This is a genomic window from Sessilibacter sp. MAH1, from assembly GCF_054658315.1.
On record NZ_BAAGIC010000004.1, the window covers coordinates 115343 to 173013 of the forward strand.

46 protein-coding genes and 1 riboswitch (2 of these 47 running past the window's edge) are annotated in these 57671 nt (G+C 42.5%); of the genes, 16 read left to right on the forward strand and 30 right to left on the reverse strand.

Annotated elements, in window-relative coordinates:
• Positions 1-711, forward strand: partial view of a CAF17-like 4Fe-4S cluster assembly/insertion protein YgfZ gene (gene ygfZ / locus ACYQ28_RS05535; RefSeq protein ID WP_460048655.1) — the 3' portion only. The gene continues 342 nt to the left of window position 1, outside the view; only the last 711 of its 1053 coding nucleotides appear in the window; its start codon lies beyond the left edge, outside the window; the stop codon is at positions 709-711.
• A gap of 63 nt (positions 712-774) precedes the next feature.
• Positions 775-1614 carry an HDOD domain-containing protein gene (locus ACYQ28_RS05540; RefSeq protein WP_460048656.1) on the forward strand — a complete coding sequence of 280 codons (840 nt, stop codon included), beginning with the start codon at positions 775-777 and terminating at the stop codon, positions 1612-1614.
• 30 nt (positions 1615-1644) lie between these two features.
• On the opposite strand, the gene ung is transcribed toward ACYQ28_RS05540, so the two are convergent.
• The 9 genes from ung to ACYQ28_RS05585 form a co-directional block, all read right to left on the reverse strand.
• Positions 1645-2322, reverse strand: coding sequence for a uracil-DNA glycosylase (gene ung, locus ACYQ28_RS05545; protein ID WP_460048658.1), 678 nt, complete (start codon positions 2320-2322; stop codon positions 1645-1647).
• A 574-nt stretch (positions 2323-2896) separates the two neighbouring features.
• On the reverse strand, positions 2897-3136 hold the full coding sequence (locus tag ACYQ28_RS05550; protein WP_460048660.1) for a hypothetical protein: 240 nt from the start codon (positions 3134-3136) through the stop codon (positions 2897-2899).
• A gap of 1183 nt (positions 3137-4319) precedes the next feature.
• The gene (gene lysS / locus ACYQ28_RS05555; RefSeq protein ID WP_460048661.1) at positions 4320-5846 is read right to left on the reverse strand and encodes a lysine--tRNA ligase; all 1527 of its coding nucleotides are present in this window, start codon (positions 5844-5846) and stop codon (positions 4320-4322) included.
• Positions 5847-5890: 44 nt separating this feature from the next.
• Positions 5891-6986 (reverse strand): peptide chain release factor 2 gene (gene prfB, locus ACYQ28_RS05560; RefSeq protein WP_460048662.1). Its coding sequence is split into 2 segments (ribosomal slippage): positions 5891-6913 and positions 6915-6986, totalling 1095 coding nucleotides; the frame shifts between segments, so codons are not numbered across the junction.
• A gap of 141 nt (positions 6987-7127) precedes the next feature.
• Positions 7128-9764 carry an ATP-dependent helicase HrpB gene (gene hrpB / locus ACYQ28_RS05565; protein WP_460048663.1) on the reverse strand — a complete coding sequence of 879 codons (2637 nt, stop codon included), beginning with the start codon at positions 9762-9764 and terminating at the stop codon, positions 7128-7130.
• Positions 9765-9886: 122 nt separating this feature from the next.
• The gene (locus tag ACYQ28_RS05570) at positions 9887-10531 is read right to left on the reverse strand and encodes a hypothetical protein (RefSeq protein ID WP_460048664.1); all 645 of its coding nucleotides are present in this window, start codon (positions 10529-10531) and stop codon (positions 9887-9889) included.
• Positions 10525-11505 (reverse strand): peptidoglycan-binding domain-containing protein, encoded by a 981-nt coding sequence (locus ACYQ28_RS05575; protein WP_460048666.1) that lies wholly within the window; start codon positions 11503-11505, stop codon positions 10525-10527. The genes ACYQ28_RS05570 and ACYQ28_RS05575 overlap by 7 nt, the downstream gene beginning before the upstream one ends.
• Positions 11506-11768: 263 nt before the next feature.
• On the reverse strand, positions 11769-12512 hold the full coding sequence (locus ACYQ28_RS05580; RefSeq protein WP_460048668.1) for a class I SAM-dependent methyltransferase: 744 nt from the start codon (positions 12510-12512) through the stop codon (positions 11769-11771).
• Between the two features lie 337 nt (positions 12513-12849).
• Positions 12850-14055, reverse strand: coding sequence for a permease (locus ACYQ28_RS05585; protein ID WP_460048669.1), 1206 nt, complete (start codon positions 14053-14055; stop codon positions 12850-12852).
• A 495-nt stretch (positions 14056-14550) separates the two neighbouring features.
• On the opposite strand from ACYQ28_RS05585, the gene ACYQ28_RS05590 reads away from it, so the two are divergent.
• The 4 genes from ACYQ28_RS05590 to ACYQ28_RS05605 all read left to right on the forward strand — a co-directional run bounded on the left by ACYQ28_RS05590 (position 14551) and on the right by ACYQ28_RS05605 (position 20921).
• Positions 14551-15159, forward strand: a complete 609-nt coding sequence (locus ACYQ28_RS05590; protein WP_460048670.1) for a TetR/AcrR family transcriptional regulator — start codon at positions 14551-14553, stop codon at positions 15157-15159.
• A gap of 136 nt (positions 15160-15295) precedes the next feature.
• A complete protein-coding gene (locus tag ACYQ28_RS05595; protein ID WP_460048671.1) occupies positions 15296-16168 on the forward strand; it encodes an SDR family oxidoreductase in 873 nt (290 codons plus the stop codon).
• Between the two features lie 820 nt (positions 16169-16988).
• A complete protein-coding gene (locus tag ACYQ28_RS05600; RefSeq protein WP_460048673.1) occupies positions 16989-18392 on the forward strand; it encodes a PhoH family protein in 1404 nt (467 codons plus the stop codon).
• A gap of 1500 nt (positions 18393-19892) precedes the next feature.
• Complete coding sequence (locus ACYQ28_RS05605) at positions 19893-20921, forward strand: hypothetical protein (RefSeq protein ID WP_460048674.1); 1029 nt, start codon at positions 19893-19895, stop codon at positions 20919-20921.
• A 174-nt stretch (positions 20922-21095) separates the two neighbouring features.
• Here ACYQ28_RS05605 and ACYQ28_RS05610 read toward each other — a convergent pair whose 3' ends face one another.
• The 9 genes from ACYQ28_RS05610 to fadB form a co-directional block, all read right to left on the reverse strand.
• Positions 21096-22934 carry an ABC transporter ATP-binding protein gene (locus ACYQ28_RS05610; RefSeq protein ID WP_460048936.1) on the reverse strand — a complete coding sequence of 613 codons (1839 nt, stop codon included), beginning with the start codon at positions 22932-22934 and terminating at the stop codon, positions 21096-21098.
• Between the two features lie 1217 nt (positions 22935-24151).
• Positions 24152-24610 carry a phosphohistidine phosphatase SixA gene (gene sixA / locus ACYQ28_RS05615; RefSeq protein ID WP_460048675.1) on the reverse strand — a complete coding sequence of 153 codons (459 nt, stop codon included), beginning with the start codon at positions 24608-24610 and terminating at the stop codon, positions 24152-24154.
• 132 nt (positions 24611-24742) lie between these two features.
• A complete protein-coding gene (locus ACYQ28_RS05620; RefSeq protein WP_460048676.1) occupies positions 24743-25057 on the reverse strand; it encodes a DUF4389 domain-containing protein in 315 nt (104 codons plus the stop codon).
• The gene (locus ACYQ28_RS05625; protein ID WP_460048677.1) at positions 25050-26075 is read right to left on the reverse strand and encodes an NAD(P)H-dependent glycerol-3-phosphate dehydrogenase; all 1026 of its coding nucleotides are present in this window, start codon (positions 26073-26075) and stop codon (positions 25050-25052) included. The genes ACYQ28_RS05620 and ACYQ28_RS05625 overlap by 8 nt, the downstream gene beginning before the upstream one ends.
• A 163-nt stretch (positions 26076-26238) precedes the next feature.
• Complete coding sequence (htpG, locus tag ACYQ28_RS05630) at positions 26239-28143, reverse strand: molecular chaperone HtpG (RefSeq protein ID WP_460048678.1); 1905 nt, start codon at positions 28141-28143, stop codon at positions 26239-26241.
• Between the two features lie 233 nt (positions 28144-28376).
• A complete protein-coding gene (locus ACYQ28_RS05635; protein ID WP_460048679.1) occupies positions 28377-28817 on the reverse strand; it encodes a PaaI family thioesterase in 441 nt (146 codons plus the stop codon).
• Positions 28818-28821: 4 nt separating this feature from the next.
• Positions 28822-29364, reverse strand: a complete 543-nt coding sequence (locus tag ACYQ28_RS05640; protein ID WP_460048680.1) for a PaaI family thioesterase — start codon at positions 29362-29364, stop codon at positions 28822-28824.
• Positions 29365-29448: 84 nt separating this feature from the next.
• On the reverse strand, positions 29449-29910 hold the full coding sequence (locus tag ACYQ28_RS05645) for an N-acetyltransferase family protein (RefSeq protein WP_460048681.1): 462 nt from the start codon (positions 29908-29910) through the stop codon (positions 29449-29451).
• Positions 29911-30270: 360 nt separating this feature from the next.
• Positions 30271-32418, reverse strand: coding sequence for a fatty acid oxidation complex subunit alpha FadB (gene fadB / locus ACYQ28_RS05650; RefSeq protein ID WP_460048683.1), 2148 nt, complete (start codon positions 32416-32418; stop codon positions 30271-30273).
• Between the two features lie 237 nt (positions 32419-32655).
• Positions 32656-32754: riboswitch (TPP riboswitch) on the forward strand.
• An 80-nt stretch (positions 32755-32834) separates the two neighbouring features.
• Between fadB and ACYQ28_RS05655 the strand changes: the two genes are divergently transcribed.
• From ACYQ28_RS05655 to ACYQ28_RS05675, 5 genes are all read left to right on the forward strand, one after another.
• Positions 32835-35012: a TonB-dependent receptor gene (locus tag ACYQ28_RS05655; protein ID WP_460048685.1), complete on the forward strand. Its 2178-nt coding sequence runs from the start codon at positions 32835-32837 to the stop codon at positions 35010-35012.
• A 14-nt stretch (positions 35013-35026) separates the two neighbouring features.
• Entirely contained in the window at positions 35027-35281 is a 255-nt protein-coding gene (locus ACYQ28_RS05660; RefSeq protein ID WP_460048686.1) for a YkoF family thiamine/hydroxymethylpyrimidine-binding protein, read from the forward strand.
• A gap of 35 nt (positions 35282-35316) precedes the next feature.
• A complete protein-coding gene (pnuC, locus tag ACYQ28_RS05665) occupies positions 35317-35907 on the forward strand; it encodes a nicotinamide riboside transporter PnuC (protein ID WP_460048687.1) in 591 nt (196 codons plus the stop codon).
• Between the two features lie 23 nt (positions 35908-35930).
• On the forward strand, positions 35931-36686 hold the full coding sequence (locus tag ACYQ28_RS05670) for a phosphotransferase (protein WP_460048689.1): 756 nt from the start codon (positions 35931-35933) through the stop codon (positions 36684-36686).
• A gap of 97 nt (positions 36687-36783) precedes the next feature.
• Entirely contained in the window at positions 36784-37089 is a 306-nt protein-coding gene (locus ACYQ28_RS05675; protein WP_460048690.1) for a hypothetical protein, read from the forward strand.
• 11 nt (positions 37090-37100) lie between these two features.
• On the opposite strand, the gene ACYQ28_RS05680 is transcribed toward ACYQ28_RS05675, so the two are convergent.
• The 10 genes from ACYQ28_RS05680 to sdhC all read right to left on the reverse strand — a co-directional run bounded on the left by ACYQ28_RS05680 (position 37101) and on the right by sdhC (position 49983).
• Entirely contained in the window at positions 37101-37517 is a 417-nt protein-coding gene (locus ACYQ28_RS05680; RefSeq protein ID WP_460048691.1) for a hypothetical protein, read from the reverse strand.
• A gap of 350 nt (positions 37518-37867) precedes the next feature.
• A complete protein-coding gene (gene sucD / locus ACYQ28_RS05685; protein WP_460048693.1) occupies positions 37868-38740 on the reverse strand; it encodes a succinate--CoA ligase subunit alpha in 873 nt (290 codons plus the stop codon).
• Between the two features lie 11 nt (positions 38741-38751).
• A complete protein-coding gene (gene sucC / locus ACYQ28_RS05690) occupies positions 38752-39915 on the reverse strand; it encodes an ADP-forming succinate--CoA ligase subunit beta (RefSeq protein ID WP_460048695.1) in 1164 nt (387 codons plus the stop codon).
• Between the two features lie 253 nt (positions 39916-40168).
• A complete protein-coding gene (lpdA, locus tag ACYQ28_RS05695; RefSeq protein ID WP_460048697.1) occupies positions 40169-41614 on the reverse strand; it encodes a dihydrolipoyl dehydrogenase in 1446 nt (481 codons plus the stop codon).
• A gap of 89 nt (positions 41615-41703) precedes the next feature.
• Complete coding sequence (gene odhB / locus ACYQ28_RS05700; protein WP_460048699.1) at positions 41704-43197, reverse strand: 2-oxoglutarate dehydrogenase complex dihydrolipoyllysine-residue succinyltransferase; 1494 nt, start codon at positions 43195-43197, stop codon at positions 41704-41706.
• 99 nt (positions 43198-43296) lie between these two features.
• Positions 43297-46140 (reverse strand): 2-oxoglutarate dehydrogenase E1 component, encoded by a 2844-nt coding sequence (locus ACYQ28_RS05705; RefSeq protein ID WP_460048701.1) that lies wholly within the window; start codon positions 46138-46140, stop codon positions 43297-43299.
• Positions 46141-46748: 608 nt separating this feature from the next.
• Complete coding sequence (locus ACYQ28_RS05710; protein WP_460048703.1) at positions 46749-47453, reverse strand: succinate dehydrogenase iron-sulfur subunit; 705 nt, start codon at positions 47451-47453, stop codon at positions 46749-46751.
• Positions 47454-47470: 17 nt separating this feature from the next.
• Positions 47471-49243 (reverse strand): succinate dehydrogenase flavoprotein subunit, encoded by a 1773-nt coding sequence (gene sdhA / locus ACYQ28_RS05715; protein ID WP_460048705.1) that lies wholly within the window; start codon positions 49241-49243, stop codon positions 47471-47473.
• Positions 49244-49246: 3 nt separating this feature from the next.
• Positions 49247-49615 (reverse strand): succinate dehydrogenase, hydrophobic membrane anchor protein, encoded by a 369-nt coding sequence (gene sdhD / locus ACYQ28_RS05720; protein WP_460048706.1) that lies wholly within the window; start codon positions 49613-49615, stop codon positions 49247-49249.
• Positions 49609-49983, reverse strand: coding sequence for a succinate dehydrogenase, cytochrome b556 subunit (gene sdhC / locus ACYQ28_RS05725; protein WP_460048708.1), 375 nt, complete (start codon positions 49981-49983; stop codon positions 49609-49611). The genes sdhD and sdhC overlap by 7 nt, the downstream gene beginning before the upstream one ends.
• Positions 49984-51000: 1017 nt before the next feature.
• Here sdhC and gltA point away from each other — a divergent pair.
• The 5 genes from gltA to ACYQ28_RS05750 all read left to right on the forward strand — a co-directional run bounded on the left by gltA (position 51001) and on the right by ACYQ28_RS05750 (position 55163).
• A complete protein-coding gene (gene gltA / locus ACYQ28_RS05730; protein ID WP_460048710.1) occupies positions 51001-52278 on the forward strand; it encodes a citrate synthase in 1278 nt (425 codons plus the stop codon).
• 179 nt (positions 52279-52457) lie between these two features.
• Positions 52458-52979 (forward strand): RNA polymerase sigma factor, encoded by a 522-nt coding sequence (locus ACYQ28_RS05735; RefSeq protein ID WP_460048712.1) that lies wholly within the window; start codon positions 52458-52460, stop codon positions 52977-52979.
• A gap of 48 nt (positions 52980-53027) precedes the next feature.
• Positions 53028-53537 (forward strand): hypothetical protein, encoded by a 510-nt coding sequence (locus ACYQ28_RS05740; RefSeq protein ID WP_460048713.1) that lies wholly within the window; start codon positions 53028-53030, stop codon positions 53535-53537.
• An 11-nt stretch (positions 53538-53548) separates the two neighbouring features.
• Positions 53549-54421 carry a DUF4097 family beta strand repeat-containing protein gene (locus ACYQ28_RS05745; protein ID WP_460048715.1) on the forward strand — a complete coding sequence of 291 codons (873 nt, stop codon included), beginning with the start codon at positions 53549-53551 and terminating at the stop codon, positions 54419-54421.
• A 244-nt stretch (positions 54422-54665) separates the two neighbouring features.
• Positions 54666-55163: an MOSC domain-containing protein gene (locus ACYQ28_RS05750; protein ID WP_460048716.1), complete on the forward strand. Its 498-nt coding sequence runs from the start codon at positions 54666-54668 to the stop codon at positions 55161-55163.
• Positions 55164-55678: 515 nt separating this feature from the next.
• Here the strand turns inward: ACYQ28_RS05750 and ACYQ28_RS05755 are convergent.
• A complete protein-coding gene (locus ACYQ28_RS05755) occupies positions 55679-57247 on the reverse strand; it encodes a hypothetical protein (protein ID WP_460048718.1) in 1569 nt (522 codons plus the stop codon).
• Positions 57248-57320: 73 nt separating this feature from the next.
• Positions 57321-57671, reverse strand: the final stretch of a protein-coding gene (locus ACYQ28_RS05760) for a TonB-dependent receptor (RefSeq protein WP_460048719.1). It continues 2772 nt past the right edge of the window; only the last 351 of its 3123 coding nucleotides appear in the window; the start codon falls outside the window, past its right edge; the stop codon is at positions 57321-57323.

A 57671-nucleotide genomic window follows, 5' to 3' on the forward strand; every position in this document is an offset into this window, starting at 1 on the left:
TCGTTAGGTAAATATATGGTTTTCTCTAAGGCTAAATATGTCCCAGATTCAGACATTAAGCTCTGCATCGCCTTGAAAGGTGATACCTGCGAAAACATTGTGTCCGATATTTTCGGTAAGGCGCCCTCTACCTTTATGGAATCCATTCACAGTGGCGATTTCACCCTAATTCGTACTGACGATGACGTTATCGAGTGTTGGGTTAGTGCCGACAAAATTGAAGATTACTGGTTAAAGCTCGAACCCTTATGTGCCATAGGCGCCACCAGTGAATGGCGAGCTGATGAAATTCGCAAAGGTAGAGTGTGGATTAATGCCGACACGACCGAAAATTTTGTGCCACAAACCATTAATCTCACGCAAGTGGGGGCAGTGAGCTTCACCAAAGGCTGTTACACCGGCCAAGAAGTGGTTGCAAGAATGCAGTATCTTGGCAAACAAAAACGTCATACCTACCGTGCAATTGCCGATATAGAAACCATACCAAAAGCCGGTGACAAGTTGTTTGGTGAAGATACCCAACAGTCAATTGGTGAAATTGTTAACGTTGTACCAACCGACGATTTTAGTTATGAGCTTCTGGTATGTATTTTAGATTCTGCTTATAAGTCTGGAGAAGTCTACCTAGAGTCTCAAAAAGTCACAAAACTCCGTTTCGCTCCTCTACCCTATGCTATAACTAATGAACAAGAGGAGACAAGCGAGGCTTAATTAATCGCACCGCGGCTCCTTGCAGATTCATTTTAAGACCGAAGTTGATCCCAAGGAGCCCAAATGCCGAACGTCTTCGAACGTGTCAGAATAGAAATTCTAACGGCAATTAAAAACGATGATTTGGTCCTGCCTACACTGCCCGAGGTAGCCATTAAAGTTCGTGACATTGCAATGGATCCAGACGCAACCTTGGATTCATTGCTACAAGTAATTGGCACCGATCCTTCTCTTTCTGCTCGACTTATCAAAGTCGCAAACAGTCCACTCCTTAGGGCTTCTAAGCATATAGATGATTTGAAAATGGCATTGATGCGTTTGGGAATGGCCTACACCTGCAATATCGCCACAGGTTTGGCTATGGAGCAAATGTTTCAGGCAACATCTGACTTGGTTGATAAAAGACTTCGCGAAATTTGGAATCGGTCTGCCGAAGTTGCTGGCATTTGCAACGTACTGTGTCGACACCGAGCAGAACATCTCAAAGCGGATATGGCGACTCTCGCTGGGTTAGTGCATTCGATCGGTTCATTGCCAATTCTTACCTACGCAGAAGATCACGGCGAGCTTTTATCCGACGCCATCACTTTAGATCTAGTCATAGAGAAACTCTCCCCAGCCATAGGCAATCGCATTCTACAAACCTGGGATTTTTCCGCGGAAATTCAACGTGTTCCCTCTCAGCATCTCGATTTTGCCCGTGATATTCCCATTGCTGACTATGCAGATATTGTCACGGTCGCCTTGTTGCAAAGTCATATGGGCGGTAAGCATCCATTGTCTAAAATTAACTACAACAAAGTACTGGCATTTAAACGCTTAGGGCTAGATCCAGACATGCAAGCCACCGAAATGGAAGACTTAAGTGAAGAAATGGCCATGGCTATGGATATGCTTAAATAAATACACACAAGCCAATACTTCCGATGGAAATTATGGCAAAGCCCAGTCGATAGGCTCTATGCCATGCTGATTCAGATAATCATTAGCAGCGCGAAAATGGCCACAGCCAATAAAGCCGCGGTGTGCCGACAAAGGTGAAGGGTGTGGCGCACTTAAAACCAAATGCCGATGTCGGTCAATAACTCGACCTTTCTTCTGCGCGTAACTCCCCCAAAGCAGAAAAACCAAATTCTCGCGATGAAGATTTAAGGCTTCTACAACGCAGTCGGTAAATATTTCCCAACCTTGGTTTTGATGAGATCCCGCCTTAGCCGCCTCAACCGTAAGTGTTGCGTTTAACAACAACACGCCCTGTTCCGCCCAGTGTTCCAAATTACCGTGATTAGCAGGAGTAATACCAAACTCGCGCTCAATTTCTTTATAAATATTAACCAGTGACGGTGGAGTACGAACACCTTTAGGCACCGAAAAGCTCAAACCATGGGCCTGACCGGGGCCGTGATAAGGATCTTGCCCGAGGATAACAACTTTAACCTTGTCGAAGTCTGTCGTGTTAAACGCGTTAAAAATAAGATTACCGGGTGGATATACAGTTTTACCTTCGTGCTTTTGCGCCAATAAAAACGCTCGCAATTGCTGCATATAAGGCTTTTCAAACTCTGGTTGCAAATGCTGTAACCAGGATTTTGATAGCTGTATTTTAGACACGCTTTAACTCTCTTATTGCTTCAGTAACGATTAACTGAAATACATAGGAAACTCTAATTGGCCCAGAGTTTACAGTGACACGGGCATGTGTCGTCAATTTCAAGAACAATCAATGATTGACAGTGTGAAGAATTCGGAAATCACATTGTCAACTTCTGTTCTCTGCTTAAATCATGGGTGAGTTAACCAAAGCGCTATAATAACATTTGCAAATAAGTTCGCTAACCATTCATTTAGAAGTGTTATGAAGGAATATTCATCGAGAGTAATGAAACAAAATACAGGCAACTCTGATTAAGCGAGAGTTGCCTGCAAAACAGTGATGTAATGCCAGCCTCGAAAATAACAAGTGATTGACAATATGAACAGCTTGAAAATTGCACCGTTAATTTCTGCCTTTTGATTAAATCATAGATGAGTTAATCAGAGTTTTTATCGCACTAATAAATACAGAAATCTTAGAAAGGAATTTAATACATGAGAAAGGTCTATTTTTAAGCCACTTAATCCATTAATTTTTTATAATAATTAATATTTAAAATCCAGAACGAAGTGGCTTAAAAATATAGAATACTTAACTGGCTTTTGCGTGAGGCGCTTGACGAACTGAATAGTTTAAATGCACCTGTAACCAGCACGTTGGCAGAGGTTCACCAGACACAAATGTTAAATCGCTTTTTTGCAAATGCACAGGTTGTGCATTTTTGTAACCACGCAGCTCACGAACGTGAATGCGTTTAGTGCATGGATCCATCAACTCTGAAAGATTGCAGACTTCAACCAGCGAGCCGGACACCTTAACTTTTAGTAACACTTTAGCCTCCCATTTGAATCAGCAAAAAGTTTAGAAACAAGCCAACACAAACGAAAACCAATACGCCTTGGCCATCTCAATAGTAAGTATTCATTCTTAAGAAAATATTAAGATTGAAACTCACCAACGTATTCATGAATATCACCTTAAACGAAATTCGAATATTGCTAAGAGCGAGTCATAATAAACCATGACACCGCATTGTGTTCTCGAATTTTCAATAAGACCAATACGATAAAATTATTAAAAGCCAACCATTAAAAATTAAAAAAGCAAAAGTATTTTTTGTAATTAGGCTCTAATATTAGGTTTATTACGAAAATTATAGATACAACCTGCTTTTATTATTTTTAAATAAACTTAGCTAAGGGAAGCTCTGATCAACCTAGAGTTTCCGGTGACATAAAAATGCGTCACGAATTTCAGGAACGGTAAGTGATTAAAATTGTAAAAACTAAAAATCACAGTTCAATTTCTTTCTTCTGATTAAATCACGAATGAGTCAATCAAAGGTTCCTAAAAGCATTAAAAGTCAGTTTAAACACCTGTTAAAACCATCAAGTTAATTGATGCAAAGAACCGTCTAACTAACATTTGTTTGAGCACAGTCAAGAAAACTTAGTTGATATTATTGATTTTTTCCAACCAAATTTCTAATTTTGACTTTAAAAGTAAGACCTTAGTAGGTCAATCCCTATAAGCTACATTTATATACGCATTCCAGATAGAAAAAAAGGATTAATTTGAATTTTTCCGCATCCAGTAAACAAATACTCTACACAGTTCACTAAAATCAAATTTTGCATTCTATATGCAGCATTTAAAGGTTTTTCTTAATCCGTTAAACTAAAACCGAATGTTAATTTATTCGTATCGCTCATACGTATTCGGTAATTTATTAGCTTAGTTTTTTGGACACTGGTTAATAATTAAAAACAAAAACTATCGATAACAGTTTTTTAATAAATTAACAGAAACTCCAATAAACCTGGAGTTTCTAGCGACACAAGGATATGTCGCCAATTTCAAGATGGGTAAGTGATTGAAATTGTGAAGAAACTGAAAATCGTATTTTCAATTTCTTCACTCTGATTCAGTCATGGATAAGTTGGTCCGAGGTTCGTAAAAAATAAAAAGTATAAAAAAACCGCCTTTCGGCGGCTTTTTATTACAGAAACTGAAGTTATTTTGTATCTAACAAGGGTCTCATTGCAGGGAACAGAATAACGTCACGGATTGACGGCGAATCGGTAAACAACATCACCAAACGATCGATACCAATACCCTCACCCGCCGTTGGAGGCATACCGTATTCCAGCGCACACACATAGTCGCCGTCGTAATGCATTGCTTCGTCATCACCGGCGTCTTTTTCGGCAACCTGCGCCATAAAGCGTTCGGCCTGATCTTCTGCGTCGTTAAGCTCAGAGAAGCCATTCGCGATTTCACGACCACCCACAAAGAACTCAAAACGATCGGTAACAAACGGGTTGCTGTCATTGCGACGCGCCAAAGGAGAAACTTCTGCTGGATACTGAGTAATGAACGTAGGTTCATCTAAACGGTGCTCAACGGTTTTCTCAAAAATCTCGATTTGCAGCTTGCCCAGACCCCAGATATCTTTCACTGGAATGGAAAGTTTCTTACAAACTTCGGTAGCCGCTTCAATGGTAGAAATGTTCTCAGCACTGATATCGGCATTGAAATGCAAAATAGAGTCGAAAACGCTGATTCTATGGAATGGCTTTTCAAGGTCATACACCTTTTCTTCCACCACTTCGCCATCGCCGTTTTTGACCGTGCTTTTAAGCTGAGTGGTTCCCAAAATAGTAGCCGCCATTTTGCGCAGCAAATCTTCGGTTAAATCCATCAGGTCGTTGTAGTCAGCGTAAGCCTGGTAGAACTCCAACATGGTGAATTCTGGATTGTGACGAGTCGATAAACCTTCGTTACGGAAGTTACGGTTAATTTCAAACACTCGCTCAAAACCGCCCACCACCAAGCGTTTTAGGTACAGCTCGGGCGAAATACGCATAAACATGTCTAAATCTAACGCATTGTGATGAGTCACAAACGGTCTTGCCGAAGCACCACCGGGAATTGACTGCAACATTGGCGTTTCAACCTCTAAGAACGCACGCTCGGCCAAGTAGTTACGAATAAAATTGATAATTTGTGAACGCTTGGTAAATACATCGCGCACTTCAGGATTAGCAATTAAATCGACATAACGTTGACGATAGCGAGTTTCTTGATCGCTTAAACCGTGGAATTTGTCGGGAAGCGGACGCAAAGACTTGGTCAGTAATTGGTACTGATCAAGGTTCACATAAAGATCGCCTTTACCAGATTTATGCAATTCACCAGAAACGCCAATAATGTCGCCTAGGTCAACGCTCTTAGCAAACGGACGTGCATCTTTAGTAACGTATAACTGAATAGTGCCGGTGGTATCTTGCAACACCATAAACGCACCGCGCGAACGAATAACACGTCCGGCAACGCTCACAACATTGGCTTCGCTCTCTAACTGTTCTTTAGAAGACTCGCCGTATTGAGCTTGTAACTGAGCAGCCTTGTGCTCTGGTCGAAAATCATTAGGGAAAGCGACATCAACGCTTTCTCTGATCTGTTTAAGTTTAGCGCGACGCTCTGCAACCAATTTGTTTTCATCTTGAGGTTGAACTGAGTTCTGTGGATTGTCGCTCATAGGAATTCCTAATTTCGATTGGGAGAGTAAAGGTTGGCTTGCGATTACAAGCCGGCTTTCAAACTTGCTTCAATGAATTGGTCTAGATCACCGTCTAGAACCGCTTGGCAGTTACTGGTTTGTACGCTGGTACGCAGGTCTTTAATGCGCTGGTCATCCAGTACGTAAGATCGAATCTGGCTGCCCCAGCCAATATCAGACTTGCTGTCTTCCATGGCTTGTTTTTCGGCATTGCGCTTAAGCAGCTCTTGTTCGTACATGCGCGCACGTAACATCTTCCACGCTTTATCGCGGTTTTGATGCTGCGAACGCTCGCTCTGACAAGACACGACAATACCGGTTGGAACATGGGTTAAACGCACCGCAGAGTCGGTTTTGTTAACGTGCTGACCACCCGCACCCGAGGCGCGATAGGTGTCTTCACGAATATCGGCTTTATTGATTTCAATTTCGATGTTGTCGTCAATTTCAGGCGCAACAAACACCGAGCTAAAAGAGGTATGACGACGGTTGCCGGAGTCAAATGGACTCTTACGCACCAAACGATGCACGCCGGTTTCGGTACGCAACCAACCAAACGCGTATTCGCCTTCAAAGCGAATGGTGGCACTTTTAATACCCGCTACGTCGCCGGCAGAACATTCTTCAAGAGTGGTTTTAAAACCGTGCGCCTCACCCCAACGCAAATACATACGCAAAATCATTTCCGCCCAATCTTGCGCTTCGGTACCACCGGAGCCAGATTGAATATCGAGATAAGCATTGTTCGGGTCCATCTCGCCGGAGAACATACGACGGAACTCAAGCACTTCAAGCTGCTTGGTTAATTCGTCGATTTCTGATTGAACATCAACCAGCAAGTCTTCATCGTCTTCTTCAACGGCCATCGACAAGAGTTCTTTGCCGTCTTCAACGCCTTGGTCGAGCTTATCGATGGTTTCTACCACCAACTCTAAAGAAGAACGTTCGCGACCCAATGCCTGAGCGCGTTCTTGGTCGTTCCAAACATCGGGTTCGGCCAACAACAACTCAACTTCGGTTAGGCGATCTTTTTTCTCTGCGTAGTCAAAGATACCCCCTAAGCACGTCGGTACGACTTTGCAGGTCTTTAAGTGCGTTTTGGTAAGGTGCTATTTCCATAATGTGATTTGGGCTCTATTCAAGCGAGTCGCCAATGCGCGACCAGTAATAAAAAAGGCGCGAATTGTACCCTAGGGCGCCTATTTTGAAAATGCAAAAACAGCCATAAAACCAGCAGTTACACGAATTTCAAGCGCGTTATCACTTTCGTGGTTTGGCTCTTGCGGTAGGTGCAATCGAATAGGGATCTTCAGGCCAGTGATGCTTGGGATAACGACCTTTCATCTCTTTGCGAACCTCTTGATAGGATCCTTTCCAAAACCCGGCTAAATCTTGGGTGATTTGCAGTGGTCTGCGCGCCGGAGACAACAAATGAATACTCAGCGACACCTTACCGTTTGCCAACGTCGGAGTTGCGTCCAAACCAAACATTTCTTGAAGCTTTACCGCCAATATCGGAGGATTTTGTTGATAATCTATCGAGATTTTAGAACCCGAAGGCACGGTAATTTTTTCGGGCAGCAGTTCATCCAAAGTTTGCGACTGTTGCCAATCAAGCAGGCTAGAAAGTTGAGCCGTCATCGATAAATCTTTTAACTGCGACAAATTGCTAACATTGGTAATGTAAGGTTCCAGCCAAAGTTCTAAAGAGTTCATCAAACCGGCGTTAGAAACATCCGGCCAATTTGAATCGGGATCAATGGTTTTTAATAATTGAACACGCTGGCGCCACTGAAGCGCATTGTCTTCCCACGTAAACCAATTTAAAGCGGTTTCGCCTTTACTCTTAAACCAATCAATTAACGACTCAACTCGCTGCACAGAAGTAATATTTTCAACCGGAGTTTCTTTTAAAACAATAGCGCCCACTTTTACGGTATTTACGGCAAAAAAACGTCCGTCCGAATCGCTCCAACGAATATCGGTTGAGTTTTTTTGCAAATAAGATAATGAATTTTCAATCACCGTTTTGGGCAAAGCTACTGCTGAATAAATTCGATCGCGGGATTGATTTTTTTGCCCACCCAAATCAATAACCACTAACCAATCACTAGCAATTAATGGATCAAGCTCATCTAATACCGCACCACGCCCATTCGCTAACTTATAGACTTCACCACGAACTTTTTTTGCAATTCGATCGGGAAACGCTTGAGCGAGCAAAAATGCGACTAATTCTTTGGCAACATCAACCGAAGATAAAAACGCTGAATTTAAGGTTTCAAAATCAAGTAAATTATCTTGATTTTTTATCGAGAGGTTTTTTATCGACAGATTTTTAACAAGCTGCATTAGCTGTTGAGCAATTTTAACCGAGGCCGATAAATCACGATTATTTTTCGAAACCGTCTGACTCATTGATTCAATAACAGAAAACAAATCTGCACTATTACCTTTAAGTTTATAATCTTGAATTAAAGCTGCAATGTTACAAGCCAATTGTTCAATATAACCGCTAACATTACGTTCGCTTACAGCAGTATTAACGCCCACAGCTTTTGCAACTAACAACATTTTTGCCAAACGCGGCGCTACTGGAAGCAATACCATCTGTTCGCCTAGCGGCGTTAATTGGCCTTCTTTAAAAGCACCTAAGTCATTTAATAAAGTAATACTCGCACCGAGCAAATGTTTTGGCGGAGCGTCTAACCAAAATAAATCGCTAACGTCATCAATTCCCCAAGCTTTTATTTGCAGCAATAAATCCGTTAAATCTGACGATAAAATTTCGGGTGTATCAAATTCAGGTAATTGATAATCTTTTTCTTCGCTCCACATGCGAAAACACACACCCGGCCCTAAACGGCCAGCCCGGCCGGTGCGCTGTTTAGCCGTCGCTTTTGAAACCAATTTTGTTACCAAACGCGTGGTCGTGGTTTTGGCATCAAATTCTGGTAAGCGCACCAAACCCGTATCCACCACGGCGGTAATACCAGGAATAGTCAAACTGGTTTGCGCAATAGAGGTAGACAAAATCACTCGACGAGCAGTTTTATTATTGTTTTTGGGCCTAACAATTTCGTTTTGTGCATCCAACGACAAACCGCCGTGCAAGGCAAAAATCTCGACACTATTGGGGCCAAAATAATGCTGAAGACTGTTTTCTTCTAAATGATTTTTTACGCGATTAATCTCGCTAATTCCCGGTAAAAATACCAATACATTTCCGTCGATTTTAGAAAACGCTTGAGTAACAAACCCATAAACCTCTGAATAAACATCAAACGTAGAATAATTTTTTGCGGAATAAACAATCTCAACCGGAAACGATTTTCCGGGGCTTTCAAGTACGGGAACGGTTTTATTTAAATAACTCGAAAGCGCGCCGGATAAACCCTGAGAATCCAGCGTTGCCGACATCACAATCAATTTTAGCGGGCTTTCCCGTAAATCAGAAAACAATAATTTCGAATTAAGAGTTAAGGCTAAAGCCAAATCGCTGTTTAAACTGCGCTCGTGAAATTCATCAAAAATCACCAAGCTTACGTTTTCTAAACTTGGGTCATCTTGAAGCATACGCAGAAAAACCCCTTCGGTAACCACCTCGATTTTCGTCGCCGCACTCACTTGGGTTTGTAAGCGCACCCGAAAACCCACGGTTTCACCAACAGATTCTTCAAGAATTTCCGCCATACGCATCGCCGCCGTGCGCGCCGCAATTCGGCGTGGCTCAATAACAATAATTTTTCCCAACTCGTTAAAACCATCGAGCAACGCCAAAGGCACTAACGTAGTTTTACCCGCGCCAGGTGGCGCAATTAGCAGTAATTCATCGTTTTGGCTGGTGGCTTCTTGAATGGAAGGCAGTAAATCGGAGATAGGAAAAGTCGGTAGCATGAAGAAACAGTATGAACGTTAAAAATTAATTCATATATTATAGGAATTAGAAATAGTATTCTTCAATTATTGACATCTGATTGACCTTCACCTGAATCAATCAGATGCTTTCTAATGTGCAACTATTCCTCACCGCCCAGAGAAAAATAAAAATCAATGACAGCAGCTATATCCGTTTCGTTAACAACTTTAAAAGACAATCCGTGCTCTACATATTGTGAAGAAATTACTGCTTGAGCTGGAAGACCATGCTCGAAGGAATCACTTATAGCAAAGCTATTTAAATTCATCGTTAATTCTACAACATCAGCCAGTGCAGCTTTCAATTTGTAATCTTGGTCTACATTTGCTATTAAATTATCAATTCGATTAATTGCTAATTTAAAATTTTCTTCTGATACATTCGTTAAAAAATACTCTGCTTCAAAATTGTACAGATAACAAAAAGACTGCCTAACAAGTACCGTATCTCCGTTATTGTAACTTACAGTTTGAGTTACTACCTGCTCACCACTATCTGGGTCGATACTTTGCTCTATCTCAGAAAGTTTAGCGTCTTTTATATTCCTAAATGTATGAATACTTGCCAACGAAATATTACAATTAGAAAGCTCAATAGAGTCACCTTGACTATCGCTCAGTGATTCAGATACTTTCGAAGCAGAGTTTTTTGTTATATTACTAGCATGATTCTCTTGCGGAGGTTTTTCCGCGCATGCAAATCCCGAGAAACAGATTAGCACACACAGTATATATTTTTTTAACATAGCATGTATCCATCACTGTTTATTAATCTCTGAGGCATAAAAATCGTATTTTTATTGTAGTTTTCCACGGCTTTAATGTTTGGAATTATTTCCAAATGCCAACAAGAATTTGACTTAGAAGTTTCGTCAATCATTCGTGAAATATAACCATCTTTTTCAAGCTGTCTTAACGCTGCAGTAAATTTAGACAAGCCGAAATTCTTGCACACTGCTTTGGTTGAGTTAACTCCAATATCAATAATGTTTAATTTTTTGTACCCTGCCTCAGACACACAATGTTTGGATACTCGTAGATTTTTATCTTCATACTCCTCAATTGCCTTAATCATCAAGTTTAAGACTTCACCTTCACTCTTGCTTTTATTGTTTTCAAAAACTTTCAGTACCTGATCACCAACCTTTCCATAGAGAGCGTATTGCTTGCTCAAGTTTATTTTGGCGTTTTTATACATAATAGCCGCTTGCTCTCTCGGAGTTCGTAGAGTAGATGTAATCACAGCGACATCCATTCCTGATTCTTTCAAAGCAAGTTTTATAACATTTAGTGAGTAATTTGACACAACCCTCTTGGATTGCTCAACTCCACTATAAATTACCCGATAACTTGCAAGGCCAGCATTAGAATTAAGTTTTTCTTGTGTAACGCTATTAAGTTTGGTCTTCGTGACGGAGCCACTAACGACCAAATCCCTTTCAATTTTATCCTGTTCCAAACTGCTAAAATATAGAGTGAGAAATCTAAAGGTTTTTCCATTCGGATCTATTCTTCCATCAGGATTTTTCATTCCAACCGCAGATTTCTGAAATTTTAAAATTGCTTCAGTCGTATTTTTTCCTAGAACACCGTCTTCTATTAAAGTTTTTCCTTGAGGTATCAGTTTATTGTGTAGATTCAAATAGACCTGAATAAGTTTTACATCTCTTTTTTCATTTGCACCGTTCTTACCCACAGACCGCAATATACCTTTTGGCATAAAATAATCTCTTTTAGTAAATTAGTATAAATTAAGCTCAACTACTTTGAGCAAGATTGACACAAATGCTCTAACGAATGAATAAATTGAAAGCATGTAAATAATAATACTCAAGTTAACTTTGAGAAATTCCTCCAATACATATAGCTTGAGAACTATAAATTTTTAAAGGTAGAAGAGACTCGAAAAATGAGAATTAAGTCAAGAAAGACTGAAAAAAAGAAAACCCCGAACCAATTCGGAGCTCTCTTTTTGAGTACATTTTACTCAGGCTTTTTGAACTTCAACGTAAAACGGTCGCTGTAGCCTTCAAAGCTTTTGTCGGTGGTGTCTTTTTTCAGGTCATCGGTGGCGTTGTAGTGCAGGTCGCTGTAATCGACAAATTCAAATCCTGCGGCTTGTACTTCTTTGATCATTAACACTGGATCAACACGACGCCAAACTGGACGAGAATAGGGTTCCATGTGGCGGCGAGTGTGGTCTAGGATCGCATAGACGCCACCGGGCTTAAGTGCATCAAATACTTTTTTGTTGAGTTCGGCGCGAGCTTCTGGCGTGAAGTTGTGGGTGTTACGGAAGGTCAACACCATGTCTACGCCGGTTTTGGCGAAATCTAGATTTTTAACATTAAATACGCCGCGAATATCGGTATTGGTTAATTCCGACTCTGGGGCAAGAATTTCAACATCTTTCAAGTCCCAATTTTCAAGCTGATCTTTTACGCGACCCGTTGAAATGGCGACATAGAGCTTACCTTTTTCTTTTAATACGTTACCCAAAACTTTGGTGTACCAGCCACCACCTGGAAACAGTTCGATAACTTCCATATCAGGTTCAAGACCGAAAAAGGTCAGAGTTTCGACAGGCTTACGCTCGGCATCACGCGCTTTGTCTTCGTCGGTTCGAATCGAACTTTCTAACGCTTTGGCAATGGCTTTTTCAGCAGCGGTTTCTGCGAAGGTCTGCCCAGCAAAAGCTAAGGTCGCGGTTGCTAAGGCCGGCAGCATGAAAGATTTCCACGTTAATCTCGCGCTTTTCAACATCTTGATTACCCTTTTGGTCAACTTATAGTCAATTTTTATGATAAATATCGAGGTGGTCATTATTAGGGATTGTTTGATCAATTCCTAAAGCAAATCTTGAATATGTCTTTTATTTCACAAGAAAGTTTCAATATTTAGGAGGAATTGAACTAATTTGATGGAATGTGAGCGCTTTTAGAGAACACTGACCTAGAGAACACGGACTCGTAGATCAATCAAAATAGGAGATACGTGACATGAAGATGAAGAAGGAGATTACCCCAGCACTATTTATGGCTGGCCATGGCTGGGGTAATAAGGCTTATGTACCTAGATTGTTTAAGATAAGAGCGACCACAACAACCTGTGGCAAGGTAATGAGTGGCAAAAACAACGCAATCTTCCAAGATTTCATGGTGTCTTTGATGACCATAACCTCGGTGTAGTCGGTAGCAACACCGGCCATCAAGAAGGCAAAACCATTACCCGGTGCCGAGGTACGATTCATAATATCGGCGGCAATGGGGGCGGAACCTTCCGAACACACCTCAATAATCGTTGCCGCAACGAGTGTTACCGCCAAACCTAAAACGGATGGACCTAACCATTGTTGGAATACATCTGGATCGACAAACGCGCGAATCAACGACGCCAAAACCACACCAAATAACAACCAACGCAAGACAATACGTGAACCACTCACAGACTCATCGAAAATGCGTTTGAGTAACTCTGTATTCCAGGTGATTCCAGACCATGATTCTTTCACCAAGGTACTCAAAGGTATTTGGCTGTGTTCTTCTAACTCGGTTGACGACGAAGCAGGATTAGACGGCAGCTTACCGGCCGCGACAAGACGCTCAAAAACCCAACCCGTTGTAACTGCTAATACCATTGATAACAGAATAAAGGCTAGAGTCCACTGCCAACCAATTAAGGCGATTAAGATCAAGGTTAACGAAAATGAATTCCAAGGGCTGGCCACCAAGAACGCCATGGTTTGGCCCAGACTAGCGCCCTTTTGATACAGCTTCATACCCACCATTAGAATGCCATGGCTGCATAGATCCATTAACACACCGGCCAATGTGGCGCGAACCAAACCACTGGTTGAGCCACCTTTGCCTAAAATACGTAGCACAATGGTTTGCGGAATTTGTGCGAGAACACCAACAAATACGAAGGCAATCAACAAACTAAACCACATGGTGTTGAGTAACTCGAACACGCTGTGAGTTAAGGTCTCTACCTGTGATACACCAAAATCGATGTTCAATGCGTAAAGGCCGTAGCCGAGGGCACAAATGATTAAGCTCGACCACAACATCCAATCGATGGATTGCTTTGGATGACAGCAGCTAGACTCTTCACCTTCGTGAGCTTCAACTTTGGTTTTAGGCGAAGGGCCGCAGCAAGAATGCAGCGATTCATTTTGGGAAGATGTTTGATCGGGTGATTGCGCCACCGGATCGTCATTGACTTTTTTGTGTCCGCAACAACTTGAAGACACAGCATCTGTACTACTCAAGTTAGCCCCCTATTTAAGAACCTCTGATTAACTCATCCATGATTTAATCAGAGGACAAAAATTAAAAGTGCGATTTCCAATTTCTTGACAATTTCAATCACTTACCGTTCTTGAAATTGGCGACACATCTTTGTGTTGCCAGAGTGTCACCGGAAACTCTGGGTGAATCAAAGTTTCCTTTAGTTTGACGTAGATGACGACTAAAACAGAAAACCAGGTGCTTTATATATTGACAACATAATTGAAAATATTACAAGCAAACTATGCTCGCAGGCCTGTTTAAATCGTATTCACCCTAATTACGTCAAAATACATACCAATAAATTTATCTGTAAGAGCTTCCAAAGCAGAATCTCTACTGAAGAACGACTCAAGCAGCGCAGGCAAGGCACCCTCCCAAATAAGAAAGGTCGTTTTCCATTTTGTGGCCTACATCTCTGTCGAATATTTCGTTAAAAATAGACCAGTCTAATCTATCAGAGTTTAACGAAAACCATGGCTCGCACGCGCAACGATGACAAATATTCTGGTAATAAAGAGAGTTTAATTGCGGCCGGAGAGGCTTTAATCAGAAAAGCCAGTTATTCGCAAATTGGTATTAACGACGTTCTGCGAGAAACCGGAATTCCCAAGGGTTCGTTTTATCACTATTTCGATAGTAAATTAGAGTTTGGTATTGCTGTTTCCGAATTTTATCACCAAAAGCAAATGGAAACGGCACGTAAAACTCTTAAAAATCAGCACCTAGCGCCTATCAATCGTTTACAAGGTTTTTTTGAAAGCGCCCTGCAAGATATGAAAACCAAACAATTTACTCAAGGTTGCTTAATGTGCAATTTAACCACCGAATTAGCCGATGAAAATAATGAATTAAAAAATGTGCTTAATCGGCAATGGCAAGAATTAAGCAATGAAATAGCCGATTGTTTAAAAGCCATTGAATTAAAGTCGCTAAACTTAGAACACCTAAGCAGAACTGAGGCAGCAGACTGGTTACTGAATTCTTGGAGCGGTGCATTAACACGCATGAAATCCAGTGGTAACGCACAGCCTTTACATTTATTTCTTAAATCTCTGCATTTGCAATCAACCATTAATCATTAATCATTAATCATTAATCAACCAAAATCAGTTTTATTAGATACTTCAAAAATACATTGATTAATAGATGTTTTAACCGCCCTTACAGAGCAACCTTCACTGAATTAACTAACGTTATTTAATTAAAAACGGGATTATCATGCAAACTAAAAAAACCATTTTATTAACCGGCAGCAGCCGTGGCATTGGTCTTTTAACCGCTAAAACTCTTGCTAAAGCTGGACACAAAGTTTACGCCTCTATGCGCGACATTAGTACTCGCAACAGTGCAATTGCTAAAGAATTGTCAGAGTTTGCGACGGCAAACAAATTAGATTTAATTCCAACTGAGTTGGATGTTACCTCTAAAGAACAATGTGACAGTGTGATCAGCGAAATTCAAAAACAAAATACCATTGATGTTTTAATTAACAATGCCGGTGTCATGCCCGTTGGTTTAACAGAAGCCTTCACCAATGAACAAGTGCAAGCCTGTATGGATGTAAACTTATTCGGCCCAATTAACACCACGAAAGCCGTTTTACCCGCAATGCGTGCCAATAAAAATGGCAAATTAATTCATTTAAGTTCGTCAGCCGGACGTTTATCGATTCCGTATTTTGGCGTTTACTGTTCATCAAAATGGGCATTAGAAGCTTACATGGAATCACTGCAAATCGAATTAGACTCGTTTAATATCGAGACTTGCATCATTGAGCCAAGTGGCCACGGAACTGAGTTGGTTAACTCTTCACCAGAACCTAGTGATAAAAATTGCCTAGAAAGCTACGGCGAATTAGCTCAAGGTCGTGATAAATTATTAGGCATGTTTAAAGGCTTTTTCGCGCAACAAGATCCAATTTCAGATGCACAAAATATTGCCGACGCTATTTTAACCTTGGTTGAACAATCAGAGCCTATGCCGATTCGTTACCAAATTGGCCAAGATATGGGCGTAGAAGGTATTAATAAGGCTACCGCCCCCATTCAAAATGGTTTAACCGAGCAACTTAAGCCTGTTTACAGTAACTAGACAAATAGCTTTGGAATTCTCACCGAATTAATTAGACAAGCATAATATGGATTTACACGCTCAATACACAAGGATGTGTGTCGCAAAACAGCGGCAATATTAGGTTTTAAACTACGGAACCAACAATTTAAAAATCACAAGCTCAGAAAATAGTCTTATTTTTAAACACTGCTAATATTTTAAATTTTTATTCCAAATATTTAATTTGATCAAAATTAATCCGCATCAATTTATTGAAAACTCTAATTAACCTAGAGTCCCGAGCGACAAAAGATGTGTCGCCAATTTCAAGAACGGTAAGTGATTGAAATTGTGACGAAATGAGAAATTGCACTTTCAATTTCTGTCCTCTGATTAAATCCCGGATGCGTTAATCAGTGGCTCCTATAAAGTTTAGTATAAAAACAGGTAAGAACCCCGCCTTAATATATGTTAACAAAATTTTTAGTTTTTTATTTTTACCGGTTAAGTCTTTTTTTCATGGAACGGCTCGCATTTATTTTTTCAATCTACTTTGCCAGCTTTCAACGCTAATAACTTGAAAAGTCTAGAAGTTTTCTACGCGGATATTTTCCGTATAACTTTTATTAAAAATAAGCAGTAGATTTATGCTCAAGACAATGTCATATTATTGACCCCTCAGGATTTTAAGCCCTTTCTTTACATTTTTAATACCCGCTATTTCATTGGCAAATTCTCAAATTCGATGTTATAAAAGTTTAGACGATGCAATTTTAAGAGTTTAATTCCATAATTCTCTTATCTGTATATTGCACCGCGACCAAAGCCTTTCATCTCATTCTCAGAGGAATCGATGCTTATGGGTCAAGCGCATATTGCTGTTAACAACCAAAACAACCTTCCTATCCGCTACGTTCTTGATACGAACGTTCTTATCCACGACCCAACCGCATTATTAAAATTTGAAGAACATCACATAACCATTCCCATGACGGTTTTAGAGGAGCTAGACAAGCTTAAAAACGGCCGTAATACAACCGCAGCTGATTGCCGACAAGCAATCCGTGAAATCGATAAAATCCTGGGCCGAGCTGAGCCCGAAGACGTTGAATCGGGTGTTCCGATTATGCGCGAAGCGACCGACTCTCATCTCGGCTCCCTATCGATTATGATGTCTAAATGCCCCGAAAATGTAACTCTTCTTCCAAACCATCTAAACGACAACAAAATCCTTAACGACATCTGTTTTTTAAAAGCCCAATACCCCAATCAATCAGTGGTGCTGGTTACTAAAGATATCAACATGCGCCTTAAGGCTCGTGGCTGCGGAATTGAAGCCCAGGACTATCAAAATGATCAATCGATTTCAGATATTGAATATTTGCATAAAGGCTTTTTGATGTTTGAGGGCAGCTTTTGGGATCAAATTGAAAAAGTTGATACCGAACAGCAGCTAGGCCGCACAATTCATATATTGCCCCGCGTTGATCCCATCCAAAATATTTACCCAAATCAATTTATTTTGGATGAAATGGGTTTTGTTGGCAGAGTTATCAATGTAGATGCTCACGAAATTACCGTGCTGCACCTCGACGAAGGAAAACTCCTTACCACCGAAGCTTGGGGCTTAATTCCACGTGATATCTATCAAGCCTGCGCGCTCAACCTATTGCTCGACCCAGATGTGCATTTGGTTAATTTAACGGGTTCGGCCGGCTCTGGAAAAACCATTCTCGCCCTAGCTGCCGCCATTGAAATGACTATGGCTACAAAAACCTATCGTCGTATTATTGCAACGCGAAGCACCCAAGGCCTTGACGAAGACATTGGCTTTTTACCGGGTACAGAAGCGGAGAAAATGAGTCCTTGGTTAGGCGCAATTACCGACAACCTTGAAGCTTTGCACTGTGAAGACGAAGACTGCGACGGCAGTGTTGATTACGTGTTAAATAAAGTGCCTTTACACTTCAAATCGTTGAATTACATACGCGGACGTAGCTTTCAGCACAGCCTGATCATTATTGATGAGTGCCAAAATCTCACTCCACACCAGATAAAAACCATTATTACCCGCGCGGGCAATGGCTCTAAAGTCATTTGTCTGGGCAATCTCGCGCAAATTGATACTCCCTATTTAAACGCTAACAGCTCGGGTTTAACTTATCTGAGCGAACGCTTCAAAAACTTCGCTTCCGGTGGCAGCATTCAACTGCAAGGTGTTCCACGCTCTGCTCTTGCTGAATATGCCGAAGCGAATCTCTAAGAATCCTATCAACTCTGAATTTACGGCGGTGCAGAAATGTACCGCCAATCACAAATGTACCGCCAATCACAATTGAAACCTCTGATTAATTGATCCTTATTAAAATTAGCTAAGCAGCACAGTACCTGTAGTCACACGAGGCACTTAATATTTGCACAGCAATAATGGGCAATATTGCCGTAAATAATGATAACAACACTGACAATTTCTCAGAATTGCAGCAATTCTTAACACAGTAATTGGCAGCAGTTCTAGGATTTAATAGACTGAGACTTAATAAAACCAGTTTATCCGAGTGTGTAACTTGGTTATTGCCAGACGTTAAATGAAGTTTTTTACCGATTATTTTGCTTTTAACGTAAACCATTCCCATCAAAAACATCGTCTACACAGCTCACCATTAGGTATTAAATACACATCGTTGGCTTTTACCGTAACTACGCTGCGATCAGTTTGCTTGCAAAATGGGCTAACACTTACCATGTTTAAAAGCGAGATGAGTGTTTAATTACAAAACCCAAATGCTAAGAAACAACTAAGAAACGCGATGCAATGTAAAGATCACGCTTTATCGGAATTCAAATCAAAAAATTAGTCTGCACGGTAGAAAAAAACGGTATTTAATACATTCGGCGAGAGTCAAAATATAGAGCCTTAAATATAGCGCTCTAAATATACAATCCAAATATGAGAGCCTTTGATTAACTCATTTATGATTTAATCAAAGAACAGTGGTTAACAATGCGACTGCTAATTTCTTCATAATTTCAGCCACTTACCGCTCTTAAAATTGACGATACATGCTTTGTGTTGCTGAAAACTCTGGGTTAATCGGAGTTTTCTATAGATACGATCTTATAGATCACGCTATTTATTGGTATAACATTAGTAGATATAACAAAAATTAGTGGGTATAAGAAAAATAGGTCCAACAAAAACCGGAGAATAAAAAGCATTGGTTGTAAGAGTTTGCAATAAGGATATTCAGCAAAGTTTGCATCAAGAAAATACAACTAAAATATAGATAAACGCATTTGCAAATTCACAAATTTTTAATATCCATGCCTCGCCGCTGCAATACTGTAAAGACTACCATCATATTTTGGCGTGACTTTGGCTAGTATTCAAACGCTTTAAATACCTAAGTCGTACACTTAAGACCGAGAATGCTTAACGGAACCTAAACAGGCTTATGATAATTTTGTGATAACTTCGGCGATTGTGGCTCAGATCCAAAACTGCTGTAAAACTCACAGTAGTCTTTATATTTAATGCTGCTATAATGCGCGCCCCGAACGTGGATACATAACAATTACTAGCCTTCCTTTAGGTGCTTTCACTTAAAAGATTTTTAAAGGGAACCCAGAGATTGGTTTATCCAAATCTATACGTGTGGCCTGCCCGATTTTTTTTATAAAATTTATACAAAAATCAATCTCTGTTCGAGTTACAGATTTAATTAATAATTAACAATCCCTTTTCATTGGAGGAGTTTCTCTTATGTGGATTAGCAAAAAAAGTTTATCCAGTGCAGTTATCATTGCATCCACTCTTGTTTCAGTAAACAGCTTCGCACAAGACGACACCGTAGAAGTTAAAGTTGGCGGTTTCATCCGTGCAGATTATGGCGATGGCGATCGTTACTCTGAAGAGCAAGGCGAAGACCGTCTTGGCGTTTCTAAAGCTGCCTTAGCTGCTCAATCTACCTACAAAAACGTAACTGGCGTTTTAGTTTTCGGTACCGAAATTCTTACTGACGGTGATGACAACGCAGACGGCAACGTTGACGTTAAAGATGCATTCATCGTTTTAAACAATGTTGGCGACTCAGTTGTTAGCTTCTCTGTTGGTGCACAACCTCTATTATTCGGCTTGAAGCCAGAAGGTTACCCAGGTGACCACAGCATCCAAGCTTCTATCGAGTACGGTGCAGGCGGTTTGTTCGCAGTTGCTAACCAAGCTGGTCCATCGATCATTTCTTGGGCTGACTTCGGTGACTTCACTCTACGTGGTGGTGTTTTCGATCTAAACAGCAACTACGACGACGTAACTTTCGCTGAGTTCGGCGACGACGGCTCTTCTGTTTCTGACAACTTCTTCTTGCAATTACGTGGCACCAACATTGGCGGCACCGGTATCTACGGCGTAATTGGTGCAGAGTCTGTATTCGTTGATCCACAAAACGACGGCGAAACCATCACCACTATCGGTCTTGGTTGGTCTAACAGCGTAATCGACGTTTCTGCTGAATACGTTCAGTTAGATGAAACCATCATCCAAGCTGGCGGTTTTGATATCGATGACGACGAAACTTACTTGATTCTTGAAGCTTCTGTAAAAGCTACTGACAAGTTAAGCTTCTACGCAGACTACTCTGAAGCTGACGAAGTTGAGTTCGAAACTATCCGTGTTGGCGTTGACTACTTGTACAACAAATTCACTGTTTTCTCAGCTGAATACTCTCAAGATGAATTCGATGGCGGCGACGACATCGACAGCATCGACTTCCGTATTGCTCTTAAATACTAATTTAAGACCTTTACGATGGTCTGAACCCTTAGCGGTTTAGCAAAAAAAGCCCGACATAGTCGGGCTTTTTTGTTTTTGTTTTTGTTTTTGTTGTTTAAGCATCTTTGATTAAATTCGCTTAATTATATTTTGTACAAATTAGATAAATAATCGCCTAGCTAAAATAAAAACAACTCAGTAATCGGTGAGAAAACCACCACTTTGATGCTTCCATAATTGGGAATACAAGCCATCTTTTGCCACTAATTCTTCGTGACTACCCTGCTCCACAATCTTGCCTTGATCAAACACCAACAAACGATCCATTGCCGCAATAGTCGAAAGTCTGTGTGCGATAGCAATTACCGTCTTATTCAACATTAGCTCGTTTAAACTTTGCTGAATACTGACTTCAACTTCGGAATCAAGCGCTGAGGTTGCTTCGTCTAGAATTAATATTGGAGCGTCTTTTAACATCACACGGGCAATCGCAATACGCTGACGCTGGCCGCCAGAGAGCTTAACGCCACGCTCACCCACATACGCATCGTAACCGGTACGACCTTTCGAATCCGATAAATTCAAAATAAACTCATGAGCCTTGGCTTTTTTGGCCGCTGCAATCATTTCTTCATCGGAGGCAAAGGGTTTGCCAAATTTAATGTTGTCTCTAACCGAGCGATGCAACAACGATGTATCTTGAGTCACCATCGCGATGTGTTCGCGCAAACTCTCTTGCTTAAGCATCGCGATATTTTGTCCATCAATACAAATCGAGCCGCTCTGAATGTCGTAAAAGCGCAGCAGTAAATTTACGAAACTCGATTTGCCGGAACCAGAACGCCCAACAATACCAACCTTTTCACCCGCGTTAATCACCAAATTCAAATCGGTAAAAACTTGGATATTGTTAACTTTACGCCCGTAGGAAAAATTCACTTGGTTGAACTCGATTTCCCCTTGTCGAACAATCAGAGGCTTAGCATCAACGATGTCCACGACGTCGCGAGGTCTTGCGATGGTTGAGATTCCATCCGATACGGTACCAAGCTGCTCAAATAAGGCGCTAACTTCCCACATAATCCAATGAGACATGCCGGTAAGTCGAATCGATAAACTCATCGCAATAGCAATAGCGCCAGTACTGATTGCATCTTGCATCCAAAGCCAAATACCTAAAGCACCAACCGAAAAGACCAACAACATATTGGTAATCCAAATCGTTAAATTCAGCAGGGTTACCAATCGCATTTGTGGGTGCACGGTGGACATAAACTCCTCCATACCAGCGCGCACGTAACTCGCTTCTCGATTTGAATGGGAAAAAAGCTTTACGGTTAATATGTTGGTGTAACTATCGACCACTCTGCCGGTCATCAGTGATCGTGCATCGGCTTGTACTTCTGATGTTCTTTTCAGTTTAGGAACAAAAAAACGCAAAACTAAAACATACACAAACAACCAAACAATCAGTGGCACAGCGACTCTGATATCCGCATCTGCCAGCAGAACAATGGCGGTAATCAAATACACCGTTGCGAACAGCAACACGTCCAGAAGCTTCATCACAGAGTCGCGAATCGCTAGGGAGGTTTGCATAACCTTGGTAGCGATTCGGCCACTAAATTCATCTTGAAAGAAACTGAAACTTTGATTCAACAGGTATCGGTGTGCACGCCACCGCACTGCCATTGGAAAATTACCCAACAAACTTTGATGCACTATGGTCGAGTGTAAAAATACCGCCAAAGGCATTCCCAGTAAGATGAACAGAGAAATACCGAGTAATTTCGGCCACTGTTCTTCGAGGAATGTCTCTCTGTCGGACGACACCAACCAATCAACCAGCTGCCCCAATATACCGAATAAATAAGCCTCCCCCACTGCAATCATGCCGGTAAGCAGGGCCATTGTAATCAGCACCTTTTCAATACCTTGCGAGTAGTGACGACAGAATGCTAGTAAAGACTTAGGAGGTTGTTTTAAATGCTCTTCGGGAAAAGGCTCTATCAACCTCTCAAAAAAACTAAAAATCATAGGTTTGTATACCAGAGCCAAAAATCGATTCAAATCTTACTGTGAGACTATTTCTAGGGAAGTTACAATATACGATCTAAGCGGAATTTTGTTGCTAATTTTTTTAAACATAAAATTCTAATATTATCGATTTGCGCGCAAATTATATAAATACGTCAAATCTCGACCTTAATCGTTTAAATCTCCACCAGCGTGTGCGATATCTCCTACAAAATCTTAGTACTTCTCCTACATACGGATTCACAGACTTGGCGCAAAATACATCCATAAATTCGAAAAACCAATAAACAGAGTTTGTAATAATTCCGACAGGAATTAGTGACATAATATGGAGATTGGGTGAGATAGTTCATAAAAAAGTTACACTGAACTGTCTATAAATAAGAAGATTTACTTAAACGAATTTATGGAATTACCTATCTTCTTAAGGAATAAGAGCTCGTACTACAAGGTAAGTAGTTGAATAGGTATACCTGGGAAGGACTACTCGGGGTCTTAGGAAAAAATCACGGAATGATCGGCTAGGAAGCCAATATAAGGTTACGGAAAAGACCATTAAGGATGAAACAGGAAGGTATTTTTAGGGAGGAAATGTTCAGGGAAGAGGTGCAAAGGAAACCGCACAACAACAGATGAAGCCGGATGCTTTGGTAGGGAAAAGGATTAGCAGGAAGCTTAAAAGCCAATCAAACAGCATAGATAGGGAAATCACGTTCAGGATGAACGTTTTGTACTTGGATTTGTACGTAGGTTGTTTGGGATAGTTACTTCAAGGATTGATTGTTTTCAAGGAAGACGGATTCTGGATGAGTCTTTCGGCAATGGAATAAAATTTACAGAGACTTTCTCTGGCAGGATGCACAAAGGAATAATCGGATAGACCAAGAAAGGTCAAGGGATGCTGCTCTAATTACTGGAGACTCATGTAACTTGCCAGTTGCATGAGTCGAATCATTCTTTAAGTACAGAGCACTTAATATTTGCTACTCTTTTAAGCACAGCAATCGTATTGATTGCTCAAACAATTCGCTTTAGAGCGGTCATCTATCGGATAAATAATTTTGTTCAGGCAAAATTATTTTTACGACTCACCACACGCTGAAACAAACGCGTTTCTATAATTGTATCAACTACCAATACTATCTTTTAAATGAAGAGAAGATCTTCATAGATTGAATACCTGTACTGTTCTGATTTTATAAGCCACAGGTAATTTACCAGGGCTGATTTACCCACAACAGCTCTCCCGCACCGGCCATCAAATATTCTGTTTCGATACACACTAACGAACTGGTTCCAAGCCTTAATTTACCGGCCTCCAAACCTGCAAGCCAATCGACGAAGGTCCCTATTAATGGTTGATGAGTGACCATCAAAAGTGATTCAACGCCAGACAGTTCAATAGCCTTGCTCAAACGCTCTGGATTAGCCTCCGGCACTAATAACTCGGTGGTATCGAACATCAAATGAGGAATAAATTTTTGTGCGAGTGTTGCTGTCTGCTGAGCACGAACGTAGGGACTTGCCCAAAACGATGTGACAGAGTTGAGTTCATGGGAGCGCTTTTCCAACACGTCGTTGGTTTCAGCAACTCCGCGAGCAGTAAGCTGGCGAGTACTATCAGCTGGGCAATAAGGCTCTGCTTCGCCGTGTCGAAGTAAGAATAGTTTCATGGTTGCTACTCTCAACAAGTCTATGGCCCGTTCAAAAATCTGATAGTAGATTTGAACGATTACGGTGACATTACAAAAAATTAAACAATAAGCAGTGCAGTCTTAGAGATTGCTGCCTTACAGATCGCTAGATTAGTCGGAACCACCAACATCGGATGCATCGTCAACCTTATCGTCTGTGTTTGGCCAATCTTGAAATGGAAAGGGTTTTTCTTCCGAGTTAAACGACAAAAACAAGAAACCTTGCTGAATATACTGAGAAAGCCCCGAACCAAACTTCAATAGATTTGCGTTCGGCTCGCCACTCACTAAGGTTAGAACAAACTGAAGAAAGACCAAAAGCCACGTTAAGATTACGGAAATATATACGCCAAAACCAATAATGACCATATACAGTAATCTTAACCAAATATTTTCTTTATTCCAGGCGAAGTGCTTGTCAGTCATTATTTTTTACCGTGAATTCGACGTCGTAATTTTGTTCGCCCTGCATCAGTCGTTTAGCAACTTCTGATACAGGTTTATTCTCGAACAATACTGCATGTAATCCAGAAACCAAAGGCATGTATACATCCAGCTCGTCCGCTTTTTTCTTAACAATGCGAACGGTGTTAACCCCTTCGGCAACTTGACCAATTTCTTCTATGGCCTGATCCAAAGTCTTGCCACGACCAATACTGAATCCTACCCGATAATTTCGGCTCAAATCGGAAGTACAGGTTAAAATTAAATCACCCACACCGGCCAAACCCAAAAAAGTCATTGGATTTGCGCCAAGCTCTGTTGCAAACCGGCTCATTTCAGCAAGGCTTCGCGTCAGTAACATCGCTTGAGTGTTATGCCCTGTACCCATGGCCGCAGCCATACCGGCGACAATAGCGTAGATATTTTTCAGTGCGCCGCCGAGCTCTACGCCATAGCGGTCATGGTTGGAATAAACCCGAAAGCTGGGTGAACTGAGCACCTCTTGAACGGTTTCTATCAACGTTTCGTTTTCACTGGCGATCACCGTACCGGTTTGCTGATTCTGAACGATCTCCTTAGCGAAGTTCGGCCCACTTAACACACCAATCGGGTGATTTGGGACTTCCTCTTCCAGTATTTGGCTCATCAGCACAAAGCCTTCTGGCTCGATACCTTTAGCGGTACTGACAATCCCAGCGCCTGGATCTAACAGGGGTTTAACAGTTTGAATCACCGAGCGAAAAGACTTACTTGGAATGGATACAAACACCAACTGAGCACCCGTTAGTGCCGCGGTCAAATCTGAGGTGATGGTGAGTTGATCGCACAACTTATAGCCGGGAAGGTATTTTTTGTTTTCGCGATCGTTTTGGCAGCTCAGCGCCTGCTCTTCATTGCGCATCCATTGAAAAACATTGTGGCCGTTAGAGGCAGTGAAATTAGCGATTGCTGTTCCAAAACTTCCGCCACCGAGAACCGCAATTTTCTTTGGGCCTTGCATATAAATCCTTGTAAATAATGAATTTTACGAGAAATTTGCGCCTTTGGATTAAGGCTAGCTCATTAAGCTGACATTGATACAACAACGTGTAAATCAAGACAGTAGGTTATGAGATCTGTAGTGATAAAGCCAAGCAAAATGCTTGGCTTTATGGAGGAGAGAGCTAGTGAGATAGCTCTAACAAGAGTTTGTTCAGTCTTTGAACGTATCCCGCAGGGTCTGACAAGGTGCCACCTTCTGCTAGGTTTGCTTGGTCGAACAGAATTTTTACCAACTCAACAAAGCGATCTTCGTCGGGCTCCATGTCCAATTTAACCACCAGCGGATGCTCAGGGTTAAGCTCTAAATCGGGTTTAACCTCGGGAAGAGCCTGGCCTGCTTGCTCCATCAAACGACGCATTTGTGCACCCATGTCGTGCTCACCCACCACCAAACAAGCAGGTGAGTCGGTTAAACGATGGGTAATGCGAACGTTATTCACGTCGTCTTTTAAAGCTTCTTTAGCGCGCTCAAGTAAACCCGCCAATTGCTTTTCGCTTTCTTCTTGTGCCTTCTTCTCTTCTTCGGAATCTAACTTGCCAAGATCCAGGGAGCCTTTGGCGACATCTTGGAAATGTTTGCCGTCAAATTCCATCATGTTGCTCATCAACCACTCGTCAACACGATCTGAAAGAATGAGAACCTCGATACCTTTCTTGCGGAATACTTCTAGATGCGGACTGTTCTTAGCGGTATTGAAGTTTTCAGCGGCCACAAAATAAATTTTATCTTGGCCTTCTTTCATGCGTTCAATGTATTGCTCTAAAGACTGATCTTGGACTTTAGAATCGGTATGGGTGGACGAGAAGCGCAGTAATTTCGCGATTTTTTCGCGGTTAGCATAGTCTTCCGCCGGACCTTCTTTTAACACTTGGCCGAATTCAGACCAGAAGGTGGTGTAATTTTCTGGATCGTTTTTCGCCATTTTATCGAGCATATCCAACACGCGCTTGGTTAACGCTGTGCGCATGGCATCGATATTTGGATCTTTCTGTAAGATTTCACGAGAAACGTTTAGCGATAAATCCGCCGAGTCGACCACACCTTTAACGAAGCGCAAATACATTGGGAAGAATTGCTCGGCGTCATCCATGATGAAGGTACGTTGCACGTACAACTTTACGCCGCGTGAACCGTCACGGTTGTACAAATCGAAGGGGGCTTTCGATGGAATGTACAGCAAACTGGTGTAATCGAGCTTACCTTCTACACGGTTGTGACTCCATTTAAGAGGGTCGGTAAAATCGTGAGAAATGTGCTTGTAAAACTCTTTGTATTCTTCATCGGTTATTTCACCACGTGGACGTGTCCATAACGCGGTAGCGGTGTTAATAACCTCGTCTTCTGGAGTTGCAGGTTGGTCTTCGTCATCCGCCCCGTAATGCTCTTTGGCCATAACGACCGGAATTGAAATATGGTCGGAGTATTTCTTAACGATAGAGCGCAAACGCCAGCCATCAGCAAATTCGGTTTGATCGTCTTTCAGATGCAATACGATTTTGGTACCGCGATCGGCTTTCTCAACAGTTTCTACCGTGTATTCAGCTTCGCCATCGCACTCCCAATGCACGCCATCTTCGGGCTTAGCACCGGCTCTACGGGTGAAAACTTCGACCTTGTCGGCAACGATAAACGCGGAATAGAAACCAACACCAAATTGGCCAATAAGATGAGAATCTTTGCGCTCATCGCCGGTGAGGTTTTGCATAAACGCGGCCGTGCCCGACTTGGCAATGGTGCCCAAGTGCTCCACAACTTCATCGCGAGACATACCAATGCCGTTATCGGAGATAGTGACGGTTTTTGCGTCTTTATCAAATTCGATGCGGATTTTTAGGTCGCTATCGCCTTCAAACAAACTATCGTCTTTTACCGCTTCAAAACGCAGCTTGTCGGCAGCATCGGAGGCATTGGAAACAAGTTCTCTTAGGAAAATTTCTCTGTTGGAGTACAGAGAGTGAATCATCAAATGTAAGAGTTGTTTGGCTTCAGTCTGGAAACCGCGAGTTTCCTTCTGGGCAACAGTCATCGAGAGTAGCTCCTCAAATAATAAGTCTTGCTCTTGTTCAAACGGCACTGGTGGTAGCACAGTGCCTACTTGGCACTATAGGTGAGGGCTTTCAAAAAGATTTCAAGGCAAGAAAGGCTAATCAATCAGCAGAGCTACATGTTGATGATTATAATATCGGAATAAAAAAGCAGCCGACGATCTCTTCCCTGAGCGAATGATTATTTTTCGAGTAACTGGGGTTGATTACTTGATTAATGCGGTTCCGTAATGAAGTGCGCCCGTGCCGTCGCAATGGGTTTGTGCTCCTCTTGCTGCCAGGCTCGAACCTGCACATTAGTCACTCGATTACCCTGACGCAGAATTTCACAAGAGGCGTAGGTATCTAATAAGCGCCCTGCTCGCAAAAAATCGATGGAGAAATCAACCACTCTAGGAATCACCGGTCGTTCAAATTTTAACAATAAAAACATCGCCGCAGAGACTTCCATAAAACCTGAAATAGCACCGCCATGAATGGCAGGCAGAGTTGGATTACCCACCACACTCTCTTGAGCAGGCAAGCAGAAAAGAATGCCTTGTTGTGTGTCTAAAATTTTAATGCCGAGCGTTTGCGCGTAGGGAATTTCACCAACAAGCTTTGTGAAATCACGTTGGTTTTTTATGTGCTCAATATTTCCAAGAAAATGATCCATGATATTAAACCGCTCCTTTTTCGAGTATTGCACGAATACTCGATTGCATCGCCACCGTATGCTCGGCGCTGAGTCGCGAAAAATTAGCGTGTACGGTGGCAACCGGTTTTTCTTGTTGTTGATAAGCAACGCCGCGCGTGAAAATAATGTTTTTCGTCATTTTATAAACCTCGGCGTGGGCAAAAATATCGCTGCTGTTGTCACCTCGGCTCAGATAATCAACACGCAAGTCTAGAGTGGGCGCAAACGATAATTCACTTAAAACACTCAATGCTGCCGAGCCACAACAGGTATCGAGCAAGGTCGTTATGGCACCACCGTGCATAACACCGTTCGAAGGATTTCCCACTAGCCGTTCTTGAAAAGGCATTTTCATGGCTACGGTTGCGCGCGCTATGCTGATGTATTCAAGCTGTAGCTCGCTCACATGGTTAGCTTTTAATTGACCGCCCAACACCAGTTCACAGAGTTTTCTAACCTCTTCGAGCGACACCAACTCAGACTCTGGCGGTAAAACAAGTTCTGGAAAACTGTATTGTATTTTCATAGTTAAGGTGCCATTGGAGAATTAACTCGGCATTGGAAATTTGGATTAACCTCTCAGTGAATGAACCGGTATTTCCAATTGCTCTTAATTCAGTTTCATTTGTGTAATGTGCGGCTTAAAACCTGCTTTTTGGTAGGCCGAAATCGCCGCCGTATTTTCTGAGTATACCTCCAGATAAATATCGTTAATATCCTTCGATTTTGACCAAGCAACCAATTGCTCAATAATACCGGCGTTCAACCCCATGCCACGAAACTCAGGATCAACATACATAAATCCTAATAGCACATGTTCTTTGTGGGTTAAATACGGTTTTGAGGGCAAAATTTTTGCGTAACCGCTGGCAAGAATCCGTTGCTCTTTTTGCGCGACAACTACGCTTGAATAATCACTCTCAATTAAATCAGAAATACTGTAATAGGATACTGGGTCGGGTTTTATACACGGATTATAAGGTCTCTCAGAAGAAATAATGCCTTGTTCAAATACTAAGAGAATGGGTAAATCTTCGAGCGTTGCTTCGCGGTAAATGATGGTGGTAGACATTTTTAATAAAGAGATAAATTAGGTGTTTATTTAGGGGGAGATCTTAGAAAAATATTCTAGGAATCTCTGATTAATGTAAAGCAGGGATATACAGCAGACGATACTCTTTTGGTTAACCTATTTTGAACAGTGGCCTTTGTAATTAGCGGCTTTGTAATTATGGCCTTCTGAATTAAAACTGTTTATTCAACGAAACCTTCCTGTCAAACACATAAATGCCCGTCAAACACATAAATGCCCGTCAAACACATAAATGACCAATAAAAATCATGGCCGAAAAAAATAACCATGATTTATTAAGGAAACCTCCAATTAAATCATGAATGAGCTAATCGGAGGTTCCTAATAGGTTCCTAGGGTTTATTCGCCGTAAAAGGTTTGTCCAGATTCTGCCATAGCGCGTAATTTATCGGTGACCTTATAAAGATTTCCGTAACCCGCATACTTGTCTGCAATTGATACAAACTCGGCAATGCCTAGTGTTTCTACATAACGAATTGGACCGCCTCTGAATCGCGGGAAGCCTAATCCATATAGCATCGCCATGTCTAACTCAACAGCACTATCGACGACATTTTCTTCCAAGCAGCGTATTGCTTCTAAACAGAATGCAACCATTAATCGCTCGCAAATGGTGTTTTCATCATAGCTACAGTTGCCAGTGACAACCTCATCCAATACAGAAACAGCGTTGCTATCTTCGGTCTTTTTCGCTCTGCCACGTTCGTCTTTGGGGTAGCTATAAAAACCGACACCATTTTTTTGCCCTAAACGATCTTTCGCTAATAAGTGCTCAGCGGCAGTGATGAATTCGTATTTCATGCGATCAGGAAAACCCTCGGCAAGTACGTCTGCGGCGTGAACCGTCGTATCCATACCAATAACATCGCATAAATACGCAGGTCCCATTGGCCAACCGAAGTCTTCCATAACTTTGTCTATGGTTGTGAAGTCTATGCCTTCGTTAACCATTTGCATAAAGGCGCCCAAATACGGGAATAGCACGCGGTTTACCAAAAATCCGGGACAATCTTTAACAACGATCGGTTTTTTACCCATCGCTAAAGCGTAATTAACGGTTTTAGCAATAGCGGCGTCTGAGGTTTTGGTACCCTTAATAACTTCAACCAACGGCATTTTAGGAACCGGATTAAAGAAGTGCATACCTAAAAAGTTTTCGGGTCGAGCAAGATTTTCAGACAAATAATCGATTGAAATCGTAGATGTGTTGGTGGCTAAAACGGTGCTATCGGAGATTTCATTTTCTACTTCGGCCAATACCGCTAATTTTACTTTGGGATTTTCAACAACCGCTTCTATCACTAGGTCGATTTTATCAAATCCGTCGTAGGTTAAAGTGGGCGAAATATTGGCAAGTACTTTTGCTTTTTTATCGGCGTTAATTCGGCCTTGATTTTCTAGACGTGCAAGCAGTTGTGTGGCTTCATTAACACCCAGATCAATACCGGCTTGATTGATATCTTTCATAATAATCGGCGTGCCTTTATAAGCCGATTGATAAGCGATACCGCCACCCATAATACCAGCGCCTAAAACCGCCGAGTGACTTACAGGCTCTGAAGATTTTGCGTATTTTTTAGCAATTTTAGCCACGGCCTGCTCGGCTAAAAATACGTTAATTAATTGCTTGGCAACTTCGGTTTTGCCCATTTGGGCGAAGTATTTCGCCTCTATTTTTAATGCGCCATCACGATCAAGATTTGCGCCTTCCTCGATACATTTAACTGCGGTTAAGAGCGCGGGATAATGATGACTAAACGATTTGCTCACCGAATCTTTTAATTCGGCAAATAAGGCTGGATCATTTTCGGGAGCAATCAGAGGTGATTTTTTCTTAGCAACAGCGCCCTGCCAATCCATCTCACCGGCAATCGCTTTCTCTAAAATGACTAAGGCTTCATCCAGCAATTGCTCTGGCTCTACAATCGCATCGATAACTCCAGCACTCAGGGCCTCGGTAGCTGGATAATTGGTTGCTTTGGTAATCCACTCTATGGCGGTGCGAACACCGACAAGTCGAGACATTCTAATGGTGCCGCCAAAACCCTGAATAATACCAAGATTGGTTTCTGGCAAGCCAATGGTCGAACGTGGGGTGGCAATTCGAAAATCACCCGCGAGGGCAATCTCAAGACCACCACCCAAACAATAACCGTTGATGGCAACTACGGTTGGTACAGGTAGGTCTTCTAATTTATTGAAAATATCAAAGGTAATGTGCTCGATATTCGCGATTAAATCGGGTATGTCTTGGGAAAACATTTCTCCGAATTCTGTAATATCAGCACCAACCACAAATGAATCTTTAGCACTGGTCACTACAACACCGCGGACACTGTCATCGGTTGTGAGCATTTCTAAGACGTGTTGCAATTCTGCCAAGGTCGCCTTATCAAATTTGTTGATAGGCAGATCTTGGCGATCAAAACGTAATTCTACAAAGCCATCGGATAATGAATTCAACGATAAGGTCGCGCCTGAAAACATAATTGAGCCCTCTCACAAGCTGGTATTAAAATTTTTTGAGCGTGAAAATCCAGTCTTTTTGATATCCCCTAGACCTCGCAGCTCAATGACATAAGGATCGTTCAATCACGTTAACATTAGTCGGTTGATAACAGCAACGATCTAAGACAGTTGCCATCTGTGAATGTCACCAGTTCCACAAGAATGTATTTTTGTGCCGGCTCGGCTTTCAATTTTTACGTTTGCCGTTACAATAGCCGCGATCCTAAGGGGTGGCTTATGCCTGAGATGCAATTGCGCGAACCCTTATGACCTGATCCGGTTAATGCCGGCGTAGGGATAGGAACACATCACGAATTTCCGCCTGTTTCGCATTTGCATTCCGGGTCTCCGTAACAACGCTGTATCAGCGTGTTAATCGTTAATTGGAGGCTCTCATGAAGTTACCGCACAAACCGCAAATCCACAAAGCTCATTTACCTAAACCTAGCATTGCCAGCGCTGTTGCCTCGTCTTGCTTGTTGTTCAGCTCTGCATTAATAGCCGCTGAAAACACCAACAATAACAGTATTGAAGAAATTGTAGTGACCGCCGAACTGCGCGAAACCAATCTTCTAAAGCAGGCTTCCAGCGTTAGCATTTACACCCAAGCGGATATCGAGCGTCAAAACGCTTCACACCTTGAGCAAGTCTTGTTAAACGCTCCCAATGTGAACCTAGCCAGTGGCGCTTCGCGCGGGCGTTTTATTCAAATTCGCGGCATTGGTGAGCGCTCCGAGTTTGTTGAGCCGGTTAACTTCTCGGTTGGTGTATTGGTAGATGGCATCGACTTTACCGGTATCAGCACGGCAGTAACGGCACTGGATGTTGAACAGGTAGAAATTTTGCGCGGTCCGCAAGGAACCGTTTACGGCGCCAACGCTTTGGCCGGTCTTATCAATGTTAAAACCAACGATGTATCCCCAGAGCTTGGCGGCTCGATTAAAACCTCTTTTGCGGAATACGATACGCGCTCGGTTGAAGGAATTTTGAATGTTCCGCTCAACGATAATTTGGGCGCACGAATCGCTCTGCAAAAAAATGAAAGCGACGGCTACATTGAGAATACGTTTTTAAATCGTGACGATACTCAAAATATCGATGAAACCGTGGCAAGAACCACCTTTTCATGGCAAGCCACTGAGCAGTTAGCCCTCGATCTAATCTTATTTTATGCCGACGTCGATAATGGTTACGACTCGTTCTCTCTCGACAACGGACGTCAAACCCAAACCGATCAACCCGGACATGATCGTCAAGAAACCTTTGCTGCCGCTCTAACCTCGACCTGGTCATTGGATAACGGTCATCAATTTATTGCTTCTTTAAGTCAGGCTGACTCCGACACAGAATACGGTTTTGATGAAGACTGGACGTTTGTGGGTTTTTGCGACGGTCTTGCCTGCGACGAAGATTTTGTTGGCTTCCCGCTGGAATACTCATCGTTCGATAATTTTATTCGCGACAACAAAAACACCGCCGTTGATCTGCGTTGGTTATCGGACGAAGGCGACATTACTTGGTTAGCGGGTTTGTATTACCGTGATCAGCAGGTGGATTTACGCCGTGTTTACACGTTTTTAGATAACGATTTTTTAACCGATTATCAAACCCAAAATACTGCAATCTACGGCCAGGTAAGCTTCAGTTTAAGCGATAATCTTACGCTTACTACCGGTGCTCGAATCGAGCAAAGAGACGCCGATTACGCCGACAACGATTCGGTTCGATTAGACGCCGATGAAACCGAGTGGACCGCCAAAATCGCCCTTGAATACCAAGTGAGCGACAATCATTTCTTATATGCATTGGTTTCGCGAGGATTTAAATTTGGTGGTTTTAATCCTAACAATACCTTAGAGCCAGAATTTCGCGAATACGACTCTGAGGAATTAATTAATTACGAAGTTGGCAGTAAAGGTGTGTGGCTTGACGGTCGATTGCAAACGCTCGTGTCGGTCTTTTATCAAGATCGTGAAGATGTACAAATCACCTCTTCGAATGTGGTCTGTCCACCCGAAGGTTTCCCCTGCCAATTTAACGACTTCATTGACAATGCCGCAGCAGGAACCAGTCTTGGATTAGAGGCGCAGGTAGATTTTGCTCTAACCGATGCAGTAACCATTTACTCTAGCCTAGGTTTATTGGATTCCGAGTTTAAAGACTACGTAAGCTTCTCTCACGTTGATGCCGATCCAATGTTTAATATTGGCGTAGATCTCGATGGTCATGATCTGCCGCAAGCACCCAAGTACACCTATACCATTGGCACCAATGTACAATTAAGCTCGGCGCTAAATATTGATATACAGGTTCAAGGCAAAGACGAGTTTTTCTTCTCCAACGATCACGAGTTTAAATCGTCACCTTACAACCTAGTAAATGCCCGCGTGGAATACACACTTGAACAGTGGCAATTTGCACTCTGGGGCCGAAACATCGGCGATAAAGATTATGAAGTTCGAGGTTTCGGTACTTTTAGTAATGATCCTCGTGATTTTTTTGCTGAACCAGAACTCTACACTCAGCTGGGCGAACCCAGAGTGTTAGGCGTGAGTGCAAACTACACATTTTAATTGAGGCTGACATTATGATGTTATCGGTAGAGTTAACGATGTATCCGTTTAACGGGGATTATATTCCCCCAATAAAAGCCTTTATCGAAAAGGTAAATTCAATCGACGGTTTGAAGGTGCAAACATTTCCGACCGCAACCATTGTTATGGGCGAATATGATCGAGTCATGGACTCACTGAAAATGTTATTGAAGTGGAGCTATGAGACCCAAGGCAAAGCCGTATTCGTTGCTAAGTTTTTACCCAATTCCGAAGTGTTAAATTCTTAATTTTTACTAGCAACATAACTTGAGGTTTTCTCAAAATGCATATTCTTTTAACTTGGGAAAACCTCGCGGTTATTTTAGCCATTGCCTATCTGCTGTTTGTTTTGTTAGAAAACTCTCTCGCTTGGGTTTGTGCTTTTTTTAGCACAGCCATTTATACACTGTTATTTTGGGACGTAAGCCTGTTTATGGATTCGGCCCTGAATGCGTATTATCTCTTAATGGCGGTGTATGGTTGGCTGCAATGGAAGAAGCGCTCGGATCAGTCGCAATCAATAACTATTCACTCTTGGTCGCTGCATAAACACGCCATAGCAATATTATTGATTGTGTGCGCAACTGGAATTAGTGGTTTTTTCTTAGCAAAGAATACCAGCGCGGCTTGGCCTTATCTTGATTCTTTCACCACCTGGGCAAGTCTATTTGCCACCTATTTGGTAACTCAAAAAGTGTTGGAAAATTGGTTGTATTGGATTGTTATCGACTCCGTTTCGGTCATGCTCTATTTAGAAAGAGGTCTTACGAGTACTGCTTATTTATTTATTTTTTATGTAATTTTGTGTGTGTTTGGCTGGGGGCGTTGGAAGAAACAACTCAGCGGTGATGTGTCTCTAAATGCTGCATCTTAATTGATCAACAGCTACGCATAATTATGCAAATAAATAAGGTATTGGCGACGTGGGAAAACTGGGGAAATTGCAATCCTACCTTCGCTAAACTTACAATGCCGCCCAAAATCATCGCTCGTAGTAACGACGGTTTAACCAACGGTGCCTTTTTTTTATCAACACGCTCGGATAAAAAAATTGAATTTACGTTAAAATTATTTTCTCCGCTTTCCAATACCTATGGCATTAACCGCCAACATGAAGTTTATATACAAACAAAAGTTGCAGAGCTAGGTTTAGCACCAACGCTCATTCATGTTGATTACGACATTGGCTTTGTTGTGTCTGAGTTTATTGAAGGGAAAATCTTTAATGACCTATCAAAGTTGCCTCTAAAAAGTAAAAATCTACTTATAGAAGCTATTTCGTCCTATCAGGCAATTACGCTTGATCTTCCTGAATTTAACTACTACGAACATTTACATCGTTACGCAGAAAATTGTTCCAACACGTTAATTGGTAACGATTTAAAACAATGGCAAGAATTTTCGGTGCATTTAAAACAGTGGCAAACACAACAGCGCACCTTAAAACTGACCCATCACGACCTAAACCCGAATAATATTATTATTGCTGATAATAACCTCGCCATTATCGATTGGGAGTACGCAGGCCTAGGGGCCGGTGAGCTTGATTGGCTCGCCATAGGTGAGGCATCGAACTCTGTTTCAACAACCAATCAAAGAATTATTATTCAAATTAGTTTTTGGTTAGAAAAATTATGGTTGTTACAGGAATAACCTCTGGGAGATTTGATCTGAGTGCTACACTAATTAGCAGAAACCTATTACCTTAATTGCATATATTGATGTCTGGGTGTAATCACAAGGAATTTTTATGTCAATTTTGAATTTGAACTCTCACAACCTTACGGCGCTGTACAAATTAGACATTGAAGTGAAAAAATACACCGGTAAACGTCATCAACTCGCCTCGGAACAATCGGTTATTGAGCTGATAAAAATAGCTTTTATAAGCCCATTTCCAACCATTAAAGCTGCCTATCAACAATTCATAGATTCGCTAGATTCTAATCAGCAAGAAAAATTAAACAGTTTGGGAATTGTGCTAATTAATGCTCGAAAAAATAAACAGCCTTCAAATAAAACTTGGCTAAATCGCTTAATATCTCAGCTTGTTTAAATTCAGCAAATTTAATCAATAACTCTCCCGCGATACACACGTTTTTTTCGTTGCATCTCTGCCATTGCAGTTTCGCTGTCGACACCGGTATTTTCTGCGTTAGAAATTGACGACTCAGAAATAATGTTGCCACGATAAATTTTAGGCTTGGTAGTATCTTGAGATTTAGCAAGGGCTTGAGAATGCTCTCGACTAGATATAACCCCGCGATAAATAAGTTGTTTTTTTACTGATTCATCTAGGCCGATTTCAAAATTTTTAAATGCGTTGGCAACGGCTCGGTTGGTGCTGGCACTGGCTAATCGAACTAAATCGAGTAATGACGCTTCGTTAGAAAGATTGTGTTTAACGCCAGTTTCTCGGCGAATTTGAAGCTCTAATTGGTGTAATGCAATGATGTTACTGGTAGAAAAAGTTAGCGCTGTCATAGATATCCTTACCTACTTTTAATTGTTATACGCGAAAAGGTAATTCTAAAGCTGCATCCGGCGCTAATAATAGCCGTTAAAATTACAGTTATCACTATTTTTACAGATTATTTACAAAACACTAATCAGAGAGGAATATAGACAGAGCGGTGAGAAAATCTAAACGTGTAATAATTGTTCAAAACACACAAATGACAGACATTAATTAAATAGACAAATATGTAGCTTTAAAAACAAAAAAATAATAACAGTTTTTAGCCACCAATTTATAAAATAAAAATTTAAAAAATTAGACATAAAAAAGGCGACCCACGGGCCGCCTTTTTCAAAAATTAATCCGTAGATTAATCTTACCAACCAGTAACTTCTTTCAAAGTTTTACCGATGTCTGCAAGGCTGCGACAAGTAGCAACGCCAGCATCATTTAATGCAGCGAATTTCTCGTCAGCGGTACCTTTACCACCAGAAATGATTGCACCGGCGTGACCCATGCGTTTTCCTGGAGGAGCAGTAACACCTGCAATGTAAGAAACAACTGGCTTGGTTACATTTGCTTTAATGTAAGCAGCCGCTTCTTCTTCGGCAGAACCACCGATTTCACCGATCATTACAATCGCTTCGGTCGCTGGGTCTTCTTGGAACAACTTCAGAATATCAATGAAGTTAGAACCAGGAATTGGGTCACCACCAATACCAACACAAGTAGATTGACCGAAGCCCGCATCCGTAGTTTGCTTAACAGCTTCGTAAGTCAAAGTACCAGAACGAGAAACGATACCTACTTTACCTGGCAAGTGAATGTGACCAGGCATAATGCCGATCTTACACTCTCCTGGAGTGATAACGCCTGGACAGTTAGGGCCGATTAAACGTACGCCCAATTCGTCACACTTAACTTTTACTTCAAGCATATCCATAACTGGAATGTGCTCGGTAATACAAACGATTAGTTTGATACCGGCATTTGCTGCTTCCAAAATGGAGTCTTTACAGAATGGCGCAGGAACGTAGATTACAGATGCTTCCGCACCAGTAGCTTCAACGGCTTCTGCAACAGTGTTGAATACAGGCAAGCCTAGGTGAGTAGTACCACCTTTACCTGGAGTAACACCGCCTACCATTTTTGTACCGTAAGCAATCGCTTGCTCAGAGTGGAAAGTACCTTGGCCGCCAGTGAAACCCTGACAAATTACTTTGGTGTCTTTATTAATTAAAATACTCATTGTGCTTCCCCTTAACCTTGAGCCGCTTTAACAACTTGCTCTGCAGCATCGGTCAGGCTAGTTGCAGCGATGATGTTCAGACCGCTATCCGCAAGTACCTTAGCACCTAGGTCAGCATTGTTACCTTCCAAGCGCACAACAACAGGTACTTTTACGCCAACTTCCTCAACTGCACCAATAACGCCTTCAGCGATCAAATCACAGCGTACGATACCGCCGAAAATGTTGATCAATACTGCTTTAACGTTGTCATCGGCCAAGATGATTTTGAAAGCTTCGATTACACGCTCTTTAGTTGCACCACCACCTACGTCTAGGAAGTTGGCAGGCTTACCACCGTGCAGGTTTACGATGTCCATGGTACCCATTGCAAGGCCAGCACCGTTAACCATACAACCGATGTTACCTTCTAGAGCAACGTAGTTAAGGTCCCATTGAGCAGCGTGAGCTTCACGAGCATCTTCTTGCGAAGGATCGTGCATTTCTTTCAGCTCTGGGTGACGGTATACAGCGTTACCATCGATAACAACTTTAGCGTCTAGACAGTGAAGGTTACCTTCATCGGTAATAACCAATGGGTTAATTTCAAGAAGAGCCAAGTCTTTTTCTTGGAACATTTTCGCAAGACCCAAGAAGATTTGGGTAAATTGCTTAATTTGAACGCCTTCTAGACCTAATTTAAATGCCAATTCACGGGCTTGGTATGGCTGTGCGCCAACTAGAGGGTCTACAGTTGCTTTTAGAATCTTTTCTGGAGTTTCTTCTGCAACTTTCTCGATTTCTACACCACCTTCTGTCGATGCCATGAAAACGATACGACGGCTAGAACGGTCAACAACCGCGCCTAGGTATAGTTCGTTAGCAATGTCGGTGCAAGATTCAACCAAAATACGGCTAACTGGCTGGCCTTTTTCGTCTGTTTGGTATGTAACCAAACGGTTGCCTAACCATTTTTTTGCGAACTCTTCGATCTCGGCTTTGGAGCTTACAAGTTTTACACCACCGGCTTTACCGCGACCACCAGCGTGAACCTGGGCTTTAACCACCCACTTATCGCCACCAATTTCATCAGCTGCTGCCGCAGCTTCTGCTGCAGTCACTGCAGCAATACCTTTTGATACAGGCAAGCCGTATTCGCGAAACAGCATTTTGCCCTGATACTCATGCAAGTTCATGACTATTTATCCGTTTTTGACTGTGTTTTCGAGCAACCGCAGATGGGTTATCTGCCGTCCTGTCCAACTCAATTGACATCTATGAGGTCTTAACCTCACGCCTTGGTTGCCCGGAGCGGGTACGCTAATGTGCCCCGAGCCTCACTGGAGCTGGGTTTAGCTCAAAGTGAGTCTGACGCCGAAATGAAAGCGTGACGTCAAAGCTAGTAGGTATCCGTCTTAATGCGGCTTTTGTTTTTGGTTGATAGCGATCTTATTTTTTACGCTTTGGACGGTTCGGCATATGAATCGCGTGACCGTTAACCGCCAACGCAGCTTCTTTAACCGCTTCAGAGAAGGTTGGGTGACCGAAAACAGTCATACCGATGTCTTCTGCAGAAGTACCGAATTCCATTGCCAAAGCAACAGCTTGAACAAGGTCAGAAGCGCTTGGGCCAACAATGTGGCAGCCAAGAACACGGTCGGTATCAGCGTGGGCAAGCATCTTAACTTTACCGTCTGACTCGTTTGCAGCAACTGCACGACCGATAGCGGTAAATGGGAAGGTACCAACGTTGTAAGGAATACCGTCTGCTTTTAATTGCTCTTCAGTCTTACCGACAGAGGCAACTTCTGGGTGGGTATAGATTACGTTTGGAATAATGTCGTAATTGATAAGGGTTTTTTCGCCAGCAATACGCTCAGCTACCATTACACCTTCTTCAGAGCCTTTGTGCGCGAGCATTGGGCCACGAACAACGTCGCCAACTGCCCAAACACCGGGAGCATTGGTTGAGCAAAGGTCGTTTACGTAAATGAAACCGCGCTCATCTAAGTTTACACCGCTGTCGCCAGCAAGCAGGCCTTCGGTGAATGGGCGACGACCAACACAGACGATCAACTTGTCAAAAGTTTGTTTTGCTTCGTTACCGTCAGCATCGGTGTAAGTAACTTCTACTTCACGACCTTTGATTTCGGTGCCAGTTACGCGACAACCTAGACGAATATCCAACCCTTGTTTGGTTAGAATTTTCTTCGCTTCTTTGGCAATTTCCTGATCCATGGTAGACAGGAAGTCAGGCATGGCTTCAAGAAGTACAACGTCTGAACCCAAACGGCTCCATACGCTGCCTAGCTCAAGACCAATTACACCCGCACCAATTACGCCCAAACGAGCAGGAACCGATGAGAACTCAAGTGCGCCAGTTGAATCAACAATAATGTCGTTGTCGACTGGGGCAACCGGGATAGCAACGGGTGTTGAACCGCTAGCAAGAATGACGTTACTGGCTTCTAAAACGGTGGTTTTACCGTCGAAATCGGTGTATTCCACTTTTTTGCCAGCAAGTAGTTTTCCGGTACCGTATAAAGAAGTAACTTTGTTAGCTTGGAACAAACCAGCGATACCGCCAGACATTTGCTTAACAACTGCGTCTTTACGCTTGATCATGGTAGGAACATCGATAGTCACTTCACCGGTGCTGATACCGTGAGCTTCGAACGCCGCATGTGCATCGTGATATTTGTGAGAGCTATCTAGTAACGCTTTTGAAGGGATACAACCGACGTTCAAGCAGGTACCACCGTTGATACCTTTACCGTCTTTATTTTTCCACTTTTCAATACAAGCAGTTTTCAAACCTAACTGCGCACTGCGGATTGCGGCGACGTAACCCGCAGGGCCCGAGCCAATGACGATAACATCGTATTTATCCGACATAATTCAATTCCTGATCAGTAAATCTTTATGGTGAGGCCAGTTACAACTGACGTTATAACTGGCCACGATATCGATATGGGGAGGCCTAATTAAACTTGCAACAAGATGCGAGCAGGATCTTCAATCATTTCTTTGATTGCTACCAAGAATTGAACAGCATCTTTACCGTCAAGCAAGCGGTGATCATAAGAAAGCGCTAGGTACATCATTGGTAAGATTTCAACCTTACCGTTTACAGCCATTGGGCGATCTTGGATTTTGTGCATGCCAAGAATAGCTGACTGAGGTGGGTTAAGAATTGGCGTTGAAAGTAGCGAACCAAACACACCACCGTTGGTGATTGTGAAGGTACCACCAATCATCTCATCAATACCTAACTTGCCATCGCGAGCACGAAGGCCATAGTCACGGATGGTGTTTTCGATAGTTGCAATGCTCATATCGTCAACGTCACGAAGAACAGGAACAACCAAGCCATTTGGAGTAGAAACCGCAACACCAATGTCTTGGAAGCCATGGTATACAACATCGTCACCATCGATAGAAGCATTAACTTGCGGGAAGCGTTTCAGCGCTTCACAAGCCGCTTTGGTAAACATGCCCATAAAACCTAGGCGAGAACCGTTGTGCATTTTTTCAAACAGATCCTTGTACTCTTGACGAAGATCCATTAAAGGCTTCATGTTAACTTCGTTGAAGGTAGTCAACATAGCTGTTGACGTAGTTGCATTCAATAGACGCTCAGCAATGCGCTTACGCAAACGAGTCATTGGAACACGTTTTTCGATGCGCTCACCCGCAGGTAATGGCGCAGCAACTGGAGCAGGCTTAGCAGCAACTGGCGCAGGAGCAGGGGCTGGTTTAGAAGAGGCACTAGCAACGTCTTCTTTAGTGATACGGCCACCTTTACCAGTACCAGCAACAGAACCTAAATCAACACCTTTTTCATCGGCCATTTTGCGAGCAGCTGGACTTGCAATTGTTTCAGAGGCTGAAGAGGCAGCTGGAGCTTCAGCAGCAACTGGAGCAGCCGCAGCAGATGCAGATGCACCTTCAGTGATAACGCCAATCACTTGGTTGCTGGCAATGGTCGCACCTTCTTCGGCAGAGATTGCGGTTAATACACCATCAACTGGGGCAACAACTTCCAATACAACTTTATCGGTTTCAATATCAACGATCAGTTCATCACGAGCTACTGCTTCACCAACTTTTTTGTGCCAGCTGGCTACGGTACCGTCCTGAACAGATTCAGGGAAAGTTGGAGCTTTAATTTCAACAGCTGCGCCACTGGCAGCAGAAGCAGTAACCGGAGCAGCCGCTACAGGAGCGCTAACGCTAGCACCGCCTTCAATAATATTTGCGATTACTTCATTACTTAAAACTGTGTCGCCTTCTTTTTTAAGAACATCGCCAAGAACGCCGTCTGCAGGAGCAACAACTTCAAGAACTACCTTGTCGGTTTCAATGTCGACCAACAATTCATCTCGACTGACTGCTTCGCCAGGTTGTTTGTGCCAATTTGCTATTACACCGTCTTGTACCGACTCTGGAAAGGTAGGCGCTTTGATTTCTGTAGTCATTGTGGTTGATCTTCCTTCGGGATACCGCTTCGTTATGGAGTATTTATTGTGGCGGGCAACGCCCGCCGTGTTTCTAATGGCCCAAATCTTTTATCTGTACTACTCAACTGTAAGAGCTTTTGCAACTAGGCGATTTTGCTCTTCAACATGCGTAGACATGTACCCTGCCGCTGGCGCCGCAGACGCATCACGTCCTGCAAATCGTAAAGGAGCTTTATGGTCAAGCTTATCCAGCACGCGATACATGCGATGCTGAATGCTAAACCATGCACCTTGGTTCATTGGCTCTTCTTGACACCAAGTGAAATCAACGATGTTTTTGTAAGGAGATAGCGCTTCGAACAACTCTTGTTCTGGGAACGGGTACAACTGTTCGACTCGTACTAATGCAACATCATCAATTTCTTTTTCGTTACGCGCTTCAAGCAAGTGGTAGTACACCTTGCCGCTACACATAACAACACGCTTCGCTTTTGCTGGATCGATTTCTTTATCAGCAATCACGTTTTGGAAGCTGCCATCGGCAAGCTCTTCCAATGTTGATGTTGCAAGCGGATGACGCAAAATCCACTTTGGACTCATAACGATCAACGGACGACGCATTGGTCGAATCGCTTGTCGACGCAACATATGGAACACTTGTGCAGGAGTTGTTGGGATACACACCTGAATATTGTGCTCAGCACACAACTGCATAAAACGCTCTAAACGTGCAGAAGAATGCTCTGGGCCTTGTCCTTCATAACCGTGCGGCAACAACATGGTTAAACCACATAGACGACCCCACTTGTGCTCACCACTGGTGATAAATTGGTCGATTACAACCTGCGCACCGTTAGCAAAGTCACCAAATTGAGCTTCCCAAATCACTAAACTTCTAGGAGCAGTCGTTGCGTAGCCGTATTCAAACGCAAGTACAGCTTCTTCAGACAAGTAAGAGTCGTACAAATCAAAAGCTGGTTGATCAGCTTTAAGATGAGATAACGGGGTGTAGCGAGTAGCATCTTTCTGACTGTGAACGACGGCATGACGGTGAGAGAAAGTTCCTCGACCACAGTCCTGACCAGTCATACGAATCGAATAACCTTCATCAAGCAGGGTGCCGTAGGCAAGAATCTCCGCCATACCCCAGTTCAATGCAGCACTGCCGGCGGCCATTTTGCGTCGATCTTCATAAATCTTAGAAACTTGGCGCTGAATCTGGATACCATCTGGAACTTCACAGGTTTTCACAGCGATTTCGCTTAATTTCTTAATCTCTACGCGCGTGTCACCTTCGGCAGTCCAATCGTGGCCGATGTATGGCGACCAATCTACAAACAACGAAGAATCTGGCTCGGTAATTAAACCATCTGCTACTGATTCACCGTTATCTAACTTAGCGCGATATTCTTTCGCTAAGTTGTCGGAATCGTCCTGTGACAAAATATTTGCAGCCACCAAACGATCAGAATACAGAGTACGAGTGGTTTTGTGGTTGCGAATTTTTTGATACATCAACGGCTGAGTTGACGAAGGCTCGTCAGTTTCGTTGTGACCACGACGACGGTAACAAACCAAATCGATAACAACGTCTTTTTTGAACTCGTAGCGATAATCCATCGCTAATTGAGCCACAAAAATTACCGCTTCTGGGTCATCGCCATTAACGTGGAATACAGGAGCTTCTACGAACTTAGCGATGTCGGTACAGTAATCGGTAGAGCGGGCATCTTCTTTCAAACTTGTGGTAAAACCAACTTGGTTGTTGATTACAACATGAAGAGTACCGCCGGTTTTGTAGGCGCGAGTTTGCGACATTTGGAAGGTTTCAAAGACAACACCTTGACCCGCAAATGCAGCATCACCGTGAACAGAGATGGGTACAACTAGATCACCGGTTGAATCATTTCTTCTGTCTTGACGAGCTCTTACGGAACCCTCAACCACTGGGGAAACAATTTCCAAGTGCGATGGGTTAAACGCCATGGCTAGGTGAACTTCGCCACCCTGAGTCATCACGTTTGAAGAGAAGCCCTGGTGGTATTTAACGTCACCTGAGGTAGAAACAAGCTTCTTACCTTCGAATTCTTCAAACAGCGCAGTTGGGTTTTTACCAAGAATGTTCACTAGGGTATTTAAACGACCACGGTGAGCCATACCCATAACAATTTCTTTAGCACCAAAAGCGCCAGCGCGTTTGATTAATGCGTCAACTAACGGAACGAAACTTTCGCCACCTTCAAGGCCGAAACGTTTGGTACCTGGGTATTTAGAATCAAGATGACGCTCAAGACCTTCGGCTGCGGTTAGTCGATCGAGTAAACGCAATTGAACTTCTTTACTGTAATTCGGCTTCGCACGAACACTTTCTAAGCGTTGCAATAACCACTGACGCTCAGCAGCATCATTAATATGGGTAATTTCTGAACCAATAGACCCACAATAGGTTTCTTGTAGTGCACTTAAGATGTCGCGAAGAGGGGCTTCGTCTACGCCCATCATTAGATCGCCAGTTTGAAATACTGTGTCTAAATCAGCGGTAGTTAAGCCGTGATAATGAATATCTAGGTCTGCAACTTCTGCTTTAACTTCCATTTCTAATGGATCAGTTTTCGCGAGTTTATGACCACGAGATCGATAGGCATTAATCAGCTGAACAACTTTAATTTGCTTAGCTTCGTGCTCAGGACTCACTGCACCTGCAGAAGATGATCCTAAAGTCGCTTTACCACGTACACGATCTTTAGCAAGTTGCGCAAACTGCTGTCTAATAATTGAATGAGGTGTATCAGCGCCGACGGCACCCTGTACTCTTGGGAGTTGATCAAAATATTCACGCCACTGTTCTGGAACAGCGTTCGGATCGTGAAGATATGCATCATACAAATCTTCTACATATGCGGCATTACCGCCTGATATATGGGAAGTACTCCACAGAGCTTCCATTATGCTGTCTTGCATTTCTGCCCACCTTTAAACTGGGGCATCCTACCTGCAAGAGGCGCTAAAATGTCACGGACGCGAATACCTCAAATCTTGATAAGATTAAGGCTCTCTGACCTTGGCAATTATTTTCGTTCTGAAAAACTACAAGGCGAAGCTAATTTTCTTTGCAGATTTCGGCTTATGATCCAAAATCTAAGAAACGGCGTAGAAACCTTGAGTGTCAGAACGTTATCCGCCTGACTTTTACAGATAGGCCGACGGTTAGTCGACGCACCCCGATGTTCGCTAAAAAGTCGTTTATTCAACGACATCCGTTTTTATTTATCACCGTAAAGCCGGTGCTCTCGAAATTTACTTGTCTAAAATGTTTTTCCAAACAAGCTATCGAATTTAGCTTCGAAACGTAATTGATGCTAATGACAACCTAAATCAAATTTATTCTAATAATTTATGCTCAAATTATTCATGGGCCCGTTTTCTATCGATTTTGCTTATAAAAAAGCGGCGCTAGAAACTCATGAATACATTTGATTTTTAATTGGCAAACATAATTACATTAAAACTTTTTCTAAACCAAGGCTATAAGACCTTGGTTTAGAGGTCTAACAATAACAGCCTACAAATTAGGTTGCATTGCTCAACAACAAGCTTCTGATATGACCAATTGCGCGCGTTGGGTTCAAACCTTTCGGACAAACTTGTACGCAGTTTTGAATTCCGTGGCAACGGAACACACTGAACGGATCATCCAAATTAGCAAGACGTTTTGTCGTTTCCGTATCACGGCTGTCTGCCAAGAATCGGTAAGCCTGTAATAAACCGGCAGGACCAATAAACTTGTCAGGGTTCCACCAGAAAGATGGGCAGCTTGTTGAACAGCACGCACACAAAATACACTCGTACAATCCATCTAATTTTGCACGTTCTTCAGGAGACTGAAGACGCTCAATAGCTGGCGCTGGAGTATTGTTTTGTAGGAACGGTTCGATCTTTTTGTACTGCTCATAGAACTGAGACATGTCGATAACAAGATCGCGAATTACCGGTAAGCCGGGCAATGGACGTAGGACCAATTTATTGTCTTTAACACACTCAGACAAAGGCTTGATACACGCCAAACCATTTTTACCATTGATGTTCATGCCGTCAGAGCCACAAACACCTTCACGACAAGAGCGACGGAACGCTAAAGATGGATCTTGGGCTTTAAGAAGCTCAAGAACATCAAGAACCATCAGATCTTTACCCTGAGTATCAACCTCATATGTTTTCATATAAGGCGCTTTATCTGCATCAGGGTTGTAACGATAAACTTCTACTTTCAACATAATCATTACTCCCGAAATTAGTAGGTACGCACTTTAGGCTCAAAACGCTCAACAGTTTTTGGAGCGAAGTTAACCTGACGTTTTGTAACGCGCTTTTCACCTGGGAAGTAAAGTGAGTGACACAACCAGTTTTCGTCATCACGCTCTTGGAAGTCTTCACGGGCGTGAGCACCACGAGACTCTTTGCGCTCTTCCGCTGCGATAGCAGTTGCTTCAGCAGTTTCAAGAAGGTTTTGTAGCTCAAGTGCTTCGATACGAGCGGTGTTGAATGCATTACTCTTGTCTTCAAGGTAAACGTTTTCAATACGCTCACGTAAAGCAGCCAACTTCTTAACACCTTCTTGCATGTAATCACCGCGACGGAATACACCGAAGTGGTTTTGCATAATGGTTTGAAGCTCTTTACGAAGTACAGAAGCATTCTCACCAGAGGTGGAGTTGTTAACTTTGTTCAAGCGAGCCATTGCAACTTCGATATCAGAATCTGAAGCTTCACGCATCTCGATGCCTTCACGTAGTGCTTTCTCAATGTAAAGACCTGCGGAGCGACCAAACACAACCAAGTCTAGCAAGGAGTTACCACCAAGTCGGTTTGCACCGTGAACAGATACACACGCGATCTCACCACAAGCATACAAGCCTTCGATAACTTGATCGTTACCTTGAGCATCTTGAGTTAGCGCTTGACCATGAATGTTAGTAGCAATACCACCCATCATGTAGTGACACGTTGGAACAACTGGAATTGGCACTTTAACTGGGTCTGCGTGCGCGAAGGTACGAGACAACTCACAAATACCTGGCAGACGGCTTTCAAGAACTTCTTCACCTAGGTGATCAAGCTTCAAGAATACGTGATCGCCATCAGGGCCACAGCCACGGCCTTCTAGAATTTCTAGAACCATAGAGCGAGCAACAACGTCACGACCGGCAAGGTCTTTTGCGTTAGGAGCATAACGCTCCATGAAGCGCTCACCATCTTTGTTAATCAAGTAACCGCCTTCACCGCGACAACCTTCAGTAACAAGTACACCCGCACCGTGAATACCGGTTGGGTGGAACTGCCACATTTCGATATCTTGAACAGGAACACCCGCACGTAGAGCCATACCAACACCGTCGCCAGTATTGATGTGTGCGTTTGTAGTAGAGGCGAAGATACGACCAGCACCGCCTGTAGCAAATACAGTAGCTTTAGATTTAACGTAAACGGTTTCGCCGGTTTCGATATTAATTGCGATAACACCAGTCACAACATTGTCTTGGTTTTTAACCAAATCAACAGCAAACCATTCGTTAAGGAATACGGTGTTATTTTTAACGTTGTTTTGATAAAGAGTATGCAAAAGCGCATGACCAGTACGGTCTGCCGCTGCACAAGTACGAGCTGCCTGACCACCTTTACCGAAGTCTTTAGACTGACCACCAAAAGGACGTTGGTAAATACGACCCTCTTCGGTACGAGAGAATGGAAGACCCATGTGCTCAAGTTCGAAAACAGCTTCTGGACCTACTGAACACATGTATTCGATAGCGTCTTGGTCACCGATATAATCGGAACCTTTAACGGTATCGTACATGTGCCAGCGCCAATCATCGTTAGGATCTGAAGAAGCGATCGCACAGGTGATACCACCTTGTGCCGATACTGTATGCGAACGAGTTGGAAATACTTTAGTGATTACAGCAGTTTTGTAACCAGATTGCGCCATCTGCAACGCAGCGCGCATGCCCGCACCACCACCGCCGATAACGATGCCATCAAAAGAAATAGTTCTCATGTTAGCCATGACTTATAGACCCCACAATATCTCAACACCCCAAACGGTGTATACAATAGCCACAGCACCCAAAAACACCTGTGCCACAATTCGAGCTACAACCGCTTTAGAGCCGATCGCACGATACGTTAAATAGTCTGTAAGAACCGACCACAATCCAATCCAAGCGTGAGCAATAATAGAAAGGAGAGTAACAAGGCTAAATATACGCATCCAAAGCTGATCATAAAGACCGGCCCATTGTTCGTAAGTTAAACCTGGATTCGCGATTAAATACGCGACTATGAATAATGTGTATAACGCCAGGACAACAGCACTGATACGTTGGATTAACCAATCGTAAAGTCCACTACGTCCAAAACTCGTAACTGCTGTTACCATACCCAAACTCCCGCTAACAGAATCAATATAACTGCCACTACAGCAACGATTTTTGCACCAGCACGACCACCTTCAAGGGACTCACCGATACCGGCATCCATGATTAAGTGACGTACACCAGCAACTAGGTGATACGCAAGTGCTGCCAAGCTAGCCCAAATAATTAACTTAACTAAAGGACTGGCGAAGACTTCTTTCACACTGTCAAAACCTTCTTCGGAACTCAAGCTTGTGCCTAATGCCCAAAGCAATAATGCAACAACGCCAAAAAGAATGACGCCAGAGACACGATGAAGGATAGAAACGTAAGCGGTGATAGGAAGGTTGATAGTTGAGATATCTAGATTTACAGGTCTTTTTTTGTTCACGGTTAGTGCTACCTTATTTCGCTACCAAAAGGGAGCCAGTTCAAGAAAGGCTATTTTTGTATAGTCGGCGGGAAATGCCTCGCTCACAAGCTGTGGAATCTAGCGAATTTCGCACGTAATTCCCCCTGTAAGAACGCGCGAAATTATAGATATATGACTTCGAAATTACAATTAGTCCAACTTACGGATGATGTATATAACCGAGGCAACAAAAATGAGAAAAACCCTTTAGAGCCGCAGGGTTGACGCCTTTTTCACTTTTTCAGAAACCAAAAAGTCAAAAAAAATTAATTAAAAAATTTCCACTTTTAACCGAAATCGGCATATTTTCACCCGCAATTCGTCAAATCGAAGAACAAAATTCAACAAAAAATTCACAACATGCTTACACTTGACGTGTAAAATGCATTGTTACTATCCAATTAGTTCTTACAGGTAGTAGTGATTATTCATTAATTTCATTACCGTTATAGCCGTCTATGGCTACTGACAGCTGTTGTTTTCTGTCGTGAAAAGGTTGTATGGTATTTCTGATACCGACTTTAGTCGCATTAATAAAATTCGAAATAAGCTCAAATTTTATAGACCAAAGCTTAATTTCAATGTCTGCAATATTTAGTTTTAATAGACATAATTTATTGAGAAGCCGTCTAGAAACCGAGCCAGACGTAGAGATTTAGCTAAATTCAAACTACAGTGAAATTAGCTCAAAGGAAGGAAATTCGAAAATTAGTCGTTATTGTCAGCAAGAAGCATCTATCTGAATAGACCAATCTAATTGAACTCTTGAGTAGATCTATCCGTTGACTTTCATCCTTACCGCCGTATAGTTTTGCCGCCGGGTCGAACAGACGCGAGCGACACTACAATCAAAAAGGATGCCATCCGTCCAAAAAATCAGGTTTGTTGTTTCATAAAAACAACAAATTCAAATTACGAGGCAGTACGATTTCGATTCAACAGCCTGTACCAATTTCCAATGGCTTAGACAATTTGCAATTATTATAGGAGTCCGTTATGACTGATAAGAAAGCTTACCTTACGGTCGAGGGTTTGGACGAACAAATAGAGCTGCCAGTCCTTACTGGCTCAACCGGCCCTGATGTTATCGATGTACGTGGCTTAACCAGCAAGGGTTATTTCACCTATGACCCTGGTTTCGTTTCCACCGCATCCTGTGAATCTAAAATCACTTACATCGATGGCGACGCAGGTGTTCTACTTCACCGTGGTTACCCCATTGAACAACTTGCCGAAAAATCGGACTACCTTGAAACTTGCTACCTACTCCTAAACGGAGAACTTCCTTCAGCAGAACAAAAGCAAGAATTCGTAGACATCATCACTAACCACACAATGGTTAATGAATCCATGGCCCGCTTCTTCCGCGGCTTCCACCACAACGCTCATCCAATGTCGATGATGTGTGGCGCTGTTGGTGCAATGGCTTCTTTCTACCATGATGTAACCGATATTTCTAACCCAGAACACCGCGCTATCGCTGCTCACCGCCTAATCGCTAAAATGCCGACTCTTGCTGCAATGTGCTACAAGCATTCTCAAGGTCAGCCATTCATGTATCCAAACAACAAATTAAGCTACGCAGAAAACTTCCTGCACATGATGTTTGGTACTCCGTGCGAAGAAGCAGAAGTTAGCCCTACTCTTGCTCGCGCAATGGATAAAATCTTCCTATTGCACGCAGACCACGAACAAAATGCTTCAACATCAACTGTTCGTCTTGCTGGCTCTTCTGGTGCTAACCCATTTGCGTGTATCGCCTCTGGTATTACCGCACTTTGGGGTCCTGCTCATGGCGGCGCGAACGAAGCTGTTCTAAACATGCTTAACGAAATCGGCAGCGTTGAAAACATCGATAAGTTCGTTGCAAAAGCAAAAGACAAAGATGATCCATTCCGCTTGATGGGCTTCGGTCACCGTGTATACAAAAACTTCGACCCACGTGCGAAAGTTATGAAAACCACTTGTGACGAAGTACTAGCCGAACTTGGTCTAGATAATGATCCATTGCTAGCAGTTGCAAAACGTCTAGAAGAAATCGCTCTGGAAGATCCGTACTTCATTGAGAAGAAACTCTACCCGAACGTAGACTTCTACTCAGGCATCATCATGAAAGCGATTGGTATTCCTACCGAAATGTTCACTGTTATTTTCGCAACAGGCCGAACTGTAGGTTGGATTGCACACTGGGATGAAATGATCAGCGGTGCATACAAAATCGGTCGTCCACGTCAGTTGTACACTGGTTACACCTCACGCGACTACCCAGCTTAATTGTTCAATTAAGCTTCAGAAAAACCAGCCTTGTGCTGGTTTTTCTTTTTTATCCTTTCTGTTTTACTGCTATAACTCCCTTCTCGTTTCAAAACATCTTCCTTCAAAAATATTTTGTAAACCTTTTAGCGTCTACCTCACGTCTTAACTTCAAACTAAAACGGATATAAGTACAGCCATTGGAAACGACAGAAACAAAACTGGTGAAGGCTGCACAGAAGGGCAACACCAAGGCATTTGAACAACTGTATCGGATACACAATTCACGAGTGTATTCGCTCGCCTATCGATTATGCGGTGACCGCCACTGGGCGGAAGATCTAAGTCAGGACGCTTTTGTGCGCGCCTGGAACAAAATCGAAAGCTTTAAAGGCGAGAGTCAATTTGGAACCTGGCTATATCGTGTTACTGCCAATGTCGTGATTTCTGCACTGCGCAGAAGTAAAGCTAAGTTGGAGGAAGAGATTGACCCCAACACGGATGACAATCAAGCGACCGCACCGTTAGATATCGACGGTGACTTGGAAAAAGCAATTCAAAAATTGCCGGAAGGAGCACGCGCTGTATTAGTGCTTTACAGCATAGAAGGCTACACCCATGAAGAAATTTCGGAAATGTTAAATATCGCCGTTGGCACTAGCAAAGCCCAACTGCACAGAGCAAGAAGTGCTCTTAAATCTTGGTTCGGCGATGCCGTTTAGTAACCAATATAGATACAGAAATTTAGTCATCATTAGACCGAGTTTAAAATGACCAACAAAGACAGCCACATCTCTGACGATTTATTAGACGCAAAACTTGCGCAATTAAAAAGTAGAAGACTCGAACCTTCTACCGATTTATGGCCAGAGATACACGCAAAACTACCCATAAAACAGCAAGTAGCATGGTGGGCAAAACCACAGCTTGCTGTTGCAGCTTCATTTTTGGTTTGTGCAATAAGCCTTATTTATTCACTGCAAGTTTCACAAATCAATGAATCACTCTCTACCGAGCTTGCCGAAATTAAATCGGCTCCCGCGACGGTTAATAATTCATTTATAAGCCCTGTTAGCTATACCGAAATAGAATCGTGCTCTGAAAATACTCAAGAACAGGTCGTTATTCGTGAAAACCTCGCCATTATCGAAATGGCCTTGGCTCAAATTCGTAACGCGTTAAAAGAAGCTCCCGATGATCCATCGTTGAATAAAAAATTGTTAGATCTATCAAAACAGCAGATCAATTTAGTTAATCGCGCCAATACAATCGCATTGTAAGGATATTATTCATGTTGAAACTTATTTCTACCCTACTTTTTACAATGCCTTGTTTAGCACTTGCCGCCGGACAAAGCATCGAAGAGAAAAAATCCACAGGCACGTCCCCACGCGTAGAAATTCAAAATGCTAAGGGCAAAATTAATATCGAAAGCTGGGACAGACCGGAAGTTAAAGTTAGCGGTGTTTTAGATGAGCACGCCAAAGAATTTATTTTTGAAGCCTCCGAAAATAACGTTCGTATTCTGGTTGAATCACAGCAACACTCAGGCCGCTCATCCGGTAGTATTTTAACTGTATTCCTGCCGGAACAAGCCCAGATTTCAGCTGAAGGCACCGCAACGGACTTTATTATTAATAAAATCCAAGGCGATATTAAATTAGAAACCGTCAGTGGCGACGTTCGCATTTCTGGTAATCGCGCCCGCCTAGACATTGATACAGTCAGCGGTGATATTGGCGTAATGGATCACGAAGGTTTGGTCTTTATTGAATCTGTGAGTGGCGATATTTCCTACGACGGCCTGGCAACCCGCATGGAAATCGAATCGATTCAAGGCGATATTGATGTTAACAATCAAGGCAAACTTTCTGAAGCCGAATTCAGCTCCGTGTCTGGCGATATTGAAACAAAAACCTACACCGGCAACGACCGTTTAAGCCTAGAATGGTCTGCTGTTAGTGGCGATATCGATGTGTCATTTTTAGATTCCGTTAATGCTTCCTTCGAAATAGAAACCATGAACGGCAATATCAAAAACTTTTTCACCGAAGACAAAGCGGATCAAAAGCGCTGGCTAGGAAGCTCTCTTACTTTTAACAGCGGTTCACCCACAGGTGAAATTAGCATCTCTACTGTTAGCGGTAATATTTCTATCAAATAAATCTACGGCACCTAAGCACTTATTCTGCTGGCATCTCACCTTCCGGCGAAAGCTTCAGCTTTCGCCCAGCTCTAAAACTTCTCCTCACATTTCAATCGCCCGAAAAAAGCTTCCTTCTACACAATATTCACCGACCATAACGAATTAGAATACTGACAGATTGGCGAAAGAATTTTGTCTCGTTATATTTTCACTTTCGCGATTTATCCTCTAACCTGATAAAAATATCGTCTTAAGGCCCATCATGACAACGCAACAAAAATTATTCAGCCGCTACCTTCCGTCTATGCAGCCGGGAAAATTAATTTGGATTGGTGCGCGTCCAGAACGACGTGAACCCATGATTGAGCTTCAAGAAGGTGAAGCGTTAGAAACCTTAGGATTAAAAGGCGATCGCCGTTGCAATGGTACCCCCGAAAGCGCGAGACAAATTACATTAATCAGTAACGAGCACATCAGCTTACTGTGCAAAATTTTGAATAAAGACGAAATACAACCCGGCCTACTGAGACGAAATTTAGTGACTTCCGGCATTAATTTGTTGGCACTGCGTCATCAGAAATTTCAAATTGGCGACGCAATATTTGAAGGAACGGCACATTGCCATCCATGTTCAAGAATGGAAAAAGCTCTAGGAACCGGTGCTACGGCAGCAATGATTGGACACGGCGGAATTTGTGCAAAAATAATTAAGAGTGGAAAGTTTAAATTAGGTGACTTAGTAATACCAATCATCGAATAGCAAAATCACTCAAAAAACATTGCCATCAACACTGAGTTTATGAATAAAAAAGGAAGAATAACGGTAGGAAGCTCTGATTAACTTAGAGCTTCCAGCGACACATGGATGTGTTGCCAATTTCAAGAACGGTAAGTGATTGAAATAGTGAAGAAATTGGAAATCGCATTTTCAATTTCTATTCTCTGATTAAATCAGGGATGAGTTAATCAGAGATTCCGGTAATTTAATTGTGCAAATAACCGTAGGAACCACTGATCAACTTATTCTTAAGTTAATCAGAAGTTAAAAATTGAAAAATGCGATTTCCAGTATTTTCCAAACTTCAAGAACTATAAATCAATAAGAATTTTCTTAAAGACTATCCTAAACCAAACATCAAATATCGTTATGAGAAATAAAAAACCCGAGCCTAGACTCGGGTTTAAAAGTTCTTATAAATTAACGACTATCAATCGAGTTGTTAATTTTTAGAGTTTCACACGTCCCTGTGTAAGTAAAACTCCCACTTATTTAAATTATAGAGAACCGTCTACAGTCCAGCCGTCATACCACAAGGTAGCTGCACCTGGCTCAACGGCACCAATGTAGTCAGTTGCTTCTAAGAAGTTAACGTCAGCAGTACTTGAAGTGTTTGAAGCATTGAACGCTGCGAAATCAATTGGAGCAGCAAGAGCCGCTTCAGCAGCGCCAGAAGCTAGAATACCGTCGATCATAGCAGACACAGAGAAAACGGTAGACTCATCAATCGCAACGGTTGGATCAACAGGAGTAAAATCGTTAAATTGGAAAGTTGCACAATCGGCGATGATGTTGTTGTAAACGATTGAAGGGTTCATGCCAGCTGCATTATCCAAAGTCGCTTGATCTTCAACAACAACACAAGATGTAGATACTGGATCACCAGTTAATGAAGTCAATACAGAGTTATGAACAAAAGCACCAGTGGTACGTTGTAATCTGTGCAGAATAGAAGCGCCACGACCCGCGCCTAAGAAAGTCGCGTTAGCAATGGTTGGAGCAGACAGTGGACCAGGGTTACCCAAACTATCAGCTTCAATACCGAAGTCTGAATTATCGTTTTGAACCGCAATTGCGAACTGAACGTTACCAACGTAGCCTTCATCCCAATCTAGAGATTCGTCTTGGTTACCGGTTAATACCAAGTGAGAGGCATTTACTGCACCACCGAAGAACTCAATACCATCGTCAGAGTTGTTATGAACTTGAACGAAATCAACTTCAGTACCAGAACCTACAGAAAGGAATGAAATACCGTTGATTTCATCGCCAACAGCAAACTCAAATCCACCTTCTGCAACAATCACGTAATTCAACACGCCGCTGTTATCTGCGTTATCGTGACCACCTGCGAAACCAGACTCGCCTTCACCATCAAAGTTACACACTAATGCCGCACTCACACCATCATCTTCTGGATATTCACAAAGATTGGTACGACCGTAACCTTGAATAATAAGACCGCCCCACTCGCCAGAACCGTCGATGTCGGTATCGTCAGAACTGAATACGATTGGCTCAGCTGCTGTACCCATAGCCATAATTTGCGAGCCACGAGTAATTAATAAGTTCGCGAAGGTATCGCTATTACCAACAATTTGAGTACCAGCTTCAATGGTAATAGTTGCAGAAGTAACCTCAGTCACGCCATCTGCTAAAATACCATCGGTTGCACTCATTTCTTGGTTACCGTTACCCACGGTTACGCGGCTATTTAAGAAATAAAGCACGTCTGAGTCTAAAGTAACATCAACCAAAATTTCCGCTGGTAGCTGTACTGCGGTTACTGCAACGTCAGCGCCGGTAGCTGGATTAGTACGTACCACTGAACGAGTAGTTGCACCAGGAATAGCAGCAACGGATGCATCGATCGCAGCTTGGTCATCAAAGAACCCAGCGTTAGTATCATCACCACCAGTGTTTGTATTGTTGGTGTTGTTGTTTGTAGTGGTTGTTACGCTGTTGTCGTCGATAGTAATGTTCGCATCTTCATCCCCAGAGCAGCCGTATAATCCGCCTAGAGAGCCAAATACTGCTGTTGCCAGCACGAGTTTTTTGATATCCATAACATCTCCTAGAATGTCACGTATGTGATTTAGATTTGTATTGACTTAGTTGATTTTTCCAACTGCTCTGTAGTTAGAAATCCCATTCGATGCCGGCTTCGAATTCGACACCTTTTTTATAACTCTGGAAGGTCAAACCGTCTTGGGTAAATTCGACTTCAGAATCAAGAATATTTTTGGCTTTTGCGGTAAAGGTTAATTCGTTAGCAAAAGTCTTTTTATAAGTGAAATTTAAATCGGCGAATGATTCTTGAATTACATCACCTTGATTTCCGCGACCAGAATCTTTTGCCGTCTCACCGTTTTGGTTAAATAACAACGTAAATTCTTGGTTTCGCTCAAGATCATCCCAACCCAAAATTAAGTTAAAGGTATAATCAGGCGCGCCTTGGAAATCTCTCTTTGAGCCATCCAACAAGGTGGT

Coding starts and splice junctions, on each gene's coding strand:
- ACYQ28_RS05655 (WP_460048685.1), top strand. CDS start 32,835: ATGAAGTTACCGCACAAACCGCAAATCCACAAAGCTCATTTACCTAAA.
- ACYQ28_RS05570 (WP_460048664.1), bottom strand. CDS start 10,531: ATGTTAAAAAAATATATACTGTGTGTGCTAATCTGTTTCTCGGGATTT.
- hrpB (WP_460048663.1), bottom strand. CDS start 9,764: ATGCTACCGACTTTTCCTATCTCCGATTTACTGCCTTCCATTCAAGAA.
- ACYQ28_RS05745 (WP_460048715.1), top strand. CDS start 53,549: ATGTTGAAACTTATTTCTACCCTACTTTTTACAATGCCTTGTTTAGCA.
- ACYQ28_RS05705 (WP_460048701.1), bottom strand. CDS start 46,140: ATGCAAGACAGCATAATGGAAGCTCTGTGGAGTACTTCCCATATATCA.
- sucC (WP_460048695.1), bottom strand. CDS start 39,915: ATGAACTTGCATGAGTATCAGGGCAAAATGCTGTTTCGCGAATACGGC.
- ACYQ28_RS05575 (WP_460048666.1), bottom strand. CDS start 11,505: ATGCCAAAAGGTATATTGCGGTCTGTGGGTAAGAACGGTGCAAATGAA.
- sixA (WP_460048675.1), bottom strand. CDS start 24,610: ATGAAACTATTCTTACTTCGACACGGCGAAGCAGAGCCTTATTGCCCA.
- odhB (WP_460048699.1), bottom strand. CDS start 43,197: ATGACTACAGAAATCAAAGCGCCTACCTTTCCAGAGTCGGTACAAGAC.
- ACYQ28_RS05645 (WP_460048681.1), bottom strand. CDS start 29,910: ATGTCTACCACCATCATTTACCGCGAAGCAACGCTCGAAGATTTACCC.
- ACYQ28_RS05600 (WP_460048673.1), top strand. CDS start 16,989: ATGGGTCAAGCGCATATTGCTGTTAACAACCAAAACAACCTTCCTATC.
- ACYQ28_RS05710 (WP_460048703.1), bottom strand. CDS start 47,453: ATGTTGAAAGTAGAAGTTTATCGTTACAACCCTGATGCAGATAAAGCG.
- lysS (WP_460048661.1), bottom strand. CDS start 5,846: ATGAGCGACAATCCACAGAACTCAGTTCAACCTCAAGATGAAAACAAA.
- ACYQ28_RS05580 (WP_460048668.1), bottom strand. CDS start 12,512: ATGCTGCCGGCCTTAGCAACCGCGACCTTAGCTTTTGCTGGGCAGACC.
- ACYQ28_RS05680 (WP_460048691.1), bottom strand. CDS start 37,517: ATGACAGCGCTAACTTTTTCTACCAGTAACATCATTGCATTACACCAA.
- fadB (WP_460048683.1), bottom strand. CDS start 32,418: ATGTTTTCAGGCGCGACCTTATCGTTGAATTCATTATCCGATGGCTTT.
- ACYQ28_RS05595 (WP_460048671.1), top strand. CDS start 15,296: ATGCAAACTAAAAAAACCATTTTATTAACCGGCAGCAGCCGTGGCATT.
- ACYQ28_RS05635 (WP_460048679.1), bottom strand. CDS start 28,817: ATGGATCATTTTCTTGGAAATATTGAGCACATAAAAAACCAACGTGAT.
- ACYQ28_RS05670 (WP_460048689.1), top strand. CDS start 35,931: ATGCAAATAAATAAGGTATTGGCGACGTGGGAAAACTGGGGAAATTGC.
- sucD (WP_460048693.1), bottom strand. CDS start 38,740: ATGAGTATTTTAATTAATAAAGACACCAAAGTAATTTGTCAGGGTTTC.
- ACYQ28_RS05625 (WP_460048677.1), bottom strand. CDS start 26,075: ATGCAAGGCCCAAAGAAAATTGCGGTTCTCGGTGGCGGAAGTTTTGGA.
- pnuC (WP_460048687.1), top strand. CDS start 35,317: ATGCATATTCTTTTAACTTGGGAAAACCTCGCGGTTATTTTAGCCATT.
- htpG (WP_460048678.1), bottom strand. CDS start 28,143: ATGACTGTTGCCCAGAAGGAAACTCGCGGTTTCCAGACTGAAGCCAAA.
- ACYQ28_RS05540 (WP_460048656.1), top strand. CDS start 775: ATGCCGAACGTCTTCGAACGTGTCAGAATAGAAATTCTAACGGCAATT.
- sdhA (WP_460048705.1), bottom strand. CDS start 49,243: ATGGCTAACATGAGAACTATTTCTTTTGATGGCATCGTTATCGGCGGT.
- lpdA (WP_460048697.1), bottom strand. CDS start 41,614: ATGTCGGATAAATACGATGTTATCGTCATTGGCTCGGGCCCTGCGGGT.
- ACYQ28_RS05755 (WP_460048718.1), bottom strand. CDS start 57,247: ATGGATATCAAAAAACTCGTGCTGGCAACAGCAGTATTTGGCTCTCTA.
- ACYQ28_RS05590 (WP_460048670.1), top strand. CDS start 14,551: ATGGCTCGCACGCGCAACGATGACAAATATTCTGGTAATAAAGAGAGT.
- ACYQ28_RS05620 (WP_460048676.1), bottom strand. CDS start 25,057: ATGACTGACAAGCACTTCGCCTGGAATAAAGAAAATATTTGGTTAAGA.
- ACYQ28_RS05740 (WP_460048713.1), top strand. CDS start 53,028: ATGACCAACAAAGACAGCCACATCTCTGACGATTTATTAGACGCAAAA.
- ACYQ28_RS05605 (WP_460048674.1), top strand. CDS start 19,893: ATGTGGATTAGCAAAAAAAGTTTATCCAGTGCAGTTATCATTGCATCC.
- ACYQ28_RS05660 (WP_460048686.1), top strand. CDS start 35,027: ATGATGTTATCGGTAGAGTTAACGATGTATCCGTTTAACGGGGATTAT.
- ACYQ28_RS05675 (WP_460048690.1), top strand. CDS start 36,784: ATGTCAATTTTGAATTTGAACTCTCACAACCTTACGGCGCTGTACAAA.
- ACYQ28_RS05640 (WP_460048680.1), bottom strand. CDS start 29,364: ATGAAAATACAATACAGTTTTCCAGAACTTGTTTTACCGCCAGAGTCT.
- gltA (WP_460048710.1), top strand. CDS start 51,001: ATGACTGATAAGAAAGCTTACCTTACGGTCGAGGGTTTGGACGAACAA.
- sdhD (WP_460048706.1), bottom strand. CDS start 49,615: ATGGTAACAGCAGTTACGAGTTTTGGACGTAGTGGACTTTACGATTGG.
- ACYQ28_RS05750 (WP_460048716.1), top strand. CDS start 54,666: ATGACAACGCAACAAAAATTATTCAGCCGCTACCTTCCGTCTATGCAG.